General features: G+C 67.7%; 44 protein-coding genes (1 of these 44 cut by a window edge). 20 read left to right on the top strand and 24 right to left on the bottom strand.

Annotated elements, in window-relative coordinates; all coding sequences use genetic code 11:
* Positions 1-719: 719 nt before the first annotated feature.
* Both ACH438_RS37395 and ACH438_RS37390 read right to left on the bottom strand, forming a co-directional pair.
* Positions 720-929 carry a DUF397 domain-containing protein gene (locus tag ACH438_RS37395; RefSeq protein WP_397014261.1) on the bottom strand — a complete coding sequence of 70 codons (210 nt, stop codon included), beginning with the start codon at positions 927-929 and terminating at the stop codon, positions 720-722.
* On the bottom strand, positions 919-1,818 hold the full coding sequence (locus tag ACH438_RS37390; RefSeq protein ID WP_397014259.1) for a helix-turn-helix domain-containing protein: 900 nt from the start codon (positions 1,816-1,818) through the stop codon (positions 919-921). Before ACH438_RS37390 ends, ACH438_RS37395 begins: the two co-directional genes overlap by 11 nt.
* Before the next feature lie 320 nt (positions 1,819-2,138).
* Between ACH438_RS37390 and ACH438_RS37385 the strand changes: the two genes are divergently transcribed.
* Complete coding sequence (locus ACH438_RS37385) at positions 2,139-2,348, top strand: hypothetical protein (RefSeq protein WP_397014257.1); 210 nt, start codon at positions 2,139-2,141, stop codon at positions 2,346-2,348.
* Between the two features lie 500 nt (positions 2,349-2,848).
* Here ACH438_RS37385 and ilvA read toward each other — a convergent pair whose 3' ends face one another.
* Both ilvA and ACH438_RS37375 read right to left on the bottom strand, forming a co-directional pair.
* On the bottom strand, positions 2,849-4,213 hold the full coding sequence (gene ilvA, locus ACH438_RS37380) for a threonine ammonia-lyase IlvA (protein ID WP_397014255.1): 1,365 nt from the start codon (positions 4,211-4,213) through the stop codon (positions 2,849-2,851).
* A gap of 199 nt (positions 4,214-4,412) precedes the next feature.
* A complete protein-coding gene (locus tag ACH438_RS37375; protein ID WP_397014253.1) occupies positions 4,413-4,850 on the bottom strand; it encodes a nitroreductase family deazaflavin-dependent oxidoreductase in 438 nt (145 codons plus the stop codon).
* Positions 4,851-4,937: 87 nt separating this feature from the next.
* Here ACH438_RS37375 and ACH438_RS37370 point away from each other — a divergent pair, with 87 nt between their 5' ends.
* From ACH438_RS37370 to ACH438_RS37345, 6 genes are all read left to right on the top strand, one after another.
* Positions 4,938-5,159, top strand: coding sequence for a hypothetical protein (locus tag ACH438_RS37370; protein WP_397014251.1), 222 nt, complete (start codon positions 4,938-4,940; stop codon positions 5,157-5,159).
* 92 nt (positions 5,160-5,251) lie between these two features.
* Positions 5,252-5,881 (top strand): MspA family porin, encoded by a 630-nt coding sequence (locus tag ACH438_RS37365; RefSeq protein ID WP_397014249.1) that lies wholly within the window; start codon positions 5,252-5,254, stop codon positions 5,879-5,881.
* Between the two features lie 35 nt (positions 5,882-5,916).
* The gene (locus ACH438_RS37360; RefSeq protein ID WP_397014247.1) at positions 5,917-7,902 is read left to right on the top strand and encodes a hypothetical protein; all 1,986 of its coding nucleotides are present in this window, start codon (positions 5,917-5,919) and stop codon (positions 7,900-7,902) included.
* A gap of 9 nt (positions 7,903-7,911) precedes the next feature.
* Positions 7,912-9,414, top strand: a complete 1,503-nt coding sequence (locus tag ACH438_RS37355) for a hypothetical protein (protein WP_397014245.1) — start codon at positions 7,912-7,914, stop codon at positions 9,412-9,414.
* On the top strand, positions 9,407-10,900 hold the full coding sequence (locus ACH438_RS37350) for a glycosyltransferase (RefSeq protein ID WP_397014243.1): 1,494 nt from the start codon (positions 9,407-9,409) through the stop codon (positions 10,898-10,900). The genes ACH438_RS37355 and ACH438_RS37350 overlap by 8 nt, the downstream gene beginning before the upstream one ends.
* Before the next feature lie 107 nt (positions 10,901-11,007).
* Complete coding sequence (locus ACH438_RS37345) at positions 11,008-12,696, top strand: ArnT family glycosyltransferase (protein WP_397014241.1); 1,689 nt, start codon at positions 11,008-11,010, stop codon at positions 12,694-12,696.
* 3 nt (positions 12,697-12,699) lie between these two features.
* On the opposite strand, the gene ACH438_RS37340 is transcribed toward ACH438_RS37345, so the two are convergent.
* The 3 genes from ACH438_RS37340 to ACH438_RS37330 all read right to left on the bottom strand — a co-directional run bounded on the left by ACH438_RS37340 (position 12,700) and on the right by ACH438_RS37330 (position 18,819).
* Complete coding sequence (locus tag ACH438_RS37340; RefSeq protein ID WP_397014239.1) at positions 12,700-13,842, bottom strand: cellulase family glycosylhydrolase; 1,143 nt, start codon at positions 13,840-13,842, stop codon at positions 12,700-12,702.
* Positions 13,843-13,883: 41 nt separating this feature from the next.
* Positions 13,884-17,432, bottom strand: coding sequence for a DNA polymerase III subunit alpha (dnaE, locus tag ACH438_RS37335; RefSeq protein ID WP_397014237.1), 3,549 nt, complete (start codon positions 17,430-17,432; stop codon positions 13,884-13,886).
* 136 nt (positions 17,433-17,568) lie between these two features.
* A complete protein-coding gene (locus ACH438_RS37330) occupies positions 17,569-18,819 on the bottom strand; it encodes a serine hydrolase domain-containing protein (RefSeq protein WP_397014235.1) in 1,251 nt (416 codons plus the stop codon).
* 128 nt (positions 18,820-18,947) lie between these two features.
* Here ACH438_RS37330 and ACH438_RS37325 point away from each other — a divergent pair, with 128 nt between their 5' ends.
* The gene (locus ACH438_RS37325) at positions 18,948-20,342 is read left to right on the top strand and encodes an alpha/beta hydrolase family protein (protein WP_397014233.1); all 1,395 of its coding nucleotides are present in this window, start codon (positions 18,948-18,950) and stop codon (positions 20,340-20,342) included.
* Here ACH438_RS37325 and ACH438_RS37320 read toward each other — a convergent pair.
* Positions 20,339-20,707 carry an antibiotic biosynthesis monooxygenase family protein gene (locus ACH438_RS37320; RefSeq protein ID WP_397014231.1) on the bottom strand — a complete coding sequence of 123 codons (369 nt, stop codon included), beginning with the start codon at positions 20,705-20,707 and terminating at the stop codon, positions 20,339-20,341. The genes ACH438_RS37325 and ACH438_RS37320 overlap by 4 nt on opposite strands.
* Before the next feature lie 91 nt (positions 20,708-20,798).
* On the opposite strand from ACH438_RS37320, the gene ACH438_RS37315 reads away from it, so the two are divergent.
* Positions 20,799-21,302, top strand: a complete 504-nt coding sequence (locus tag ACH438_RS37315; RefSeq protein WP_397014229.1) for a MarR family winged helix-turn-helix transcriptional regulator — start codon at positions 20,799-20,801, stop codon at positions 21,300-21,302.
* 62 nt (positions 21,303-21,364) lie between these two features.
* Positions 21,365-21,982 (top strand): class I SAM-dependent methyltransferase, encoded by a 618-nt coding sequence (locus ACH438_RS37310; protein WP_397014227.1) that lies wholly within the window; start codon positions 21,365-21,367, stop codon positions 21,980-21,982.
* Positions 21,983-21,988: 6 nt separating this feature from the next.
* Here the strand turns inward: ACH438_RS37310 and ACH438_RS37305 are convergent, their stop codons facing one another.
* From ACH438_RS37305 to ACH438_RS37290, 4 genes are all read right to left on the bottom strand, one after another.
* The gene (locus ACH438_RS37305) at positions 21,989-23,560 is read right to left on the bottom strand and encodes an alpha/beta hydrolase (protein WP_397014225.1); all 1,572 of its coding nucleotides are present in this window, start codon (positions 23,558-23,560) and stop codon (positions 21,989-21,991) included.
* Positions 23,561-23,632: 72 nt separating this feature from the next.
* Positions 23,633-25,060: an APC family permease gene (locus ACH438_RS37300; protein ID WP_397014223.1), complete on the bottom strand. Its 1,428-nt coding sequence runs from the start codon at positions 25,058-25,060 to the stop codon at positions 23,633-23,635.
* Between the two features lie 226 nt (positions 25,061-25,286).
* Positions 25,287-25,985 (bottom strand): response regulator, encoded by a 699-nt coding sequence (locus ACH438_RS37295; protein ID WP_397014221.1) that lies wholly within the window; start codon positions 25,983-25,985, stop codon positions 25,287-25,289.
* Complete coding sequence (locus ACH438_RS37290) at positions 25,967-27,685, bottom strand: ATP-binding protein (protein ID WP_397014219.1); 1,719 nt, start codon at positions 27,683-27,685, stop codon at positions 25,967-25,969. The genes ACH438_RS37295 and ACH438_RS37290 overlap by 19 nt, the downstream gene beginning before the upstream one ends.
* 161 nt (positions 27,686-27,846) lie before the next feature.
* Between ACH438_RS37290 and ACH438_RS37285 the strand changes: the two genes are divergently transcribed.
* From ACH438_RS37285 to ACH438_RS37275, 3 genes are read left to right on the top strand one after another with little or no spacing between them, the layout of a single operon-like run.
* Complete coding sequence (locus ACH438_RS37285) at positions 27,847-28,653, top strand: ABC transporter ATP-binding protein (RefSeq protein ID WP_397014217.1); 807 nt, start codon at positions 27,847-27,849, stop codon at positions 28,651-28,653.
* On the top strand, positions 28,643-29,530 hold the full coding sequence (locus tag ACH438_RS37280; RefSeq protein WP_397014215.1) for an ABC transporter permease: 888 nt from the start codon (positions 28,643-28,645) through the stop codon (positions 29,528-29,530). The genes ACH438_RS37285 and ACH438_RS37280 overlap by 11 nt, the downstream gene beginning before the upstream one ends.
* 3 nt (positions 29,531-29,533) lie before the next feature.
* Positions 29,534-30,583 (top strand): ABC transporter substrate-binding protein, encoded by a 1,050-nt coding sequence (locus ACH438_RS37275; protein ID WP_397014212.1) that lies wholly within the window; start codon positions 29,534-29,536, stop codon positions 30,581-30,583.
* Here the strand turns inward: ACH438_RS37275 and rarD are convergent.
* On the bottom strand, positions 30,577-31,497 hold the full coding sequence (rarD, locus tag ACH438_RS37270) for an EamA family transporter RarD (protein WP_397014287.1): 921 nt from the start codon (positions 31,495-31,497) through the stop codon (positions 30,577-30,579). The two genes, ACH438_RS37275 and rarD, sit on opposite strands and share 7 nt — an antisense overlap.
* Before the next feature lie 245 nt (positions 31,498-31,742).
* Between rarD and ACH438_RS37265 the strand changes: the two genes are divergently transcribed.
* Complete coding sequence (locus ACH438_RS37265; RefSeq protein ID WP_397014210.1) at positions 31,743-34,214, top strand: HAD-IC family P-type ATPase; 2,472 nt, start codon at positions 31,743-31,745, stop codon at positions 34,212-34,214.
* Between the two features lie 163 nt (positions 34,215-34,377).
* Entirely contained in the window at positions 34,378-35,205 is an 828-nt protein-coding gene (locus ACH438_RS37260; protein ID WP_397014208.1) for a PhzF family phenazine biosynthesis protein, read from the top strand.
* A gap of 46 nt (positions 35,206-35,251) precedes the next feature.
* Here the strand turns inward: ACH438_RS37260 and ACH438_RS37255 are convergent, their stop codons facing one another.
* Positions 35,252-36,163, bottom strand: a complete 912-nt coding sequence (locus ACH438_RS37255) for an ADP-ribosylglycohydrolase family protein (protein ID WP_397014285.1) — start codon at positions 36,161-36,163, stop codon at positions 35,252-35,254.
* 96 nt (positions 36,164-36,259) lie between these two features.
* Between ACH438_RS37255 and ACH438_RS37250 the strand changes: the two genes are divergently transcribed.
* Both ACH438_RS37250 and ACH438_RS37245 read left to right on the top strand, forming a co-directional pair.
* A complete protein-coding gene (locus ACH438_RS37250) occupies positions 36,260-36,826 on the top strand; it encodes a UbiX family flavin prenyltransferase (protein WP_397014206.1) in 567 nt (188 codons plus the stop codon).
* A gap of 92 nt (positions 36,827-36,918) precedes the next feature.
* Positions 36,919-37,716, top strand: a complete 798-nt coding sequence (locus tag ACH438_RS37245) for an acyl-ACP thioesterase domain-containing protein (protein ID WP_397014204.1) — start codon at positions 36,919-36,921, stop codon at positions 37,714-37,716.
* Here the strand turns inward: ACH438_RS37245 and ACH438_RS37240 are convergent, their stop codons facing one another.
* The 6 genes from ACH438_RS37240 to ACH438_RS37215 all read right to left on the bottom strand — a co-directional run bounded on the left by ACH438_RS37240 (position 37,717) and on the right by ACH438_RS37215 (position 42,784).
* Entirely contained in the window at positions 37,717-38,280 is a 564-nt protein-coding gene (locus tag ACH438_RS37240) for a DUF1990 family protein (RefSeq protein WP_397014202.1), read from the bottom strand.
* Complete coding sequence (locus ACH438_RS37235; protein WP_397014200.1) at positions 38,270-38,896, bottom strand: DedA family protein; 627 nt, start codon at positions 38,894-38,896, stop codon at positions 38,270-38,272. The genes ACH438_RS37240 and ACH438_RS37235 overlap by 11 nt, the downstream gene beginning before the upstream one ends.
* 55 nt (positions 38,897-38,951) lie before the next feature.
* Positions 38,952-39,674 carry an aquaporin gene (locus tag ACH438_RS37230; RefSeq protein WP_397014198.1) on the bottom strand — a complete coding sequence of 241 codons (723 nt, stop codon included), beginning with the start codon at positions 39,672-39,674 and terminating at the stop codon, positions 38,952-38,954.
* A gap of 149 nt (positions 39,675-39,823) precedes the next feature.
* Complete coding sequence (locus ACH438_RS37225; protein WP_397014196.1) at positions 39,824-40,927, bottom strand: hypothetical protein; 1,104 nt, start codon at positions 40,925-40,927, stop codon at positions 39,824-39,826.
* Positions 40,928-41,065: 138 nt separating this feature from the next.
* Complete coding sequence (locus ACH438_RS37220; RefSeq protein ID WP_397014194.1) at positions 41,066-41,338, bottom strand: hypothetical protein; 273 nt, start codon at positions 41,336-41,338, stop codon at positions 41,066-41,068.
* A 234-nt stretch (positions 41,339-41,572) separates the two neighbouring features.
* On the bottom strand, positions 41,573-42,784 hold the full coding sequence (locus ACH438_RS37215; protein WP_397014192.1) for a pyridoxal phosphate-dependent aminotransferase: 1,212 nt from the start codon (positions 42,782-42,784) through the stop codon (positions 41,573-41,575).
* Positions 42,785-42,878: 94 nt separating this feature from the next.
* Between ACH438_RS37215 and ACH438_RS37210 the strand changes: the two genes are divergently transcribed.
* Complete coding sequence (locus tag ACH438_RS37210; protein WP_397014190.1) at positions 42,879-43,487, top strand: winged helix-turn-helix transcriptional regulator; 609 nt, start codon at positions 42,879-42,881, stop codon at positions 43,485-43,487.
* Here the strand turns inward: ACH438_RS37210 and ACH438_RS37205 are convergent.
* From ACH438_RS37205 to lspA, 3 genes are read right to left on the bottom strand one after another with little or no spacing between them, the layout of a single operon-like run.
* Positions 43,442-44,107 carry a hypothetical protein gene (locus tag ACH438_RS37205; protein WP_397014188.1) on the bottom strand — a complete coding sequence of 222 codons (666 nt, stop codon included), beginning with the start codon at positions 44,105-44,107 and terminating at the stop codon, positions 43,442-43,444. The genes ACH438_RS37210 and ACH438_RS37205 overlap by 46 nt on opposite strands.
* 10 nt (positions 44,108-44,117) lie before the next feature.
* Positions 44,118-45,044 (bottom strand): RluA family pseudouridine synthase, encoded by a 927-nt coding sequence (locus ACH438_RS37200; RefSeq protein WP_397014186.1) that lies wholly within the window; start codon positions 45,042-45,044, stop codon positions 44,118-44,120.
* Positions 45,041-45,757: a signal peptidase II gene (lspA, locus tag ACH438_RS37195; protein WP_397014184.1), complete on the bottom strand. Its 717-nt coding sequence runs from the start codon at positions 45,755-45,757 to the stop codon at positions 45,041-45,043. Before lspA ends, ACH438_RS37200 begins: the two co-directional genes overlap by 4 nt.
* A 150-nt stretch (positions 45,758-45,907) precedes the next feature.
* Between lspA and ACH438_RS37190 the strand changes: the two genes are divergently transcribed.
* Both ACH438_RS37190 and ACH438_RS37185 read left to right on the top strand, forming a co-directional pair.
* On the top strand, positions 45,908-46,903 hold the full coding sequence (locus ACH438_RS37190; RefSeq protein WP_397014182.1) for a hypothetical protein: 996 nt from the start codon (positions 45,908-45,910) through the stop codon (positions 46,901-46,903).
* Positions 46,891-47,595: a hypothetical protein gene (locus tag ACH438_RS37185; RefSeq protein ID WP_397014180.1), complete on the top strand. Its 705-nt coding sequence runs from the start codon at positions 46,891-46,893 to the stop codon at positions 47,593-47,595. Before ACH438_RS37190 ends, ACH438_RS37185 begins: the two co-directional genes overlap by 13 nt.
* A gap of 73 nt (positions 47,596-47,668) precedes the next feature.
* Here the strand turns inward: ACH438_RS37185 and ACH438_RS37180 are convergent, their stop codons facing one another.
* Positions 47,669-48,799, bottom strand: partial view of an arabinosyltransferase domain-containing protein gene (locus ACH438_RS37180; RefSeq protein WP_397014178.1) — the 3' end only. It continues 2,097 nt past the right edge of the window; only the last 1,131 of its 3,228 coding nucleotides appear in the window; the start codon falls outside the window, past its right edge; its stop codon occupies positions 47,669-47,671.

Here is a 48,799-nt window from a genome sequence, read left to right as displayed (position 1 = left end):
CCGTTCCCGCAGCTCCGCCGGGTATCTCCGATTGCCTGCCATACCGTCGATCCTCTCCAGATCCAACGGTCTCCCTCAAACCCGGGGTGGTCCAGTCACGATCTTGAACCAGACCCCACACATTGTCCAAATTCGATCGGAACGATCGCCCCGACATCCCACATCGCCGCTCCCATGCTGACCGCTCCGGCCAGCCCAGGGTGGCAGAAGCTCAACGGGCCGAGCCGATCCGAGGCCGGCAGCACGTACGCTACCGTCGCTGATCGCGCTGCCCGAGTCGGCCAACGCGCCGTGGTGGAAGATCAACTGGCCGTGGCCATCCAAGGCTGACGCTCCATCATCTATGCCGATGGCAGGGCCGTTCCGGCCGGCGAACCGGCCAGAAATCTGGGTCTGTCGATTGGGTGGAAGCCTGGGCGCTCGGTATTGCAGAGGGGAAAGGGATTTGGCGCATATCTGAGTGGTTGTGTGCTTGCCGCCGGATGCGATCGGTGACGTGCAGACCGCGCTGACTCGAGTACTTGCTCCGTTCGAGATGTACGAACAGGACGAACACACGTCCTACGAGGACGAGCCCGACCGCCGGTACCGCCCGGCGGCAACGAGAACTACCTGACGGTCAGCTGAACATCTGACATCGCACGCCGTCACGCCGGCAATAACAAAGCGAGCGCCCCGCCCGAGGTGGGACGCTCGCATATTCGGTCTAATGATTGAAATCAGTTGGGGCGCTTGAACTCTCCGTCGTTGACGCCCGCCGTGAAGGCGCTCCACTCGCCGGGCGTGAAGACCAGCGCTGGGCCGGCGGGGTTCTTGGAGTCGCGGACGCCGACCATGCCACCGTCCAGGTAGGCGACCTCCACGCATTCGCCGCCGCCCTGGCTGTAGCTGCTTTTGAACCAGTGCGCGTCGGACAGATCAGTGTCCACTCTCATGCTCCCTAGCTAACTGCCTGAACAACTGTCGGCTGCTCGAACTATCGAGCGCTGCACCCCTCAGGCGATCGTACGATCGCAGGAAGCTTGCCACGTCGTCCGCGTCCTCAATGTACATGTTGCCCACGATGCCCTCCAGGAACACAACAGGGGGCTCTACGGGCTCACCGGGTGCGGATTCTCCGTACTGCAACACGACAAACGGAGGCATCGAAATACCGCCCGGAAAGCCTGCGGCGGAACGAAGTACACGGACCTCAACGTTGTCTTGGGCTGACCGATCTGCCAGATGCCGGAGTTGGGTAGCCATGATGGTCCTGTTGTCCACGACCCGGTGCAACGCTGCCTCGCCGACCACGACATCCAGCATCACTGGCTGTGTCTTGCGAGTGACGATCTTCTGACGCTGCATCTTCAACTGCACACGTCGCTGCCATTCTTCAGGGGAATCATCAGGCCAGATCTGGCTGACCAATGATCGGTCATAGTCTGCGATCTGAAGTAGGCCAGGAACCAGGTCGGGTTGGTACGTAACGATTTTGGTTGCGGCGGCTTCGAGCCCTACGTAGACATCGAAGTCCTTGGGGATCAGGTCGCCGTATTGGTGCCACCAGTTCTTGACGTTGGCCTGCTTCGCCAGCCCAACCAGGGCTGCGGCGAGATCCTCCGGCAAGCCGTACAGATCGCAAACGGCCTGTATGTCCCGCGTCTTGATGCGAGAGTTCTCTCCCTTCTCCAGCCGCGCGAGGCTGGTTGCACCCATTTCCAGAAGTTGAGCGGCCTTCGCCTGGGTGTACCCGGCGCGCGTGCGCCACTCCAGCAGATACCGGCCGAGTTGGCGGCGCGGCAGCGTCGAACCCGCGTCGCTGATTGGCTGTGTCATTGCATCCTCCGTTTCGGGGATGTCGAATTCACCGTTCCGGAGCAATCCTCCCACCTGTGGCGGAGGTCATTCAGGGAATTCGGGGGCGTTTTTTCGGTGACTCCGTTTCGCTGGAGCCCTCGTGACTATGAGGTGTGTCATAGGTGCGCGCCCGGCGTCGGTAGAGCCGCTGGGGTTACCGAGCAGAACGGACGTAGACAATGAGGTTTCGGCCAACCGCGATCGGATACGTCCGATCGGACATCAGCGGCACGCGGCAAGCATGGGACGAGACGGAGATTCGTAGCGCGGCAACGCTCCGAGGTTTCGACTTCGCGAAGATGATCGTCATCGACGGCCGAACCGGAAAGCCGCTACTCGCAGGGCTCAAAGCAACGATCACGCGCATCAAGGCCGAAGCCGTATTCGTTCCGAGCGCGAAGCACTTCGAGGGCGACACCGTACCCGGCGATCTTCGGCAGGTGGTTGACGTCATCACCGTGAGTCCTGAAAACACCTACACACGAACCGATTCCGATGGAAATCGATGACGCGCTGGCGCTGATCAGCGAAGAACGTCCCGCCGGCTGGGTTCAATACCACGACGGGACATGGGCTCCGGTCTGGCAGGACGGGCATATCGGCCCTTCGTTCACAATCTCGCAGCTGATCCAGTTGACCACTGGGAATGTCTCGCCGTGCAGGCTGATGACGTTCTAAAACTGCTGTCACACTGCACCTCTGGGGGATTCCATGTCCGCGTTGGCTCAGTTCGTATTTGTTGCGCTTTCCTGTATCGGAGTTGTTGCCGCCGTGCAGTGGGGCGTCTCCGACAACCGATCGAACATGTCGACCATCCATGACGAGCGTCGTCTCAACGCCGACGCTCACCCGTTCCATCGCGTCCCCGTCCGCAATCTGCATCGCATACACGGGCGACATCGTGCCTAGGCTGGGGCTCGCTTCGCTGACCGCCCGCCACGGACGCGGACCTGAAGCGCGTGGAACCCCGACGCGCCCCAGGCCGATCACGTGCACTGACCGCGACGGGTCAGGTGAGGTAGCGGTAGGCCGTGGAGTTCGGGTCGAGACGCTCGCCCTGGATCGGGGATTCGTCCATTCGCTTCATGAGGGCGTCCAGGTCGTCCGGCGAACTCAGTTCGATGCCGACGAGCGCGGCGCCGGTCTCCCGGTTGTTGCGCTTGACGTATTCGAACAGGGTGATGTCCTCGTCCGGGCCGAGGACTTCGTCCAGGAAGCGGCGCAGCGCGCCGGGCTCCTGCGGGAAGTCCACCAGGAAGTAGTGTTTCAGGCCCTGATGCACCAGCGACCGCTCGATGACCTCGCCGTAGCGGGAGACATCGTTGTTGCCGCCGGAGAGCAGGCACACCACGGTCATGCCGGGCTCGATGTTCACCTCGCGCAGCGCGGTCACCGACAGGGCGCCCGCGGGCTCCGCGACGATGCCCTCGTTCTGGTAGAGCTCGAGCATGGCGGTGCAGATGGCGCCCTCGTCCACCGTGATCATGCGGAAAGAGGCTGTGCCCGTGGCGGATTCGGTCGAGGCCAGCAGCGGCAGCGAGGCGTGCGAGCGCACGTGCCCGCCGAACCGCGAGGTGGCCTGATAGGGCACCGCGCCGATGCGCCGCACGGCCGCGCCGTCCACGAACGGATCGATCTCCGGCAGCGTGACCGGTCCCCCGGCCACCAGCGCCGCGGTCATGGAGGCCGCACCCGCCGGCTCGACCCCGAGGATGGCGGTGCGCGGCGAACGGGCCCGCAGGTAGGTGCCCACTCCGGCGAGGCAGCCGCCACCGCCGACCGGCACGATCACCAGATCGGGTTCGCGCCCGAGCTGTTCGAGGAATTCGGCGGCAATGGTCCCCTGCCCGGCCGCGGTGCGCGGATCGTCGAAGGGCGGGACCATGGTGGCGCCGGTCTGCGCCACATCGTCGGCGGCGGCCTCGGCGGCCGCGTCGTAGGTGTCGCCGATGGCGATGAGCTCCACGAATTCGCCGCCGTGCACGCGGATTCGGTCGCGCTTCTGCTTGGGGGTGGTGCGCGGGACGTAGATGCGGCCCTTGATGCCCATCGCCTTGCAGGCGAAAGCCACGCCCTGGGCGTGGTTTCCGGCGCTGGCGGTGACCACGCCGGCGGCGCGTTCGGCCGCGGTCAGCTGGACGATGAGGTTGTAGGCGCCGCGCAGCTTGTAGGAGCGGACAGCGGTGAGATCCTCGCGCTTGAGGTAGATCTCGGCCCCGGTCAGCGCCGACAGCCGCGGAATCCGTTGCAGCGGCGTCGGCTCGATAATATCGGAAATTCGCTTGGCGGCAGCATCGATCTCGTCCGCCGTCAATTCGGGCAGCGGACCGGACACTTTCTCTGCAACTACAAGCGGATCAGACACCCGGATCATGCTAGCCGGGAGCTCGCGGGCGCTGCGCGGCAGCGCCCGTAACCGGGCGAATCATCCGTTTGGCACCGCGCGGCCGTTGTGGCGGGTCTCACCGTCGCGCCGGGCGCGCGCGGCGAAAATGCCCCGGCCACAAGGTGACCGGGGCATTTCCCGTGCCGCCCGCCGTGACTCCCGGTCGCGCGGCGGGCGACGCCTTACTTCAGGAGCGAGGCGTGAGGACGAAGACCGGGATCTGGCGGGTGGTCTTGGTCTGGTAGTTGGCGTAGTCCGGCCAGACCGCGACCGCGCGCTCCCACCAGACCGCCTTCTCGTCACCGAAGACCTCGCGGGCGTCGTAATCCTCGACGTCCTCACCGTCCCGCAGTTCGACGTGCGGGTTGGCGACGAGGTTGTGGTACCAGACCGGGTGCTGGGGAGCGCCGCCGCGCGAGGCGACGACGGCGTATTCGCCGTCGTGCTCGACGCGCATCAGCGCGGTCTTGCGCAGCTTTCCGGTCTTCGCGCCGACACTGGTCAGCACGATGACGGGCACGCCTTCGTGGGTGCCGCCCTCGGCGCCGTTGGACGCCTCGATCTTCTCGGCCTGACTGCGGGCCCAGTCGGAGGGACTGGGTGCGTACTCTCCGGTTAGTGGCATGAACGGGTCAACAGGCCCATTTCTTGTTATGTTCCCGACAGAAAAGTTCGCTTGCCCGAACTTTCTTCGCCCGGGTACCCTGTGATCATGGCAGTGGTTCACCCTACGCAGGCGCAGCGCACCCGGTCGCGGGTCGCGACCGTGGATATCGCCGGTACCGCGTGGCCGGTGTACAAGCTCGAGGCGCTGGCAGGCGCCCTGGTCACCGCACTGCTGGTGGCATTGATCGTCGGTTCGGTCCAGGCCGCGGTGCTCGCCGCGGCGACGGTCGCGGCACTGCGCTGGATCGTCGCGCTCGCCCGCCACTGACTCGCTCGCCGGGGTTTCCACTCAGTTAAGACCGACCGGTCGGCCCGTGTCTTGCCGGTGATTCATTCGGTTCTTCTATTACTTTGAAGCCCATGCGGCACTCCTACCTCGGCATTCTTCTGTTGTCCGTCGGTGGCGTGCTGTGCCGCGCGCTCCCCGCGCACGCCGACGTCGTCGATCTCGCGCCGCATGAGCGAACCTTCCAATCGGCGTTCGGTTCCTTCACCGTCGGCAACCGGAACGAATCCATCAACCGGATCGCGCCGCTGAACATGGTGGGCACCTCGCGCGAGGCCCTGGTCAGCAATGTCGCCTACGGCACGGTCGACGGCATCGCCGGCGGCAGCCTGAAGACCGGCTATCACGTGGGCTGCTCGGTGAACCTCAACAACGGCACCGCCGGCCTCGCGGGACAGGCCTTCGTCTCACCACCGTGGGGTGTGGGCGTACCACCGAATCCACAGACCTTCGGTGGCGGCAATGCCTGGAGCGCCACCCCGAGCGTGAACCTCACGCTCGCCCCGGGTGAGATCAAGGAAGTTCCGGTCGGTGAGAAGGACCTGTTGCCCGGTGGTCAGGTCGCAATCGTGGTGCGCGACTTCCACATCACGGTCAACAGCTGCGCCGGACCGGTCTCCATTCGCCAATACACCTACGTCTACGCCAAATCCGCGGCCGTCGACGACAGCGGCGCTGTCTTCGGCGATCCCACTTGGCTATAGGCCCGCATCCGGCCTCCGACCGCGTCAGGAGAACCATGATCTTGCGTGTGTTCCGCTCAGCGACCCGGGGGCCTGCCGCTCGAGGCCTGTGCACCGCCGCGTTCGCCGCGGCGATCACGGCCTTGGCGCTGCCGGTGACGCCGGCGCCCGGACTGCCCGCGGCGAACGCGGCGCCCGCGGACAATCCGATCCCGCTGCAGAGCCTCGGATTGGGTAAGGCGCTGCTCTTCCCGGGCCGGGAACACGAGGTGACCCTGACGCTGCCGCTGCTGCCGGGTCTCGCGCCCGCCGCGATCACCGGGACCGTGCAGCTGCCGCCCACGCTGACGCACGGCACGCTGGAGGCCCGGTCCGCGCAGCGATTGCTGGATCGGGTGAACCTGCCGCTGGATCCGCGTGCGCCCGTGCGGATCTCGCTGGCGGGGGCCGAGGTGGTCGGCAATGCGGTGAGTGTGTCGCTGACTTCGTCGCTGCTGCCCGAGTCCGGTATCTGCCCCGACGACTGGCAGGGGCAGCCGCTCACCCTCACCGACGCGTCGGTCGTCTACTTCGGCGAGGAGACGCAGCCGACCACGGTCGCGGAGTTCCTGCCGCCGGTGCTGAACCGGCTCACCATGTACCTGCCCGCGAACCCGTCCGATACCGAGAGTGCCGCGGTGCTGGCCTTGAGCGCGGCGGCGACCGCGCGCTACGCCAATCAGCCGGTAGCGGTGGATATCCGCCGAATCGAGTCCGGCGCAACGCCGCCCGATCATCCGCCGGCCTTCCTGGAGCGGCAGATCGTGATCCAGGAGGGCTCCGATACCGGGTTGCGTGTCACGGGTGGACCGGCGCCGTCGCTGACCGTCTCCGGGGACAAGAATTCGCTGCCCACCCAGATCCGTTTGCTGACCAGCGATCTCTCGCGTGCGGCCATGGCCGGGTCGGCCACCGCGATCGGCCTGCCGGTGGCCCCGCAGCTCGCGCCGGAATCGACCACCCTGCAGGAACTCGGGCAGGGGCGGTTGAGCGCGACCGCCATCGGCTACGTGAAGGTCGACTTCGCCATCGATATGACCCGGCTGGGCCGGCCGTCCAAGAATGTGCGAGTCCACTTGCACGGCAATCACACTCCGCTGCCCGACACCTTGAACGGGCAGCTCGCGGTGACGATCGGTGATCGGCAGATCGCGGCCCGGCCGGTGGTGTCGTCGGGACGCTTCGATCAGTGGGTCACCATCCCCAATGAACTGCTGACCCGCTTCACCACCGTCTCCGTGACGCTGCAGCAGGCGGGCCTGACGCATGGTTGCGGGCTGGAACAGCCGGTCACGCTGACCATCGATCCGGATGGTGAAGTGCAGGGCCAGCTCTCGAAGCCACCGGTTCCGGGCGGGCTGGGCGCGGTGCCGCAGGCGCTGATGCCGCAGTTGCAGGTGGGCCTGCAGACGCCGGGCTTCGCCGATACCGTCCGGGCCGCACAGATTCTGGTCGCCGTGCAGCGGCTGACCGCGGTGCCGTTGCGGCCGCAGCTGGTGTCCTTCGATACGGCGGTGCGCAGTGATCAGCCCGCGGTGCTGGTGGCCGCGAACGGCGGGCTGCCGAGCTCGATCACGCTGCCGCTGGATCGCAGTGGCGACACCCTCATCGTGTACGGCGACGATGCCGATCTGGAGACGAAGATCGATCTGAAGCCGCCGCTCTCGTTCGGTTCGCTGCAGGCCACCTGGACAGGTAAGCGGATGGTGGTGGTCGGCACCTCCACGCAGGCGCCGGAACACCTGGACCGCCTGCTGAATTGGCTGCTCGCCGATCCGGATCGGTCCTTCCGGCTGGCGGGTCCGGTGCTGTTGCAGGCGGGTGACCGGGATCCGGAGTTCTTCGACCCGGCCGCCGATCTCGCGCAGCAGGTGACCGCGTCCGGGACCGAGGACTCCCCCATTCCGCTGGCGCGGCGGCTGGCGCTCGGCGGCGGGGTGGCGCTGGCGGCCGGTCTCGTGGTGGCGGCCGGAATCCTGTTGCAGCGACGACGTAATCGCTGACCCGGGCCGATGACCACCAGCACCCGATCCCGCGCCCCGGGGCGGACCGTGCCGTGGCTGACGCTGACGCGCTTCGTCATCGTCATCGCCAGTCTGGTAGTCGCGTTCTGGCATCTGCGCGGGGAACTGATCGAGGACGTGCAGCAGGGCTCGGATATCGGCTATGTGTTCGCGATTCCGGTGCTGGGCATTCTGGCCGCGGTCGGCATGGCGCTGCGCCGCGGCGCGGAACTGCCGATCTACGACCGGCAGACCGACATCATCGTGGGCCTGCTCGGACTGCTGTCGACGGCCGCGCTGCTGGGCCTGCTGGTGCAGCGCTACCGCTACGAATACGAGGTGCTGCACCTGGATATCGTTGCGGCGCCGCTGTTCCTGCTGAGCATGTCCATCCTGTTGTTCGGGCTGCGGCCGGTGCTGCGGTTCTGGCCGGTGTGGGTGCTGGTGCTGCTCATGTGCTTGCCGGTGCTGTATCGCTACGCGGTCATCACCCTGGGCGGCAGCCGGCCCGCGCACGCGGTGGCCATGCTGGTGCCGGCGGCGGTGGCCGCGGCCATCGCGACCGGCCGCACCCGGCGGCGGGCGCTGGCCGGCGGCATCCTCGCGCTGATCGCGGGCGGGGTGGCGGTGCTCGTCATGCGGACCTGGTTCCGGGACGCGCCGCTGCTCGCCTACGAGCTGATACCGCCGATCGTCGGGACCTATACGGCGACCACCGTCATGTACTTCAATCAGCGCGGCTGGCGGTCGGTGAAACCGCTCGACCGGGCGGTCCTGCCGCATACCGCGAAACGCTCGTGGAGTGCCGCCGCGGCGGTGGTCTTCTCGACCGGGTTGCTGATGCTCATCTCGGTGCCGGACGAGTACCTCATCTCCTCGCCCGATATGCCACAGCTGGCGGTGGCGCAGTCGCCGGCGGTGGTGCCGGGCTGGCAGCAGCTCGCCGCCCGGGAATACCCGTGGGCCAAGCGCTTCTTCGGATCGCGGACCACCTGGGTGCGGGAGCAGTGGCAGGCGCAGCGCGGTAATCCGGCGTGGGACAAGGAATCCCGGCGCCGCCGCATCATGGTGGACATCGTCCGGTCGGAGAGCGCGCACACCATCGAGCGGTATCCGGAGTTCATGCTGTACCGGCTGAACCAGCCGCGGGTCAGCCCGCCCATCCGCATCGATCTCGGGCACGGCATCACCGCCCGGCTCAATACCGTCCTCGACGATCGGCGACTGCTCAGCTGGACGTGGCTGAGCTGGTACTGGCAGGGGCCCGGCGGCGCGCAGCGGATCAGCCTGATCTCGGCCGACAATCACCTGCCGGACGCCGAATTCCCGCAACCCGAACCCTCGGTGCTCGCTACCTTCGAGAACCTGATGAACCAGATTCTGCGCGGCAACGCGGTGGTGCTCGACCCGGAATCCGATGCGGGCGACCCGGAATCCGAGCACAAGGACCGCGACATGCTCACCGGCATAGCGCGCGAGATCGTACGGACGGGAGCGGGCCAGGATGAGTGAACTCCCCGGCCTGGCCACCCCCGACGAACGCGCCGCCGCCCTGCACGCCGCCGTGCACGGGCTGCGCGAGACCGATCCCATGGCCTCCGCCTCGGTGGCCTTCCTGCCGTGGCAGCGCAATTCGGCGCTGGCCATCGTGGCGGTGGCGATCGTGTGCGCGGTGTTCTTTCCCATGCCCACGCTGATCGCGGTGATGGCGGTGTGCACGCTGGGCTACGCCGCCGTCATGGTGGACCGGGTCATGATCTTCGCGCGCGGCATGGCGCGGGACGCCATCCTCACCGTGGACGACGAAACCGCCCGCGCCGTACCGGAATCCGCGCTGCCGCCCTACACCATCCTGGTCCCCGCCTACGGCGAGCCCGAGGTGGTCGGGGATCTGATCGCGGCGCTCAACGGCATCGACTATCCGCGGGACAAGATGCAGGCGCTGCTGCTGCTCGAAGAGGACGACGATCCGACCATCGAGGCGGCGCGCAGGGCGGGCATCGGCACCGCGGGCAGCGAGCACATCACCATCGTGCTGGTGCCGGCCGCCGACCCGCGCACCAAACCCAAGGCCTGCAACTACGGATTGCATGCCGCCACCGGCGATATCGTCACCATCTACGACGCCGAGGACATTCCGGATCCGCTGCAACTGCGCCGCGTGGTGGCGGCCTTCCGGACGCTGCCGCGGTCGGTGGTGTGCATCCAGGCCAAGCTGGCCTTCCACAATCCGCGGCAGAATCTGCTGACCGCCTGGTTCACCATGGATTACGGGCTGTGGTTCAGTTTCCTGCTGCCGGGGCTCATGCGCAGCAGCGCGCCGATTCCCCTGGGCGGCACCTCGAATCACTTCCGGCGCAATGTGCTCACGGCCATCGGGGCGTGGGATCCCTACAACGTCACCGAGGACGCCGACCTCGGGGTGCGGATCGCGGCGCGCGGATACTCCACGGCCGTCATCGATTCCATCACCCTCGAAGAGGCGAATCCGGATGCCATCAACTGGATCCGGCAGCGCTCCCGCTGGTACAAGGGGTATCTGCAGAGCTGGCTGGTGCATGCGCGGCGGCCGCTGGCGCTGTGGCGCAAGATCGGCCCGGCGAGTTTCCTGCGGTTCACGCTGATCCTGGCCGGGACGCCGATCATCGCCTGCCTGAATCTGGTGTTCTGGTTCGTCACGCTGTCGTGGGTGCTGGGGCAGCCGGACGTGATCGAGCGCATGTTCCCAGCGGTGGTGTACTTCCCGGCGCTCATCGCGCTGGTGCTGGGGAACGCGGCGACGGTGTACATGAATCTGGTGGCCTGCCGGGAGAACGGGCGGCCCGATCTGCTGGTGACCTGCCTGACCTCACCGCTGTACTGGCTGCTCATGGCCATTGCCGCCACCAAGGGCTGCTGGCAGTTGATCCGGAACCCCTCCTACTGGGAGAAGACCTTTCACGGGCTGGGCACCGCCACGGAGACGAACGACGAACCACCGCCGGAGGCAGCCCAGTGACCACTGCCGCACACCAGGGGACCACTGCCGCACACCAAGTGCCAGGGTCCGAGTACTCGAGGCCCGCCGATGCCGGCGGCCCGGCGATCCCGGCGAGGGGCGCAGCGGTGTCCTCGGCCGGGGGCGGCCGGGCTCGCACCGTCCGGTTCCCGCGCTGGATCTTCGCCGGGTCCGCGCTGCTGTACCTGGTCACCGGGACCTTCCTGACCGCGGGGCGCGGGTATCTGATGGGCGATGCGCTGAGCCGGGTGTCGGCCACGGAATCGGCGTTGTTCAGCCGGGATCCGCATCTGTCCGCCATCGGTTTCGTGTTCACGCCGCTGACCTCGCTGGCGCAGTTGCCGTTCGTGGCGTTCGCGCCGTGGCTGCCGGGGGTCACCCGGTGGGGGTTGTCCGGGGTGGTGATGACCGCGCTGTTCATGGCGGGCGCAGTGGTCATGATCTGGGGTATCGGCACGGATCGCGGTGCGCCGCTGTGGTTGTGCGGGATCGTCACCGCGGTGTTCGCGCTGAATCCGATGGTGGTGTTCTACGGCGGGAACGGCATGAGCGAGGCGCTGTTCCTGTTCTGCCTGTGCTGGGCGGTGCGGCGGCTCATGCGCTGGGTGCGGACCGACGGGGTGCACGATCTGGTGGCGTGCGGGATCGCGCTCGGGCTCGGGTATCTGACGCGCTACGACGCGCTGGCCCCGGCGGCCGCGGCGGGGTTGTTCGTGTTCGTGCTCAGCTACTACCGGCGGCGTACCGACGAACATCGATTCACCGGGGCGGCAATGGATCTGGTGCTGGTCGGCGCGCCGGTGGGGCTGGCGTTCGTCGTGTGGGCGGCGACCAGCTGGCTCATCACCGGGCAGGCCTTCCAGCAGTTCACCTCGCAGTACGGCAATTCCGCGATCCTGGCGCAGTCGGGCGCGGAGGCGCCGGGCCACGCGATCGGGGCGCTGCAGTATTCGATCGGGGCCATGCTGATCCTGGCCCCGGCGGTGCCGCTGCTGCTGCCCATCACCGGTGCGCTGGCCATCCGGCGCCGCGATCTGCAGGTGATGGTGCCGCTGCTGTTGTGCGGGGCGGTGCTGGCCTTCCAGATGCTCAGTTACGCAAGCGGTTCCACCTTCGCGTTCCTGCGGTTCTACATTGCGGTGATCCCGCTGGTCGCCATGCTGGTGCTGCTGATCCCGCCCGCCCGCGAGATGCCGCCGAGTCTGCGGCTGGGCCGGTACGCGGACGGCGGAGGCGAAGTGAAGACCGCGAATCGGGCGATGGTGCCGATGTTCGGGGCGGCGCTGGCGGCGCTACTGCTGGTCGCGTCGCTGCCGGTGACCGCGCTCGGCATGAACAGTCAGTTGATGGCGGTGCAGGAGTACGCGCTCGGGGCCGTGCTGTTCCCGAATCCGAACGATGTGTCGGCCAAGTACTCCGACGAGGCGCGGATCGCCGCCACCTTCTCCACCGAGCGGCGGCTGGCCGACTACCTGGACGCGCACCATCTGGCGCGTGGGTCCATCGTCATGGACACCGTGTACGGGTTCGCGGTGCTGGTGGCCTCGCAGCATCCGGATCGGTTCGTCATTCCCTCGGACCGCGATTTCGTGCGCACGCTCAATCAGCCGCTGGAGCGCGGGGTGAAATACTTGCTGGCGGTGCCGAATACCGGCCGCGGCACCTCCGATGCGATCAATCGCCGCTACCCCACCATGTACGAGAACGGCGCGCAGATCGCCACCCTGGAGCTGGAGATCCCCAATGACGGTGCGGGCCAGCCGGACTGGCGGCTGTACCGGGTGATCGGCAGCTGAGCGTCAGCCGACGGTGATCTCCCTGGCCACCGTGTCCCAGAGCGGATCATCCGGGCCGACGTCGTAGGTGCATTGATCCAGCCGGGGATCGGGGACGAAGGCCCAGATCACCGCGCCGGCGGTACCTGCCGCACGCTGGCCGGTGATGCGCTTGTCCATGATGTCGCGGCGCTGGTCGAGGCTGTCGCAGGAGCCGGCGTATTCGCCGATCTCGCCGATCAGCAGGGGTTTGCCCATGGCGCGGGCCTGGGTCAGCCGGCGGGCCAGCCCATTGTTGGCATCGCCGGGCAGCGGATTGCCGTCCTCGGTGTAGTCGTGGAATTCGACCACGTCGATATTCGGGGACTGGCTGACGAAGGTGAAAGCGTCTCCGGCGGTGCCGCATTGGCTGCCGCCGACATAGCCCGCGTAGATCAGCCGCTTCGGATCCAGTGCGCGCACGATCTCCCCCGCCTGATCCATGAAGGTGCGCAGCACCTGTGCGGCATCGCTGGGGCAGGTGCGGTTCTTGAGATCGCAGCTGCGGCCGCAGATGCTGGTCTCGGGTTCGCCGACCAGTTCCCAGCCGGCCAGCACGGGCGAACTGCGCCAGCGATCGATGGCGGTGTGCACCCAGTCCTGGAAACTCATGACCGAGCGGCCCGCCACCGGATTCGACTTCTTCCAGCCGTCCACGTACCACTGCCGCTGCTTGAAGATCTCGTCGCTGCACTCGCCGGTCTGCGCGGACAGCACCGGCAGGATGACGCGGCCGTACTTCTCCGCGGCCGCGAATACCGCGTCCACGGCGGTGAAGTCGAGCTCGTTCGTGTTCTTGTCCACCGCGAAGGCCTGGAAGAGCGAGAAGCGGGTGAGCGCATGGTCCGGCAGCCGGCGGAAGAAGGCATCGAGATCCACCTCGGCGCCGCAGCCGTAATTGATGGAGTACCGGGTCGCCAGCTGCGGTCCGTTGAAACCCGCGGGCCACCACGGCTTGCCGCGCAACTGCAGCCCGCCGGGCGCGGCCGAGACCACCGCCTCGGCGGCGGGCGCGCTCACCACCGCGGACGGTGTGACGGTCTTGATGACATGGTGCGGCCCGCTGTCGCAGGCGCCGACCGCCGCCAATAGGCCGATACTCAGCAACACCCCGAGTTTGCGCGCCATGCTCGGCACCCTACCTGCGTAGAGTGCCGAGTCCGGGGAGGCTAGCTGGCGAGACAGCCCGGGCCGAGCAGGGCCTTCAGGTCGCCCATGAGGGCCGAGGAGGGCGAGACGCGTAGGTTGTCGGCGACCTTGAGCATGGTGGTCCGGTCCCGCGAACCGACGTGGCGGATGTGCACATTCGCGGTGCCGGGGTGGCTGCTCAGCACCCGCTTGAGCGCGCCGATCTTGTCCGGTGTGCACAGGCGGGTCGGAATGATCACCGAGAGCGGCTTTTCCACGCCGATGGACGAAAGATCCGGCACCACCAGATCGTTGGCGATGAGCGAGATGCGGTCGTCGCGGGCGGAGACGCGCGCCTTCACCAGCACGATGGCGTCCTCGGTGACATCCATGCCGTACACCGAATAGGACTGCGGGAAGAACAGCACCTCGATGCCACCGGTGAGGTCCTCCAATTGCGCGGAGGCCCAGGGCATGCCGTTCTTGTTCACGCGGCGGGTGACATTGGCGAAGATGCCGCCGATGGTGACCTGCGTGCCGTCCTTGATATCGCCTTCCAGAATGGCCGGGATATGGGTGTCGGACTGCGCCGCGAGCACATGCTCGACGCCGTTGAGCGGGTGGCCGGACACGTACAGGCCCAGCATCTCCCGTTCCAGCGCCAGCTTGTGCTTGGTCTCCCACTCCTCCTCGGGGATCTTCACATTGAAGACACTGGCCACCGAGTCATCCGCGTCGAGCCCGCCGAAGAGGTCGAACTGGCCCATGGCCTCGGCCTTCTTGGTGGACATGACCGCGTCGATGGCGTCGGAGTGCACCAGCAGCAGGCCCTTGCGGGGATGGTCGAGCGAGTCGAAAGCGCCTGCCTTGATGAGGGATTCGGTGACCTTCTTGGTGCAGGCGATGGCGTCGATCTTGTTCAGATAGTCGGAGAAGTCGGTGAACTTCGACTTCTCCTTGCGGGCCGCGATGATCGAGGCCACCACGTTCGCGCCGACATTGCGCACCGCGCCCATGCCGAAGCGAATGTCATGGCCCACGGAGGCGAATTCGAGCTGGGACTCGTTCACATCCGGCGGCAGCACCTGGATGCCCAGGCGGCGGCAGTCGGCCAGATAGACGGCGGCCTTGTCCTTGTCGTCACCGACCGAGGTGAGCAGACCGGCCATGTACTCGGCCGGATAGTTGGCCTTGAGGTAGGCGGTCCAGAAGGACACCAGGCCGTACCCGGCGGCATGCGATTTGTTGAACGCGTACCCGGCGAACGGAAGAATGGTGTCCCACAACGCCTTGACGGCGGGCTTGGAGAAACCGTTCTCCACCATGCCCTGCTCGAAGCCCTCGTATTCGGCTTCCAGGATCGAGGCCTTCTTCTTACCCATCGCGCGGCGCAGAATATCGGCTCGGCCCAGGGAGTACCCGGCGACCTTCTGGGCGATCTGCATGATCTGCTCCTGATACACGATCAGGCCGTAGGTATCACGCAGGATTTCCTTCAGGGGCTCCTCGAGCTCCGGATGGATGGGTTTGACCTCTTGGCGCGCGTTCTTGCGGTCGGCGTAGTCGTTGTGGGCGTTCATGCCCATGGGGCCGGGGCGATACAGCGCGAGCACGGCCACGATGTCCTCGAAGCCGGTGGGGATCATGCGGCGCAGCAGGTCTCGCATGGCGCCACCGTCGAGCTGGAACACGCCGAGAGTGTCACCGCGCGCGAGCAATTCGTAGGTGGCGGCGTCTTCCAGGGGCAGCGTGTCGAGGTCGAGTTCGATGCCGCGGTTGTTCTTGATATTGATCAGCGCGTCACCGATGACGGTGAGGTTGCGCAGGCCCAGGAAGTCCATCTTCAGCAGGCCGATGGCCTCACACGACGGGTAGTCCCAGCCGGTGATGACCGCGCCGTCCTGCGCGCGCTTCCACACCGGGATCGCGTCGGTCAGCGGCTCGCTGGACATGATGACCGCGCAGGCGTGCACGCCGGCATTGCGGATCAGGCCCTCGAGACCGCGCGCGGTCTCGTAGATCTTGTTGACGTCCGGATTGGTATTGATGAGCTCGCGGACCTCGGCGGCCTCTTTGTACCGCTCGTGCTCGGGATCCATGATGCCGGACAGCGGAATGTCCTTGGCCATGATCGGCGGCGGCAGCGCCTTGGAGATCTGGTCGGCGATGGCGAAACCGGGCTGGCCGAACTGGACGCGGGCCGAGTCCTTCAGCGCCGCTTTGGTTTTAATCGTACCGAAGGTGATCACCTGCGCGACGCGGTCGCTGCCCCACTTGTCGGTGGCGTAGCGGACCATTTCACCGCGGCGGCGATCGTCGAAGTCGATATCGATATCGGGCATGGAGACGCGCTCGGGATTGAGGAAGCGCTCGAACAGCAGACCGTGCGGAATCGGGTCGATGTTCGTGATGCCCATCGAGTAGGCGACCAGCGAACCGGCCGCCGAACCACGGCCCGGGCCGACATTGATGCCGACCGAGCGGGCGTAGGTGATGAGGTCGGCGACGATGAGGAAGTAGGCGGGGAAGCCCATTTCGTTGATGACGCCGATCTCGTAATCGGCGCGCGTGATGTAGTCGCCCGGAACGCCCTGCGGGAAGCGCCGATCCAGGCCGCGCATGACCTCCTTGCGCAGCCAGCTGGCCTGTGTCTCGCCCTCGGGAACCGGGAAGATCGGCATCCGGTCGCGGTGCGACCAGACATCGTCGTAGGACTGGACGCGCTCACCGATCAGCACCGTGTTGTCGCAGGCGCCGGGGACTTCCGCGTCCCAGAGGGCGCGCATCTCCTCGGCCGACTTCAGGTAGTAGCCGGAGCCGTCGAACTTGAAGCGGGTCGGGTCCGAGAGCGTCTTGCCGGTCTGAATACACAGCAGCGCTTCGTGATTGGCCGAGTCCGATTCGTGGACATAGTGGCAGTCATTGGTGGCCAGCGGCGGAATGCCCAGCTTCCTGCCGACATCCAGCAGGCCCTCGCGGACGCGGCGCTCGATGGACAGGCCGTGGTCCATGATCTCGAGGAAGAAGTTCTCCGGCCCGAAGATCTCCTGCCATTTCGCGGCAGCCTCCAGGGCCTCGCGCTCATGACCCAGGCGCAGGCGGGTCTGCACCTCACCGGACGGGCAGCCGGTGGTGGCGATGATGCCCTCGGCGTATTCGGCGATGATCTCCGCGTCCATGCGCGACCACTTGCCGAGCTGACCTTCCAGAGAGGCCAGCGAGGACAGCTTGAACAGGTTCCGCAGACCGGTCGCGTTCTCCGCGACCATGGTCATGTGGGTGTACGAACCCGAACCGGAGACGTCGTCGCCCTTCTGCGACGGGTCGCCCCAGAGCACGCGTTTGGTGTTGAACCGGGACTCCGGCGCGATGTAGGCCTCGATGCCGATGATCGGCTTGATGCCCTCTTTCTTGGCCGAGTTGTAGAACTCGGAGGCGCCGAACATATTGCCGTGGTCGGACATGCCGACCGCCGTCATGCCGAGTCGCGTGGCCTCTTTGAACAAGGGCGTGATCTTCGCCGCGCCGTCGAGCATCGAGTACTCGGTGTGGTTGTGGAGATGGACGAATGATCCCGGCGAGGCTGACACGCAGACATACTATGCGGCCCCACGGACAGGTTTCGAAGGCACGCGGGCGCAGTCGCGGCAAACGGCGTGGCGGCCTCCGCGTGTCGTGCTCGAGGTCACGCCGGCAGCACTCGAGGCCACGCGGAGGCCCGGCGGTCTAGGCCGCGACGGACTCGGCGAGGGTGGCGGTGCGGCGCGCTGCACGAGCACCCCGCACCGCCAGCGGCAGCACCCACGCCGACGCCATCTGATCGGAAGTCAGCGCACCCAGCGAGAGCCGGTTGTGCACGAACCCCACGGATAGTCCGGACCGCGGATCGGCCCACCCGAAGGAGCCGCCCAGTCCGATATGACCGAAGCCCGAATACGCGCCGGGCACCGGAAGCGAGTGATAACCCATGTGCCACATCATCGGGATGTAGAACAGCGCGTGGTCGAGCCGGTAACTCTCCACCTGCCGCATCGCCTTGACGGTCTCCGCCGACAGGAATCGCCGGCCGTTGTGCATGCCGCCGCTCGCGAGCGCGCCGTAGAGCGTGGCGAGTCCGGTGGCGGTGCAGACGCCGTTGCCCGCGGGCAGTTCGGTGTCCAGGATCGGCGGCTCATCCCCGTCGAGGAACGCCTCCAGCCCCGGCAGGAACAGCGCGCGCGACGCCGCCCCGAGCGAACCGGGCAGCCCGTAGGCGCGGCCGAGGAACAGCGAGATGTACGTGGAGCCCACGAAGTCCAGCCGATTGCCCTGGAAGCCCGCCGCGGTGATCGGCGAGCCCGCCGCCGGCCGGCCCAGATGAATGCCGTCGGTGCCCAGCGGTTCGGCGATCTCGGTGCGGAACAGCTCGGCCATGCCGCGCCCGGTGACCGCGCGCGCCAGCCCGGCCAGCAGCCAGCCGAAGGTCAGCGCGTGATAGGTCGGAACGCCCAGCAGATGATCGGGTTTCGCCGCCGCCAGCCGCTCTTCCATGAGCCGGTGGTCGAGCACCTCGTCGAGACCGTTCGCGATCTCGGGCAGCCCGTACAGCCCGGCGCGATGGGACAGCACCTGCCGCACCGTGATTCGTTCCTTGCCATTGGCCGCGAACTCGGGCCAGTAGTAGGCGACGGGTGCGTCGTAGTCGAGGAGTCCCCGGTCGGCGAGCCGGTGGATGACGGTCGCCGCAATGCCTTTGGTGGCGGAGAAGATGACGGCCCCGGTATCGGGCCCCCAGGCTCCGGCCCGCCCGGCCTCGCCGGTCCAGATCTCCACCAGCGGTTCCCCGTGCCGGTGCACCGTGAGCGCGCCCCCGGCGCCGGAACGCCCGCCCATCAGCCGTGCGAAAGTGCGTACCAGCGGCCCGAATTCGGGAGCCGCGATACCGCCCACACCGGTGGGTAGTGCCGCGATCTCCGGGGCTGAAGCGACGTTGCTCACGTTATACACGGTACGAGTTGCGGGCCGCCCGCGGCAATGACGTAACTTGGAGAGTTATTCCCGTTGGCCCAGTAGTTATTTCGAGTGTCTGAACGGTGACGGGGGCGTGACCCCCATACGCTGTGCCTATGCGTACGCTGCGGTCTCTGGTACTGGCATCGTTCGCCGTGGTCGTGCTGGCGGCCGCGGCCTGCTCCTCCTCCGCGCAGCAGCCCGCGCCGGCCGTGCGGGTGAGCGGGGATTGGCACGGCAATGTCGAGGTCCCGAACGATCCGATCGCGGTGGGGGTCACCTTCACCGAGGACGGGACCGCGACCATCGACATTCCGCTGCAGGGCATCGCGGACGCGCCGCTGTCCGAAGTGAAGGCGGATCAGGACAATGTCACCTTCGCCCTGCCGAAGGTCGCGGGCAACCCGACCTACCAGGGCAAATACGATAAGGGCTCGGACAGCATCCTGGGGCGGCTCACCCAGAGCGGGAAGACCTTCCCGCTCAACCTGACCCACGGCCGGGTCGAGCTGCCGCCGCGCCCGCAGCAGCCGCGACCGCCGTTCCCGTACAAGTCCGAGGATGTCACCTACCGCAGCGGCGATATCACCATCGCGGGCACGCTGACCGAACCGAACACGCCCGGCACGCATCCCGCGGTCCTGCTGATTCCCGGCAGCGGCGCGGTCGACCGCGACGAGGAGATCCTGGGCCACAAGCCGTTCCTGCTGCTGGCCGACACCCTCACCCGCGCCGGATACGTGGTGCTGCGCAGCGATAAGCGCGGGGTCGGCGGCACCGGCGGGGATCTGCAGGATTCCGACTACAACGACCTCGCGAACGATATCGGCGCGGGCGTCGCGTTCCTGCGCGGCCGGCCCGAAATCGACGGCAAGCGAATCGGTCTGCTCGGGCACAGCGAGGGCGGCTACCTCGCGCCCCTGTACGCCGCGCGACCCGACAGCGGGGTGGCCTTCGCCATTCTCATGGCCGGGCCCGCGGTGCCCGGCTCCGATGTGATCCAGGAGCAGACGCAGCTCATTCTCACCGCGCAGGGCGTGCAGCCCGATGTGATCGGCAAACAGATCGGCTACCAGTCCGCGCTGGCGAGCGTCCTCCGCGTCGGGGATCTGGAGGCCGCCAGAACGCTTGCGCACCAATACAACGACAGCCTCCCGGCCGACGAGCGGCAGTCGAACGAGGCGGTGGACGCGTCGGTGTCGATCTACATGCAGGCGCTGTCGAATTATGATCCAGCGCCGGCGCTTTCGGCCCTGCGGATGCCGGTGCTGGCCTTCTTCGGGAGCAAGGATCTGCAGGTGCCGCCCGCGCAGAGCGAGGGGCCCATGCGGGCGCTGCTGGCCAAGGACCCCGATGCCACCGTGCATGTCTTCGACGGGCTGAACCATTTGATGCAGCCCGCCGACAAGGGCACGCCCGACGAGTACGCGAAGATCCAGATCACCATCGATCCGCAGGTCCTCACGTACATCACCGCCTGGCTGACCCAGCGTTTCCCGCCGAACGGTTAGCGCACCGGGTCGCCGGGGGCGACGTCCACGACGACCTGGTAGGGCATCGGGCGGGCGGTGAAGGTCAGTCCCGGGTCCTCGTTCATCGCGCGGACCGACTCCAGCCACTCGGGACTGCGCCGGGCTTCGTCGAGCGCGAGGCCGGATTCCCATTCGGCCACATTGATATAGGTGAGTTCGGCCTGTTCGCTGACCGCCCGGTGCATGCGGGCGCGCAGGAAGCCCGGTGCGCCGGACATGCAGCGGGCATTGGCCTTCCAGTGTTCGAGGAAGAGTGCCTCTTGACTCATGGGCACGGAGAACGCGTTGATGAGGGTGACCGGCGTTTCGAGGCCGCTCATCGTGTGCTGAATCGGTTTCGCCATGCTTCGACGGTAGCTGCACGCACTAGTGATTGTCACTATCGGAGACAATGTTCTTATATGACAATCTTCGATGATTGCTAACCTCATCCCCATGCAGCTCGACGACCGCAATGTGTTCCTGATGTCCCAGATCGGACAGCACGTGGCCGACCGGCTCGCGCTCGCCCTCACCCCGCTGGGCCTGCATCTCGCCCACTTCGGCGTGCTGTCCCACCTGCGCGCCACCCCCGGCATCAGCCAGCAGGAACTGGCCAACCGGCTCAATGTGCACCGCAATGCCATGGTCGGGCTCATCGACGACCTCGAGGCCCGCGGACTCGTACAGCGCAGCCGGCATCCGGCGGATCGGCGCGCCTACGCGGTGCAGCTCACCGATACCGCGCGCGCCATCCTGCGGCAGGCCGAGGAACAGGCCGACCGGCTCGAGGCCGACACCATGGCGCCGCTCTCCGACGCGGAACGCGCACAGCTCGCGGACCTGCTGCTGCGGATCGCACGGCATGCCGAACTGCCCTCGGGAGTCCATCCCGGACTGTATTCACGCCACACCGGACTGCGCGGATCACCGGGAACGCACACCACTTCCGGCGAGTAGGCCCGCCGAATCCGGCCACCCGGGTACTGGCGCACAACCGATCCGATTGCGAGAGTGGACCCGTGGGAATCTACGAAGACCGGGTACTGCCGCGGCTCGTCGACCTGACCTGCGGGTCGAATCGCATGAACGACACCAGGGAGCGAACCTGCCATCAACTGCACGGGCGCGTGCTCGAGATCGGCTTCGGCTCGGGCCGCAATGTGCCGTTCTACCCCGCGGCCGTGAAATCCGTCAGCGCCGTGGAGCCTGCCGACCTCGGCTGGCGCCTGGCCGGTGAACGCATCGCCGCCAGCACCGTCCCCATCGAACGCGCGGGCCTGGACGGGCAGTCACTTCCGTTCGCGGACAACAGCTTCGATTCGGCGCTGTCCACCTGGACGCTGTGCACCATCCCCGACGCGGGCGCGGCGCTGGCCGAGGTGCGGCGAGTACTGGTGCCCGGCGGCACCTTCCACTTCGTCGAGCACGGCCTGGCCCCCGACGCCGGCATCCGGACCTGGCAGCACCGGCTGAACCCGATCCAGCACGCGCTGGCCGGCGGCTGCAACCTGGACCGCGAGATCCGAGCTCTGGTCGAGGCCGCCGGCTTCGAGTTCCGCGAGGTGGACAGCTTCTATCACCCGGCCACCCCGAAGATCTTCGGCGCGCTGACCTTGGGCGTCGCGGTCGCACCCTGAGCTGAGTCAGTTTCGCTCGAACGGATTGCCGTCCGCGGGGCAGGTCGCCTCGGCGGGTGGAAGCGTTCCGGCGATGAGGTATTCGCGCTTGGCCGCCTCGGCGCAGGTGCTGTGCACGTACATGCTGCTGTGGCCGGCGCCTTCGATGACCAGCAGGTGTGCGTCCGCAAGCTCACGCGCACCCGCCGCGGCGCCTGCCAGGGGCGTCGCGGGATCGTTCCGGCCGTTGATGACGAGAATCGGTGCGGCAGTGCGCCGATCCCACGGACCGGAGTACGGCCGCACCGCGGTCTGCGGCCAGTAGGCGCAGGTCATCGCGCCGAGGACACCGAGTCGGCCGAAGTACGGGACGCGCTGGTCTTCACTGACCGCCAGTGCGCTGTAGACAGATTCGTCACGCGGCACCCGGCTGTCCCCGCACTGGATGGCGTCGAAGGCCTCGGTGTAGTTGTCGTCGTAGGTGTTCGCATTGCCGGCGCTGCCGGTGCCGATCTCGGCGGCGCGGCCGACGAGCGACATCGCCTCGGCGAGTGCGTCTTCCGGACGGTACGGGGTGTCACGCAGGTCGTAGAGGTGCTGCAGGGTGTCGGCGAGTTGTGGCCAGGCGGCCGGATTCGAGAGCGCGCCCGCGGCGGTGATCACGGCGCTGTAGTCGTAGCGGGTGCCGTCCCAGGCGATCGGCTCGCGGCGTACGCGATCGATGATCCGATGCCATTTGTCCACCGGGTTGCCTTCGGAGAACGCACATTTGGGTCCTGCGGCCGTGCAGGAACTCAGCATGGCGTCGAAGGTGCCGGAGATGCCGGTGGCGACGTCCTGCCGGGTGTCGATCGGCTGGTCCACCGTATCGATGCCCGCATTGCCCCGGAAGTCCAGCGAACCGTCCAGCGCCATGGCCCGGACCCGGCCCGGAAACATGTTGGCGTACAGGGCGCCGAGGTAGGTGCCGTAGGAAATGCCGTGATAGGTGAGCTTTTCGTCGCCTACCGCGCGGCGCAGCAGATCCAGATCGCGGGCGGTGTCCACCGTCGAGACATGCGGGAGCAGGTCGCCGGCATTCGCCTGGCATTGCTCGGCCAGGCTCTTGGAGGCGGTGAAGAACGGGCGCTCGCCGTCGGCGGCGCCGGGCAGTGGCGGATAGGCGGTGAGGAACAGCTGCTGTGCCGTGGCATCCGGAAAGCAGCGCACCGGTGCGCTGTCCGCGACGCCGCGGGTGTCCCAGGACACCAGGTCGAAGCGGGCGCGCAGGGCCTCGGAGAACAGCCACGGCCAGCGGGCTCGTTCCCGGAGGCGCTGCACGCCCGAGCGGCCGGGGCCGCCGAAGTTGACGAACAAGGTGCCGATGCGCCGGGCCGGATCGGCGGCGGGAAGTTTGATCAGGGACAAGCCGATGGTGCGGGACCCGGGCTGCGCGTAGTCGAGCGGTACTTGTGCTGTCGCGCAAGAGAATCCGTCACGGCAATCGGCCCACTGCAGGACCGGTGCAGGCGCCGCGTCGGCGAGCGCGTCCAGGTAGGAATCCGTTGGGGTCTCGGCGTGCGAGGGGACTGCCGGAAGGGCCAGTAGCAAGCAGATCACTATGGCCCGAAGGGCGTTTCGTCTTGGAGCTGGTGATGCTTGGGGCAATGGCACCACTGAATTCCTAGCAAATCAGCGTATTTCATGTCGAGCCGTGGATAGTGGGGGCTCGGTGGGCACCATGATCAGCCAGTGCGTCGCCCGGCGGGGCCGCAGGTAGAGCAGCCAGTACAGCGCGCCCACCACGGTGATCGAGGCGGTGATGATCAGATCCCGGCCGACTTGCTGGGTGAGCACGTACGCGAGGGCCGCGAGCAGCAGCACCGGCAGCAAGGGCCACAAGGGCATTCGCCAGGCCGCCGCCTTGCCGTGCGGCGCACGCCGGGCGAACAGCGCACCCACCGCCACGGATCCGTACAGCGTGACCACCGCGACGCCGGTCACGCCGCTGAGCGTGGCCACGGGCACGTAGCACAGGACCGCGCCCGGAATGCCGACCGCCAGCGTGGCCAACCAGGGCGCACCGAACCGCTTACTGGTGCCGGCCAGCAGCCGGTTCACCGGACCGGGCCAGGTGTTGTCCCGCGCCGAGGCGAACAGGACGCGAGAGTTCTGGATCACCATGACGATCGCGGCGTTCACGATGGCCAGCGCGATACAGAGGCTCACGAAGGTGCCGACACCCTTGTCGCTCCACTGCTGCACCATGGCGGCGATATCCCCGCCGGTGAGCGCGTCGAGACTGGGCGCGCCGAGCGTGATGGCGACGACCGGGATCAGGATCACCGCCACCCCGATCCCCAATGTGGCCAGTACCGTGCGCGATACGTTGCGCCGCGGGTTCTCCATGTCCTCGGCCAGATAGACCGCCGTCGAAAAGCCTTGGGTGACAAAAAGTGCCGCGGCCAGGCCCGCGATGAGGGTGCCCGCCGACACCGCGGCCGCCGTACCGGAACCGCCGACGATCGGATGGAGCAGCACCGACGCGGAGCGCTGGGTGTGGCCGAACCCCAGTGCGGCAACGACACCCGCCGCCACCACCTCCAAGGTCAGGAAGAATCCGGTGATCCAGGCATTGGCGCGCAGATCCAGCAGGCCCATCACGGTGGACAGCAGCATCACCGCGGCGCCGAGCAGTTTCGGGTCGACGGTCACGATCGGCGCGAGGTATTGGGCGGTACCGATGGCCATGATCGGCGGCACGATCATCACCACGACGAGCGCCTGCAGGAAGGCGAGCCAGCCGCCGAACCGGCCGACCAGCGTCCCGACCATGGCGTATTCGCCGCCCGCGCTGGGGATCAGCGTGCCCAGCTCGGAATAGCAGAAGGCCACCGCGACGCAGAGCAGGGTGGCGATCACCAGAGCGAGGGCCGTGCCGGTGCCCAGGGTCGCGAAGGATCCGGGCACGATCACGAACAGCGAGGAGGCGGGGGTCAGGCAGCTCAGCGTCAGCAGGGTGCCGCCGACCGGGCCGATCGTGCGTTTCAGGGCCGTCGGGCCGGGCGGGGTGGCGGCAGGTGGAGCGGTGCCCGAGGCGGGATCCCGAAGGTCTGTCATGGAGTGATCCGATCAGCGGCGGGTTTGTGAGGTAGGTAACAAATACACTTCGATAACCGTCGCTGCAATGGCCGATTGCCTTCGGATTCAGTTGTGTAAACAGCCCTTCACAACGCCCCTGGCGCGAAATCCCCAGCAGGCCCGAGGCGGTCGCCACTGCGGATCACGCAGTGGCGCCGCTCAGAAAATTCAGACGTTTTCACGGCCGTAACAGCCGCATCGCCGGTCACATACCGCGCGCCGGCGCGGGCGCCGAGTACTCCTGTTCGGGGCGGCCGGTGCTGCCGTAGCGCAGCTGCATGCGCAGACTGCCGGTGCCGACGAGGGCCGCCAGATAGCGCTGGGCGGTGGCGCGCGAGATACCGATGGCGGCGGCCACCTGAGCCGCCGACATGGGTTCGAGGGCGCCCTGAACCGCTTGCAGCACAAGGTCTTTGGTCGGCGAGAGCGCGGCCGAGCCGACCGTGGCCACGGCGCCGCCGACGGGACTTCCAGTGGGCCGCAATGCCCCCAGGGCGGCGTCCACCATGCTGGAGGACACCTCCTCCTCGGAAAGGATGCGGCGGTAGCGCGCGTAGGCCGCGAGCCGCGCCGCCAGTGTCGAATGATCGAAGGGTTTCACCAGATACACCAGCGCACCCGAGGACAGTGCGGCGCGCACCGTATCGGATTCGATGGCGGCGGTGAGCATCATGGCGTCGAAGCGGAGCTCACGCACCAGTTCGACACCGCAGCCGTCGGGCAGATAGACATCGACCAGTGCCAGGTCGAATTCGTGCTCGTCGATGGCGGCGCGTGCGGCCGCCACGGTCGTCACCGTCGCTCCGACGGTGAATCCAGGTAATGCCGAGACAATCCCGGCATGCAGGTTGGCGACCCGGAAGTCGTCATCGACGACCAGGACGTTCAGATCTCCTCGGCCCACGCCGGTTCTCCCTCACTCAGTACGCCCGGCAACCGGGCGATGAATTCCGCGCCCTGCAACGTCCTTCCATCGTCGTTCAGACCGGCGCTGGGCGCGCGCCGGCCGGGGTCCGTGAGGCGCACGTCTCCCCCGCGCGCCCGTGCCACATGCTGTGACAACGCCAATCCGATGCCGCGCCCGCCCGCGATGCCCTCCCCCGACCGCGTCGACACCCCTTCGACGAACACCGAATCCACCAGGTCGGCGGGTACGCCGTCGCCGCTGTCGGCCACCGTGATGTGCAGGGTTTCACCTTCCTGCACCAGTTCCGCCTCCACGATCTTCTCCGGCGACTGCCCGATCTTGGCGGCCTCGATGGCGTTGTCCAGGAGATTGCCGAGCACCGTGGTGATGTCGACGGGGGCGGAAACGGCGGCCTCCACCCAGGTATTGGGTCCCAGGCGGAGTTGCACGCCCTGTTCCCGGGCATGGGCCGCCTTGGCCGAGAGGAAGGCCTGCAAGTAGGGGTCGCGCAACGTCTCCATACCGGGCAGCAGCGCGCCGAGCGGGCCGGAGCCGAGCAGCTCGTCGAGATAGGTCGCCGCGTCTCGGGGGCGGCCGGTGTGCAGCAAGCCGCTGAGCAGGTGCAGGCGATTCGCGAATTCGTGGCGCTGGGCGCGCAGCACGGTACTCATGGAGCGGACCGCATCCAGTTGCCGGGTAAGGGATTCCACGTCGGTGCGGTCGCGGACGCTGAGGACCGCGCCGAGCGGGCGGCCGTAGCGCGCGACCTTGCGGGCGGTGAGCACCACGATGCGCTCGCCCACCGCCGCCTGTACGGGCCGGCCGTCGGCGGCGCGGAAGGCCTCCAGAACCCTTGGGGTGAGCCCGATCTCGTCGATCTCGGCGCCCGGCGCCGGATCGATGCCGAGCAGGCGGCGGCCCTCGTCGTTGACGACGGTGACGCGCCAATCGGCGTCGGTCGCGACCACGCCTTCACCGATGCCGTGCAATACCGCGTCCTGTTCGCGGACGAGTTCGGCCAGTTCCGCGGGTTCCAGTCCGAGGGTCAGGCCGTGCCAGCGCCGGGACAGCAATACCGAGCCCGCGACGCCGGCCGCCAGTGCGCCGACGATGAGCAGTCCGGCCCGGATCAGATCGCGCAGCAGTTGCGCGTGCACGGCCTCGGTGGAGATGCCGACGCTCACCTCACCGACCACGCGGCTGCCGGAATCGGGTTGCAGCACAGGCACTTTCGCACGGACGGAATCGCCGAGCGTGCCGTGTTCCCGGATGGTGAACTCGGAGCCGGCCAGAGCACGGGAAGGGTCGGTACTCACCTTCTCGCCGAGGCGGTCCGTATCCGGATGCGCGAGACGGACACCCACTTCGTCGGTGATGACCACGAACAGCGCGTCCGTGCGCTGCCGCGCGGCGTTCGCCATGGTTTCCAGTGCGCCGGCCGCGAGTTCCTGCCGCAATTCGGGCCCGGGCTTCAATTGCATATCCGCATAACGGTTCACGTCCGTGCGCACCTGCGGATCGGAGGCGACAGTGCGGGCGATGGACAGTGCGCGTTGCGCGTATTCGTCCGAGAGCCGCTGCCAGCTCACGTAGGCGAAGACCCCGAAAACCAGCCCAACGGTCAGCCCGACCACTGCCACCTGCAGTAGCAGGATCTGAGTCCGTAGCCGGACGGATCGGGGACCGAGCAAGAACACGACCGTAAGTCTAGATAACCCCCCGCAAACCAGACGATCAGAATGCGCAAAACGTCCTTATCGCTACTTGTGCGACTAACTCACACAACCCCCCTCGATGTGACGGGCGCCACGTAGCTTCTGTTCAACGCCGGATGAACGGCGCGGAAACAGGAGTACAAATGAACATCCCACTCATCGAGCTCCGGGGCGCGACGAAGCGATTCCCGGGAACGGGCGGTGGCATCCACACCGCGGTGCGCGACCTGAACTTCACGGTCGCGGCCGGGGAATTCGTCGCGGTGGTCGGTCCCACCGGCTGCGGCAAATCCACGACCCTGTCACTGGTTTCGGGTCTGGAACCCGCCTCCGCCGGACGCACCCTGGTACGCGGCGACGATGTGCACGGCATCCCGGACGGGGTGGGCTACATGTTCCAGCAGGATGCCGTCCTGCCGTGGAAATCGGTGCTCGACAATGTGGCGCTCGGGCCGGAATTCCGGGGCATCCCGCGGCGCCAGGCCCGCGACCGCGCGGCGCAGTGGGTGGCCAAGGTCGGCTTGGCGGGATTCGAGAACTACTACCCGCATCAGCTGTCGGGCGGTATGCGCAAGCGCGTGGCACTCGCGCAGACGCTGGTCAACGATCCGGAGATCATTCTCATGGACGAGCCGTTCAGCGCGCTCGACGTGCAGACCCGCCAGCTCATGCAGGACGAACTGCTGCGGGTCTGGGCGGGCACGAACGCCGCGGTGATCTTCGTGACGCACGATCTGGAAGAGGCCATCGCCCTGGCAGATCGGGTCGTCGTCATGACCGCGAGCCCCGCCACCGTCTGCGGCGACTTCCGGGTCACCCTGGAACGGCCGCGCAATGTGGAGGAGGTCCGGCTCACCGAGGAATTCCGCGAACTGTACCGGGAGATCTGGGAAACGCTGCGCGATGAGGTCGAGGCCGCGCGCGCGAAGGGCGCCGCCCGTGTCGCTTGAGCTCGCGCGGGAGAACGACTCCGCCACAACTGAAATCGTCACCGAAACCGAGCAGCAGATCCTCGACCGGGTGCGCACGCAATCCCGGCGGACCAAGGCCCGCACCTGGGGGCTGCGCGCCCTGATCGTGGTCCTGTGGCTGGGCTCGTGGGAACTCACCGCCACCTATTGGATCGACCCGTTCTTCTATTCCAAGCCGTCGCTGATCTGGGATCGGCTGGTCGAATGGTTCACGCAGGGAACGCAATTCGGCTCCCTCTGGCTGCAGCTGTTCACCACCGTCGAGGAGGCGGTGCTGGGCTTCGCCATCGGCACCGTGGCCGGAGTGGTGCTGGGCGTGCTGCTGGGCCGCTCCCGCTACTGGGCGGATGTGCTGGCGCCGTTCATCAAGGCGCTCAACGCGGTACCGCGCATCGTGCTGGCCTCGCTGTTCATCATCTGGTTCGGCCTGGGACTGCAGTCCAAGGTGGCGACCGTGGTGGTGCTGGTGTTCTTCGCGGTGTTCTTCAATGCCTTCACCGGGGCGCGGGAGGTGGACGGCAATGTCATCAACAATGCCCGCATCCTCGGCGCGAGCCGCATGAAGGTGCTGACCTCCATCGTGCTGCCCAGCGCCACCACCTGGATCCTGTCCTCGCTGCACACCGCCTTCGGGTTCGCGCTCATCGGCGCGGTGGTCGGCGAATACGCCGGGGCGAGCAAGGGTCTGGGGCTGCTGATCAGCAATGCGCAGGGCACCTTCGACGCGGCCGGCATCTACGCGGGCATGATCGTCATCACCGTGGTGGCGCTGGTGGCCGAATGGCTGATCGGGCTCGCCGAGAACCGATTGCTGAAGTGGCGTCCGTCGCAGGCCGCCGCGGGCCACGGGGTGTGAGGCGTGACGTATCGCAAACACATCGCCGTTGTGCTGCTGGCCGTTTCGGCGCTGCTGCTGGTGACCGGGTGCCGGGACTCCCGGCGGATTCCGATGGCGAACGGGCGGCCCCAGGTCACCATCATGGTGGGCGGGCTGGAGAAGGTCATCTATCTACCCGCGATGCTGACCCAGCGGCTGGGGTTCTTCGAGGACAGCGATATCGATGTAACGCTGCTGGGCGAACAGTCCGGCGCGACCGCCGAGACCGCGCTGCTCACCGGCGATGTGCAGGCGGTGGTGGGGTTCTACGACCACACCATCGATCTGCAGGCCAAGGACCAATGCCTGAAGACAGTGGTGCAACTCGCGGATGTGCCGGGTGAGGTGGAGCTGGTGTCCAAGGCGGACGCCGCATCGATCACCTCGCCCCGGGACTTCCGGGGGCGCAATCTCGGTGTGACGTCACTGGGTTCGTCCACCGACTTCCTGACCCAGGCCCTCGCTGGTCAGGCGGGGCTGAAGACGTCGGACTACACGCGGGTGAAGGTCGGTGCCGGCCAGACCTTCATCGCGGGCATGAACCACGACGGGATCGACGCGGGCATGACCACCGATCCGACCGTCGCCAAGATGGTCGGCTCCGGGGATGCGAAGGTCCTGGTGGACATGCGCAATGAGCAGGGCACCCGGGACGCGCTCGGCGGGCTCTACCCGGCGGCCTCGCTCTACATGCGCTGCGATACGGTCGCGAGCCATCCGGGTATCGTGCAGAAACTGGCGAATTCCTTTGTGCGGACACTGCAGTGGATGAAGTCGCACACACCGGAGGAGATCGCCGCGCGGATGCCGGCGCAGTACGCGGGCGGCGACCCGAAGCTGTACGTCAAGTCGATCCGGGACTCCGTCGGCATGTTCAACGGTGACGGCCTGATGAAACGTGAGGGGGCCGAGAACGTGCTCCGCATTCTCGGCGCGTATTCGCGCAATGTGCAGCCCGTTCGCGACCGTATCGACCTGAACGCGACCTATACCGACGAGTTCGCGCAGCGGGCGCAGGTCCCGCGTCAGTGACGATTCTGCCCGGAGCGGCGCGCACGGCGTAGCGCGTCGCCGGTGAACACGGCCAATGCCAGCCAGATGAGGGCGAACCCCGCCCATCGCGAGGCCGGCATCGGTTCGTGTCCCACCGCCACGCCCCACGTCAATTGCAGTGCGGGCGTGAGGTATTGGAGCAGGCCCATGGTGGACAACGGGACCCGGGGCGCCGCCAGCGCGAAGCAGAGCAGCGGCACCAGGGTCACCGGTCCGGTCACCATGAGCAGGGCGGTATGTCCCGCGCTGGAACCGAAGGTCGCATGCCCGGTCAGGCCCATGACGAGCACGGCGATCAGCGCGAACGGCGCGGCGGTCAGTCCCTCGGCGGCCAGGCCGGGCAGCGCGTCCAACCGGATCACCTTCTTGACCAGTCCGTACGTGGCGAACGAGCACGCCAGGATCAGCGCGATCCACGGCGGCCGACCGTAATCGACGGTGAGTACCACCACCGCCAGGGCGCCGAGAGCCAGTGCCACCCACTGGGTCCGGCGCAGCCGCTCCCGAAAGATGATGACGCCGAACGCGACCGTCACCAGGGGGTTGATGAAGTACCCGAGGGCGCACTCGACCACTTGCTTCGAGATCACGCCGTACACATAGGTGCCCCAGTTCAGCGAGAGCGCCGCCGAGGCGACGGCCGCCAAACCCCAAGTGCGCCGGTCGATACTGCGCAGTTCCCGGAACCGGCCCGCGAGCAGCAGCAGGATGAGCGCGACGACCAGCGTCCAGAGGATCCGCTCGGCGAGCACCTCCCCCGCGCTCGCGAAGGACAGCAGTCCGAAGAAGGCCGGGAACAATCCCCACAGGAAATACGCGCCCGTCCCGAACGCGATCCCCGCCTCCCGCCCACTCGCCCGGCGCCGGGTACCGGTGCTCACCTCGGCCGGGATCGTTCGTCCATCACCCACCGGACAACGTTAGCCCGCGAAAGTATCCCGCCGCATACATCTCCGTATCCCAGCGGGCAGCTACTGCCCGGGGAACGGGTGGCTATCTACCGGAAAGCACTGTCACAGCAAATCGGCAGAACCAGACAATGCGGACGCGCGATTCGACAGGGCCCGGGCCGCGCCCGCGGCAGGCCGCTCACCTGCATAGACCGGCAATCCAACGGCTACCCTCTAGGCTGTCTGGCATGTCGATCACCGCGCAGGCAGAGACACACCCACCCGCGCCCGCGACCGGACTGACCTCGGCAGAGGTCGAACAACGGCGACGGGACGGCTTGGCCAACGACGTTCCCGAACGGGCGAGCCGCTCGGTCCGCGATATCGTGCGGGCGAACGTGTTCACGCGGATCAACGGGATCCTGGGCGTGCTGTTCATTCTGGTGCTGGCCACCGGATCGATCATCGACGGGATGTTCGGACTGCTGATCATCGCCAACAGCGCGGTCGGCATCATCCAGGAGATCCGCGCCAAGAACACCCTCGACAAGCTCGCCATCGTCGGCCAGGCCAAGCCGGTGGTGCGGCGCGAGGGCAAGGCGCAGTCGGTCGCACCGCAGGAAGTGGTGCTGGACGACATCATCGAGCTCGGACCCGGCGACCAGATCGTGGTGGACGGCGAGGTGGTGGAATCCGAACTGCTGGAGGTCGACGAATCGCTGCTCACCGGCGAGGCCGACCCCATCGACAAACTCCTCGGCGCGCAGATCATGTCGGGCAGCTTCGTGGTGTCCGGCTCCGGCGCCTACCGGGCCACCAAGGTCGGCAAGGACGCCTACGCGGCCAAACTCGCCGACGAGGCCAGCAAGTTCACCCTGGTGAAGTCGGAACTGCGCAGCGGCATCGACACCATCCTGAAAGTCATTACCTACCTGCTGATTCCGGCGGGTCTGCTGTCCATCTACAACCAGCTGGTGTCCTCCAAGGAATCGTGGCGGCCCGCCGTCAGCGGCATGGTGGCCGCACTGGTGCCGATGGTGCCCGAGGGCCTGGTGCTGATGACCTCCGTCGCCTTCGCGGTGGGCGTGGTCCGGCTGGGCGCGCGCAAATGCCTGGTGCAGGAGCTGCCCGCCATCGAGGGGCTGGCGCGGGTGGATGTGGTGTGCGCGGACAAGACCGGCACCCTCACCGAGAACGGCATGCGGCTCGCCGAGATCCGGGAGGTCGACGGCGACCGGGTCGCGGCCGCCGCCGAAGACGGAAAGGCAAGCGGCAGCGACGAATTGCGTCAGGTATTGGCCGCGCTGGCCGCCGACGATCCGCGGCCCAACGCCAGTGTGCTCGCCATCAAGGAGGCCCTGCCGGACGCGCCGGGCTGGCAGGCCACCGGGCTCGCGCCGTTCTCCTCCGCCAAGAAGTGGAGCGGCATGTCCTACGGCGAGCACGGGAACTGGCTGATGGGCGCGCCCGATGTGCTGCTGGATCCGGACTCCGAGATCGCCGCCACCGCACAGGAGATCGGCGCCAAGGGCCTGCGCGTGCTGCTGCTGGCGAGTAGCGACCGGCCGGTCGACGCGCCCGACGCGCCCGGCCAGGTCACCCCGGCGGCGCTGGTGGTGCTGGAGCAGAAGGTGCGCCCGGACGCCAAGGAGACACTGGATTACTTTGCCTCCCAGAACGTCTCGGCCAAGGTGATCTCCGGCGACAATGCCGTGTCGGTGGGCGCGGTGGCCTCCTCGCTCGGCCTGGCCGGCGGGGACAATCCGGTCGACGCCCGCACGTTGCCCACCGATCAGCAGGAGCTGGCCGATGTGCTGGAGGAGCGCACCGTGTTCGGCCGCGTGCGCCCGGATCAGAAGCGGGCCATGGTCAGCGCCCTGCAGTCCCGGGGCCACACCGTCGCCATGACCGGGGACGGCGTCAACGACGTCCTCGCCCTGAAGGATGCCGATATCGGCGTCGCCATGGGTTCGGGCAGCCCGGCCACCCGGTCGGTGGCGCAGATCGTGCTGCTGGACAACAGGTTCGCGACACTGCCCTACGTGGTGGCCGAGGGCCGGCGGGTCATCGGCAATATCGAGCGCGTCTCCAACCTGTTCCTCACCAAGACCGTGTACTCGGTGGTGCTTGCGTTCCTGGTGGGTATCGCGGGCATCGGGTCGCAGATCTTCCACTACGAGTCGATCGGCTATCCGTTCCTGCCCCGCCACGTGACGATCGCGGCCTGGTTCACCATCGGCATCCCGGCGTTCATCCTGTCGCTGGCGCCGAACAACGAACGCGCGCGCAGCGGATTCGTCGGCCGCGTCATGCGTTTGGCGATTCCCTCCGGCCTGGTGATCGGCGTGATGACGTTCATCTCCTACCTGATCGCCTACAAGGGACCACATGCCGGCGAGACCGCGAAGGTGCAGGCCGGCACCACGGCGCTGATCACGCTGCTGATCATCGCGGTGTGGGTGCTGGCCATCGTGGCGCGGCCGTGGAACTGGTGGAAGATGATCCTGATCGCGGGTTCGATTGCCGGCTACCTGATTCTGTTCGCCGTGCCCTTCACCCGGCACTTCTTCAAACTGGATCCGAGCAACGCGTCGCTGACAACCTCCGCGGTGGTCTGCGGCGCGATCGGCGTGGTGCTGGTCGAGGTGGCGTGGTGGGTCAGCGCCAAACTCACGGGCGAGTCACCGCATCTCCTGCCGCCCGCGGCCGAAAAGATCTGACACCAGCGGTATTCGGATACCCGGAACGGCAGCACATCCCACGGATGTGCTGCCGTTTCCCTTCTGGCACCGCCATTTTCCATTCCAACTGGTCGCATGGTTTGGCTCGCCGGGAACGGATTTGTCCTGGGCAGTCGGTGAAATCGCAGGTACCTTGAGCCACATGGAGGTCCTGTTGCATCAGATCGACGCGTTCGCCGATGCACCGTTCTCGGGTAATCCGGCAGCAGTCATGCCCCTGCTGACCTGGCTGCCGGACGAGCTGCTGCAACAACTCGCCGAGGAGAACAATCTCGCCGAGACGGCCTTCTACACCTCGGTCCTACCGCCGGAAGCGGGTGCGCCGCCGGACAACTCGCCCGCCTTCCACCTGCGCTGGTTCACGCCCGTCGTCGAGGTCGACCTGTGCGGGCACGCTACCCTCGCCACCGCCGCACAGATTCTCGACGATATGCATCCCGGCGCGGACCGCGTGCACTTCTACACCCGCAGCGGCTGGCTACGCGTGGACCGCGACCGCGACGAACTGGTGCTGGACCTGCCGTCGGTGTCCTCGGTGGAAATCGATGTGCACGACGAGGTTCCGCGCGCCCTGGCCACCGCGCTCGGCGTGCGGCCCGTGCGCGCCTTCGACGGCACCGATCTGGTGCTGGTCGTGACCGCCGAACACGAAGTGCGCGAGGCACACCCGAACTTCTCGGCCTTCCCGGCCATGCATCGCGCCGCCATCCTCACCGCCGAGGGCACCGACGTCGACTTCGTCTCCCGCTTCTTCGCACCCGCGCAGGGCATTCCCGAGGACCCCGTAACCGGTTCCGCCCACGCGCAACTCACGCCGCTGTGGGCGAAGGAGCTCGGCCGCACCACCTTCGTCGCCCGCCAGCTGTCTCAGCGCGGTGGCACGCTCCGCTGCACGCTCGCCGGCGACCGCGTGCGGATGTCGGGGCGCTGCCGCCGCTACCTGGACGGCGTGGTCCGGTTGCCGGACTGACCAGCGCCATCCGCACCTGTATACGCCGGGCCGCGGTCCGGCCGGGCTAACGGTCGACGATGCGGTTGGCCAAAGCCACCAGATCGTCGGCGCGGCAGCCGGGGTAGCCGTGCAGGAGTTCGCGCCACTCCGGCGGTACGGCCGCGGCGCCCCAGCGGGCGCCCAGCAGGCCGCCCGCGATGGCCGCGGTGGTGTCGGTGTCACCGCCGGCGCGCACCGCGAGTTCCAGTGCGGCGGGCAGGGTGTCGGTGTGGGTGATGGCCCACCACGCGGTCTGCAGGGCGTGCACCACCCAGCCGTTCTTCGGGAAATCCGCGGGCGAACCGGTTTCGGCCTTGTCCAGCAGGGGTTCCCAGAATCCGGCGTCCACCATCGAAAGCGCTTCGCGCACACCGTCGTAGGTGCCGTGCAGCACGGCGTGCCGGATGCCGAGCGTCCACAGTTTGCACGCCTGCATGGCCTGCATGTCGTAGTGGGTGAGCGAGCTGACCACCTTCGCGGCCTTACCGCAGTTCTCCGGATCGTCCAGATAGGCCAGCGCCACCGGCGCGGTACGCATGAGCGACCCGTTGCCGGCGGTCAGGCCGGTCAGGTCGTGGGCGCGCATCTGCATCTCGCGCCCGGTCGGGCTGCGCCACCGCAGCACCTCGCGGGTCTGATTGCCGATATCCTTCGGGCCGGAATCGAACCAGGCCACGAACTCCGCGGCCACCGCGTTCAGCCCGGACTCCTCGTGCAGATTGCCCGCCGTGGCGGCCGCGCGCGCCACCGCCATGGCCATGGACGTGTCGTCGGTCCACTCGCCGGGTTCCCAGTCGAAGCCACCGCCGCCGATCATGCCGATGGCCGCGTCCGGGCCCGGGTAGGTGAACTCGTAGCCGGCGCCCAGCGCGTCGCCCGCCGCCGTCCCGAGCAGTACACCCGCGGCGCGATCCCGCTGTTCCGCCGTCAACTCCATCGGCTCCAGGCCCTTCTCATCGAGGATCACTCTCGCTTATCGATTCTCCGCGATTCTCCCATTGATGATCGACGCACCCCGGTGAATGCTCGATCGGTGAGTAGTGTTCAGCGTTTGGTGGTGGGGATCAGCGGTGCGACCGGCATCGCCTACGGGGTGCGGGTACTGGAACTGGCACGCAAGGCCGGTGTCGAGACGCATCTGGTGGTCACCCCGGCCGGACAGCAGACGCGGGCCTACGAAACCGAACTGAGCGCACGCGATCTCGCGGCCATGGCCGATGTCGCCTACCGGCCCGCCGATATCGGCGCCGCCATCGCCTCCGGATCCTTCCGCACGGCCGGAATGATCGTGTCCCCCTGCTCGATTCGCACCCTGTCGGCGATCGCGTACGCCAACAACGACAATCTGCTGACCCGGGCCGCGGACGTCACGCTGAAGGAACGCCGGCGGCTGGTGCTGATGGTTCGTGAAACCCCGCTCACCATGGCGCATCTGCGCGCCATGACCGCGGTCACCGAGATGGGCGGGATCATCATGCCGCCGGTGCCCGCCTTCTATCTGAATCCGGGATCGGTCGAGGAGATCGTCGATCACTCCGCCGGGCGGGCCCTCGACCTGCTCGGCGTGGACGTCCCGGACCTGCCGCGCTGGGGTGAATAACCGGAGGTCCGGACCCCGTGCACTACGCTCGGGAACGGTTTGCGCGCATCCCCGTTCTCGTCCGTAGCATGGAAGATCCGGAGGTTTGCCCGATGATGAATCAGCTGGTGGATCCACCCGGATCGGTCACGAACAAACCCGATCCCCTCACCCGGGCACTGGCGCCGGTCCCCGGCAGCGGGCACATCTTCGATGTCACCCGCCGGCTCGGCACCGTCGATATGGACGAGAACCAGAACCTGCGCATCGACGGCATCGCACGGCAGATCCAGGACGCGGGCGTGGACCACCTCGTGCACTGCGAGGCGCTGGAATCGCATCCGCACTGGATCGCGCGGCGCACCGTCATCGATGTGGTGCGGCCCATCGCCTGGCCCGCGCAATTGCGACTACGCCGCTGGTGCTCGGGCATTTCGCCGCGCTGGTGCAATATGCGCGTCCGCATCGACTCGGACGGCGGCGGGCTGGTGGAGACCGAGGGCTTCTGGATCCACATGAACAAGGAGACGATGAGCCCGTCCCGCGTCGAGGACAAGTTCTTCGACCTGCTGTCGACCACCACCGAGGAGCGGCGGCTGCGCTGGCAGCAGTGGCTCACCGCGCCGCTGCCGGAGACGGCGGCGACCCGATTCCCCTTGCGGCGCACCGATGTCGACCATTTCCAGCACGTCACCAATACGTCCTACTGGCATGCAGTGCACGAATTCGCCGCCGAGGCAGGCGATCTCACTCGCGGCCCGCATCGGTTCGTGCTGGAGTACAACAAGCCGATCCGCTACGGCGAATCGCTCGACCTGCACACCAGCCGTAGCGCGGACGCTCTCACGCTGTGGTTCGCGGTGGACGGCGACGTGCGGGCAATCGCACAACTGCGCGGGGCGGCCGGCTAGTCAGCGCGGGCCGTCCGCCCGGTCCACCATTGCCATCAGGTAGCGGCGGCGATAGCGGCGCTGCGCGACCAGCAGCAGCCGGAACATCCAGCGCCACGGCCCTTTCGGCGCCGGGCGAGTCAGTGAGCGCAGGGTCAGGAAGACGGCGCCCTCGGCATCGCGGTGCACGATGAACGCCTCCTCACCCGACACCGGGTGCCCGGGCAGGGTGCCGTAGGCGAATCCGCAGCGGTCGGCGGCCTCGACGACGGCGACCACCCGCGCGGGCTCGTGCACGGCGAACGGGCCCCAGCTCGCGGTGATGCGGTAGTCGGCGCCGGGGCGGACACGCAACTCGGCGCTGCCCGGCGGTGGCACCTGCGCACCGCCGCACAGTGCGACCCGGAATCCGCTGCGGCGCTTCACACCCCAGCGCAGTACTTCCTCGGCCGTGCGCTGCCAGAACTCGTCGCCGTGGCCGATGCGTACCGTCTGCTCGAAGCGGAGGAATCCGGGCAGGACCGGCCAGCTCGGGTCGCCGGGGTAGGTCACGCCGGGCGGGGCGTAGGTGAGATCAGTCGTCATCGAGTGCGCTTTCCGCGGCACGGCGGTGCTGCCGCACCTTCCAGTAGACGAGACCGAGAATCGCGATGATCGGGACGACGATGATCGCATCGGTATCTATGCGTTCGGCTATGGCGGTGAAGGATTGACCCACCAGGTATCCGGCCAGCACCAGCGCCGACCCCCAGATGATCGCACCCGCCGCACTGGCGATCAGGAAGCGGCCGTACGACATCGGCGACATGCCCACCAGTTGCGGCAGCATGGTGCGGAAGAAAGTGCTGAAACGGCCGAAGAGCACCGCCCAGCTACCGCGCCGCCGCAGGAAGTCACCCGCCTGGTCGAACTGTTTGCGGTAGCGCTCGAAGATCTTCCAGCGCAGGATGCGGGAGCCGTACCAGCGGCCCGTCCAATAGCCGACGCTCGCACCGACGATGGCGGACGCCACCACCAGGATCAGGGTGGTGACAATGCCGAGGTGACCGCGGCTCGCGGCCACGCCCGCCAGGATGGCGGCGGTATCGCCGGGGACCAGCAGGCCCAGGACCATGGCCTCCTCGCCGATGACGAGCAGGCCCACCACGACGTACGTCCAGATCGCGGGGAAGCTCAGTATTCGCTGAACCAGCGAGTCCATTTACCGACGCTAACCGCCGCGGCGGCACGACCTCGGCAGACACACCCGAAGGCGATCAGGGGCGATCCGGGCGGAGCAAGGTCATGACGGCCGCGCCGAGCGACGCCCCCAGCAACTGAGCGGCGATGAAGCCGAGCCCGGAGATCGGGGCGATGCCGGCGAACGAATCGGAGAACATGCGGCCGATCGTGGCGGCCGGGTTCGCGAAGGAACCCGAACTGGTGAACCAGCAGGCCGAGCCGATATACGCGGCGACCGTCGCCGCGATCAGCGATCGATTGCGCCCGGCCAGCCCGGCGACCACCGCGATCAGCCCTGCCGTGGCGACCATCTCGCCGATCAGATGCCCGCCGGTGACGCGGTCCTGCGTCGAGATCTGCCAGGGCGCCCGATCGAACATGCTGTTGGCCAGCATGGCCCCCGCGACGCCACCCAGCACCTGACCACCGATGTATCCGGTCAGCTCGGCGGCGCTCGGCCCGCCCCCGTTCCGGCGTCCCTCGAACCAATCGGCCAGCGACACAACCGGATTCACATGCGCGCCCGAGATCGGCCCGAACACCAGAATGATCACCGCCAGCCCGAACACCGTGGCGGTCGTGTTCTCGAAGAACTGCAACCCCACATCGGCGGGCGAAAGCTGTTGCGCCGCAATGCCCGACCCCACCACCACGGTGACCAGTAGCGCCGTCCCGAGAAACTCGGCCAGCACCCGCCGCCCCAGCGGCAGCCCACCCCCGCGTTCCACCGGCGTCTGCACCCCAGCGAACCCGAACATCGCAAGATCCTGATCAGACACCCGCCAACAGTGCCAGATCCCCACCCCCGATCGACCCTCGATCCGAAGATATACGAGATATACAAGCCCAGCTCAGCGCCCGAAAACAAGACCCGGCGGTACTTCCGGCACCCTACCCCGGAACGCCTCTAGTTGGCGGCCGGAAACTCCGACCCATAGGCGGACTGCGCCGCGAACTCGGCTACCACCGACGGCGCGAGATGGGCAGCATCCGACCTCGCTGCCGCAACAAGCCCTTGGACAGCGGCGGGTTGCTCGGCGGCGGCCGACTCCCCGACGGCAGCCGGTTGCTCGGCGGCGGGCAGATCTTCCACCACGATCAGCTCGTCCGCTATGGCCGGATCCTCCACTGCGGCCGAGTCCTCGACCATCGCGAGCTCGTCCACTTCGATCGGCTCCTCGGCCACCACCGACCGCTGGGTGCCGGCAGCCGGATCGTCGGCCGTCAGGGATTCCTCGATGGCGGGCGCGGGTTTGAACTCGGCGAAGGCGTCGGGCGGGGCGGCCGGTTCGCCGGTTGCGGCGTATTCCTGGGTCGCGGTGGGGTTTTCGGGTGCGGGTGCCTCGTCTTCGGTGTGCCAGGCGTCGTGCAGGGCGCCGAGGGCGCCGTCGAAATGGTCGGTGGCGTCCTCGTGGTCGGCCGGCTGACCCGTGGGCCGGGTGGCGTCCACGCCGGTGGTGAGGGCGACGAGTTCGGCTCGGAGGTCGGCTATCTCGCCGGCCAGGTCCTCGCGGAGTTGTTCGCGTTCGCGGAGGCTGGCGCGGAGGCTCTCGATGGTGTCGTCCATGGCGGCGAGGGAACGGTCCGCGCCGACCAGTCGCCACTGGATGACGGCGGGGCGGCCGACGGCCTGGCTGGCGGCGCTGACCCAGTCCAGGACGTAGTCGAGCCAGGCGTTCTGCTTGGGCAGCTTGTGGTTCTCGTCGAAACCGCGGCGCAGGGCCGCCTTCGAGGACAGGATGCGCTCGCCGCCGCGCCGCCGGGGCGCGGTCATGTGCACGTGATTGAGCTTCCCGGCGCTGCTCACCACCGCGGTCAGCCGGTACTGGCCCGCGAGATGCATCCGCAGTTCGGCGGTGCCGCGGCCATCGGCGTCCATGGCGCCCAGCCACGGCCCGTCGGCGACCTCCAAGATCGACTCCAGTATCCCGAGCTGACTGACACCGCAGCGCAGCCGCGTGGTCCGCGTTCGCAGGTCATCGGGCGTGGCGGTCATCTGGTCCCAGTGCATCACACCTCATTCCACAGACCGGCATACCAACAGCAACCCGATGAACATTAGCCGTTCCACACTCGCGCGCGGGTCAGGCGGGCGCCCCGAGGTGACCGGCGTCTCCCCGACGGGCGCCCGCCGCACTGTCCGGACGCATCAGAGGCGGAGCAGGGCAATGCTGTTGGCGATGATCCAGGTGACCCACCCGATCCAGCCGACGCCCCCGACAAAGGCCAGGCGGGAGGTCGCGGTGGCGTTGTAAGGCGCGGCGGAGGCGGAGCAGAAGAGCAGCGCGGCACTGACATAGCCGACGACGGTCAGCCAGGACGAGGTCAGGGCTCCCGTGGCCGTGAAGCCCAGCAGTGCGGTGGCGAGGAAGAGCTGGGTGAAGCCGAACAGGACATTGCTCAGCGCCCACAGACCTGCCATGGACTCGCGGCGTTCGGCGGCGGCGCGAGTCCTGGCCTGCGGGCTCGCTGCGCCCCGGGCTCGATCTCGCCGCCGCGCTCGACATCTACGCCGTGCTCTGCAATATCGACGCCTACCTCGTGCTCACCGACGAGCGCGGCTGGTCCCTCGACCGCGTCGAAACCTGGTGGCCGGGGTGCTTTCCCGCGAGCTGCTCGGGCGCGATTCCGCCGCTACCGGGTAGGCAACAGTCCGCTACTGACGGTAGGTCGCCAGGAAGCGGCCGATGCGTTCGATGATGGCTTCCAGGTCGTCGGCGTGCGGGAGGGTGACGATCCGGAAGTGGTCGGGGCGAGGCCAGTTGAAGCCCGTGCCCTGAACTATGTGGAGCTTCTCCTGCAGGAGCAGGTCCAGCACGAACTGCTCGTCGTTGTGGATCGGGTAGACGGACAGGTCGATTCGCGGGAAGGCGTAGAGCGCGCCCTTGGGCTTCACGCAACTGATGCCGGGGATGGCATTGAGGGCTTCCCAGGCCCGGTCGCGCTGATCGCCGAGGCGACCGCTCGGCAGGGTCAGATCGTGGATGCTCTGGTGGCCGCCGAGCGCGGCCTGGATCGCCTGCTGGGCAGGGACGTTCGCGCAGAGACGCAGGCCGGCCAGCATGGTGAGACCCTCGAGGTAGTTCTCGGCATGCTGCGTGGGACCGGTGACCACGAGCCAGCCGGAGCGGAAACCGGCGCAGCGGTACGCCTTCGACAGGCCCGAGAAGGTGAGGACCAGGAGGTCGGGGGCGAGGGAGGCGGTGGAGGTGTGGACGATGCCGTCGTAGGTGATCTTGTCGTAGATCTCGTCGGAGAAGACGACCAGGTGATGACGGCGGGCTACCTCGAGGATCCGGCGCAGGACCTCCGGCGGGTAGACGGCGCCGGTCGGGTTGTTCGGATTGATGAGGACGATGGCGCGGGTGCGGTCGGTGATCTTGGATTCGATATCGGCGATATCGGGATACCAGTCGGATTCCTCATCGCAGATGTAGTGCACCGGACGACCGCCGTTGAGCGCGGTGGCCGCGGTCCACAGCGGGAAATCCGGTGCGGGAACGAGGACTTCGTCACCGTTCTCCAGCAGGGCGGTCATGGCCATCATGATCAGTTCGGAGACGCCGTTGCCGAGGAAGACGTCCTCGACGTCGACCTCGGTGAGGCCGAGCGTCTGGTAGTACTGCACCACCGCGCGCCGCGCCGACAGCAGGCCCTTCGACGAGGAGTAGCCGCTGGAAGCCGGCAGGTTGCGGACGATGTCCTGCAGGATCTCCGCGGGCGCCTCGAACCCGAAGGGCAGCGGGTTACCGGTATTGAGCTTCACCACGTGGTGGCCCTCGGCCTCCAGGCGCGCGGCGTGATCGGCTACCGGGCCACGGATCTCGTACGAGACTCCCGCCAACTTGCTCGACTGCTTGACCTGCATGGACATCCCCTTCTCGGAACGGTTGCCGACCACTCTACTTGGAACTTCCAAGTTTGCACTTGGATATTCCAAGTTGTTGGTTACAGTGGAGAGCGTGCCACGCCGAAGCTACGACCACTACTGCGCCGTCAGCCGCGCCCTCGATCTCGTCGGCGACCGCTGGAGTTTGCTGGTCGTCCGCGAATTGTGTTCGGGTCCACGCCGATACAGCGACCTGTTCGCCGACCTCCCGGGCATCAGCACCGATATGCTCGCCGCCCGCCTCAAGGATCTGGAACGTGACGGGATTCTCATCCGCCGCAAGACCGGGCCCCGCGCCGGGACCGCCCTCTACGAACTCACCCCCGACGGGCGCGCACTGCGGCCCGTTCTCGACGCGCTCTCCCTCTGGGGCACAGCACAACTCGGTGAACGCCGCGCCACCGACGCGGTGCGCGCGCACTGGTTCGCACTCCCCCTCGGCCGGGCCATCGCTCATCTGATCCCGGCCGGGACCGTCACCGTGCACATCGGCGACACCGTCCTGCACTACGTCATCGACGCCGACGGCATCACCCACCACGACGGGCCCGCCGCGAACGCCGACACCGAACTGCACTTCGACCTCGCCACCGCGACCGAGATCGCCACGGGCGCACGTGAACTCACCGTGGACGATCAGTTGTCGGGTACGGACGCCCCGTCGGTACCGGGACCGACATGATCCGTCTGCTCCGGCAGCAGCGGCGCCACGGCGAACGTCGAGGCGTCGGCCGGTAGCGCCTCGACCGCGCGAATCCCGCTGTGCGCGGCCAGGTTTCGCAGCCGATCCAGCGGGGCGCGCACCACCAGGCCCACCACGCACGCACAGTCGGCGCGCAGCCGGGAAGTGACGACCTTCTTGACGGCGCTGCTGCGATCGTCATAGGCCGTCAGCGAATCCACCTGGTAGGCAGCCGCTTTCTCCGAGGCCACCGCGGCCGCGTCACCGGCGGGCACATCGACCGTCACGATCGGGGTGGCGACGCCGGGAATGTAGGTGTGGAAGACGACCTCCGACACGCGCACGCCGGAGGCGAACCCCGGAATCTGCTCGGCCGTGATGCCCGCGGTGAACGAGACCAGCGCCCAGTGCTCGTCCTTGTCGCTCCCCTGCAGTGTCGTCTGCGCGTGTGCGAGGTAATCCGTCACCGCCACACCGTCTTCCGGACCGAGGCGATCGGTGGCGATGACCCCGTTGTCGGGCTTCACCGCCCACCCGGCAACCAGGACCAGCACCACGATCAGGACGGCACCGACCGCGAAAACGACATTGCGCACCGCCGGAAGCCGAAACACGTCCATGCTCGGCAGCCTATGCCCCGCGCAGAACGTCCAGCGCGTGTTCCAGATCCGCGGGGTATTCGCTGGTGATCTCGATCCAGCGGCCGTCGGCCGGATGGTTGAAACCCAGCTGGCGGGCGTGCAGCCACTGCCGTTCCAGGCCGAGCCGCTCCGCCAGCCGCGGGTCCGCACCGTAGGTGAGGTCACCGCAGCAGGGATGCCGGACGGCCGAGAAGTGCACCCGGATCTGGTGTGTGCGACCGGTTTCCAGATGGATGTCGAGCAGGCTCGCCGCCTGGAAGGCCTCGATGGTGTCGTAGTGCGTGACCGACGGGCGGCCGTCCGCGATCACCGCGAACTTCCAGTCGTTGCCGCGCGCCCGGCCGATCGGCGCGTCGATGGTGCCACTGCTCGGATCCGGATGTCCCTGCACCAGAGCGTGATACCGCTTGTCCACGGTCCGGTACTTGAACGCCCGCTTGAGCTGCGTGTACGCGTGCTCGGACTGCGCCACCACCATGACACCGGAGGTGCCGACATCCAGCCGGTGCACGATGCCCTGGCGTTCGTGCGCGCCCGAGGTGGAGATGCGGTAGCCCATGGCCGCCAGCCCGCCCACCACGGTCGGCCCGGTCCAGCCGACGCCGGTGTGCGCCGCGACGCCGACCGGCTTGTCCACCGCGACGATGTCATCGTCGGCGTAGAGGATCTTCATGCCGTCCACCGGCGTGGCCTCGACGGTGAGTTCCCGCTTGGGCTCGGGGAATTCGACCTCCAGCCAGGCGCCCGCGGTCAGGCGATCGGACTTGCCGGCGGCGACGCCGTCCAGCTGGACCGAGCCCTCCTCCGCCATGGCCGCCACCGCGGTGCGCGAAAGGCCCAGCAGCCGTGACAATCCGGCGTCGACCCGCATGCCGTCCAGCCCGTCCGGCACGGGCATGCTCCGAGTTTCCCTCATGCGGTGCGCTCCTCGGTGCTGTCGTCGGCGGAAGCGCGGTGCATGCGCGAACCGTCCGGCTCGAAACCGAAGACCGTCAAGGCCACCAGCAGAATCGCGCCGCACACGATCGACGAATCCGCGACATTGAACACCGGCCACCAGCCGATCGCCACGAAATCCACCACATGTCCCTGCAGCGGACCCGGCGCCCGGAAGAGCCGATCGATGAGATTGCCCAGCGCGCCACCCAGCACCATGCCCAGACCGAACGCCCACGGCAGCGACCGCAGCGTGCGGCCGATCCGGATCACGCCGACCACCACCGCCACCGCGATCAGGGTCAGCAACCAGGTCATGCCGGTGGCCATGGAGAACGCCGCGCCGGGATTGCGGGTCAGCAGCAGCCGCGCCCAATCGCCGATCAGGTAGATCGGTTTGCCGGGCGTCATGTACGTGACCACCAGGGTCTTGGTCAGCAGATCGAGTCCGAGGATCACGGCCGCCACCAGCAGCAGATTCCGCAGGCGCTTCGGGCGGCGCGCGGCATCCGGCTCGCCGGACTCGCGGGACCGCGTATCAGCCGATTCCGAATCCGTCCCGCCGGTCACACCGGCATCCGCGGCCTGCTCGGCCTCGGCGGCGGGGGTGCCGATGGGTGCGCTGTCGCCGGGCGACTTCTCTGATTCCTCTGCGCCGGGATCGCGCTGCCGGTCGGTACTCACTCCTGACATCATTCCCTATTGCCATGGCACGGCTGTCGCTCGCCCGAGCCGACGGCCGAGACCGCAACGGCGGGCACGGTATCGGCCGCCGATTTTCGTTCCGCGTGACGCGAACGTGATCCCAGCTGATTATCAGGATCGAGCCGTAACCTGTTCGACGTGACGGTGTTGTCTTCATCCCCCAGCTCGGCGAACGCCACCGCACGCTGTACCGGCTCCCCTCGACGCCCACGAGTACGCACCGCCCGATCAGGGGTGCTGCTCCTGGTGCTGGCGGTGACGCTGTCCGCCTTCGGAGTCGGCTGCAGCGACCACTCGGAAACGACCACCGAAGTCGACGGCGCCGAGCCCGCGGGCATCGGCAAAGAGGTGACCATGCCCATCCCGGCGGTCACCACCACCGTCGTGGAAGCCGGCGCCGAACCCAAGTCGGCGCTGCGGCCCGCACTCGAATCGGGCACCACCCAGCAGGTCACGCTGCGCACCGAACACCACTTCGAGCAGCAGATAGATCAGCAGGCGGTGCACGATGTCTCACCGCCGTCGATCACCATTCCGCTCAGCGCGGAAGCCGGCACCGACGGCGTCGAACTGACCCTCGGCAATGTCACCTCCCCCGACCCGAACCTGGCCAAGGCCCTGCTGCCCGCCGACGGCTCGCGCGCCGGATTCGACATCACCGAACTCGGCGCCATCACCGCCCTGCGCATGGCGCCCAAACCCGCCACCTCCGACGCCGCGCGCGCCGCGCTGGAACAGGCCTTCTATCAAGCGGTGTACCAGTCCATCGCGTTCCCCGACGCCGCCATCGGCGAGGGCGCGGTGTGGACGGTGCGCCAGCAGGTCTCGGGCACCGTGCCACTGGAGCAGGTCACCACCGCGACCCTCACCCACCGCGAAGGCAACCAGTGCACCATCCAGCTGGATGTGGTGCAGACCCCGAAAGTCAATGTCTGGCAACTGCCCAACCAGGCCGGGCAACTCGAGATCGTCGACTACCTGATGCACGGCACCGGCACCATCACCGTGGATCTCGGTCTGCCACTGCCGGTCTCCGGCACCGTCACCATCGGCGGCAACCAGACCTATCGCGACCCGCACACCGCGGTCACGGTGCGCCAGACCCAGCGCACGGAGGTGGCGTGGGGGGATTGACCCGGCCCGCGCTGCTGGCCGCCGCACTCGCGCTCACCCTGACCGCCTGCGGCGCCAAGGGTTCCGCGCCGCTGCCGACCTTCCAGCCCACCGTGGCCCCGCCCAGCGGGCAGGCCGCGGCGGCACTCGACGAGATCACCCTGCGCGGTGACCTGATCGACGTGACCGCGCTGCCCAGCGGATTCACCGCACTCCCCGATCCGCCGCCCGGCAGCACGTCCGGCGCGGGCTCAACCACCAATCCGCCGCAGTGCGCGAAAGTCCTTGCCGCCATTGCCGATCAGGTACCCGGCGCGACCGGGCAGGCGGCCGCGCAGTTCGGCGGGAACGATTTCGCCAGCGTCGACGTCGACGCCGCCTCGTATCCGAACGGGATGGCGGCACAGGCGTTCTCGACGGTGCAGTCGCTGGTGCGGGAGTGCGCGAAGTACTCGGGCAAGGACGCCGACGGCACCAATGTGGAATTCCGTGCGGGCGGACTGGATCAGCCGCAGGCGGGCAATGCCTCCACGGCGTTCCAGCTGAACACGACCAGTCAGGGGCTGACGCTGCACACCGTCGTGAACGTGGTGCTGGTCGGGTCTACGGTCGTGCAGATCTCCTGGTCCGACTCCAAACAGCCGGACCTGAAACAACTCACGGCCGTCACCACCGCGCAGGTGCGCAAACTGCAGGGCGCGGCAGGGCCGTAACCGCTCGAATCATCGGAAAAGGGCCGGTGTCCCACCCCCTCGAGGGTGCGACACCGGCCCTTTCTCGTATCAGCTAGCGCCAGCCGTCCACATTGATCGGACCCGGAGTCCACAGGCCCGAACGGGTTTCGGGGGTCACCATCGGCTGCGCCGACACCGCCGACTCGTCGATCGGATCCAGGCGCTGCAGCTCGCCCCAGTCATTGCGCCAGTCGTCCTGCAGGTAGGTGGCCATGGTGTGCGGGCGCAGCAGCATATTGCTCCAGCCCAGCGCGCCGCCACCGTCATGGCTCTGCCACAGCGTGGTCATGCCCGCGCCGCCGCGATCCGGCAGGATGCGGTAGTCGGGGACCTCGGCGATGCCGTCCTTGTGATCGAACGGGCGCTGGCACGGGAACTGCAGGCCCACTTCCCAATCCAGCAGCACCGGACGCTGCGAACCCACGAAATCCTGCAGCGTACGAGTCTGCGGAATACGCGGCGGCGTCAGGGCCACCCACTGCTTCGGATCCCGGTCGTGCGCGCTCGCCACCACCCGGACGGCCGTGGCCTGCGCCGGGATCTCGGTCAGCGGCACCCGCAGATTGCGCCAGGCCGGGGCCGGGCCGATATCGATCGGGGTGATACGGCCCAGCGGCTGCGGGGCGCCGTCGGGACCCGGTACGCCGTACTCGATCTCGACCGACTGACCGGGCGTCACCACGCCGTCGTGGTTCACCGAACGGATCCGGCCCGCGGCCGCCAGCGCGATGATGCCGGCCCGATCCTTCGGCAGGCCGTACCAGCCCGTGGTGAGGGTGGAGACCGCCTCCGTGCTGCCGGAGCTGCCCAGCACCGGCGTGCTGGCCGAATCCAGGCCGAACGGCAGTGGGGCCGTGCTGGTTCCGTCCACACCGGTCTTGCTGCGGTTGCTGATCGCGCTCGCGACACCGCCGCCGGTGTCCAGCTCGTCATCGGTGCGCAGATCACCAACACCGGTCGGCGTGAAGCCGACGGCGCTCGCACCGAACGCGGTGAAGGCATCGCCCGCAAGCGGTTTCAGCAGGCCCGCGTTCGGATCCGGCTCCACCAGGACATCCCGCGCCAGGCCGCACTGCATGCCCAGCACCGCATCCACGTTCGAGCGGGCCAGCGAGTACGCCGGGTACTGGACGACCGCGCCCTTCGCCAGCGAGGCGATCTCGAACAGCACCATGAACGCCGC

This window comes from Nocardia sp. NPDC020380, assembly GCF_044386975.1.
Classification (GTDB): domain Bacteria; phylum Actinomycetota; class Actinomycetes; order Mycobacteriales; family Mycobacteriaceae; genus Nocardia.
Note: the sequence above shows the minus strand (reverse complement) of the source record. Positions and strands in the feature narration are given on the sequence as shown.

What these genes read in the sequence shown, in the direction of transcription:
- ACH438_RS37325 (WP_397014233.1), top strand. Translation starts at nt 18,948, where the DNA reads ATGCGTACGCTGCGGTCTCTGGTACTGGCATCGTTCGCCGTGGTCGTG.
- ilvA (WP_397014255.1), bottom strand. Translation starts at nt 4,213, where the DNA reads ATGATCCGGGTGTCTGATCCGCTTGTAGTTGCAGAGAAAGTGTCCGGT.
- ACH438_RS37385 (WP_397014257.1), top strand. Translation starts at nt 2,139, where the DNA reads ATGATCGTCATCGACGGCCGAACCGGAAAGCCGCTACTCGCAGGGCTC.
- ACH438_RS37255 (WP_397014285.1), bottom strand. Translation starts at nt 36,163, where the DNA reads ATGGAGTTGACGGCGGAACAGCGGGATCGCGCCGCGGGTGTACTGCTC.
- ACH438_RS37265 (WP_397014210.1), top strand. Translation starts at nt 31,743, where the DNA reads ATGTCGATCACCGCGCAGGCAGAGACACACCCACCCGCGCCCGCGACC.
- ACH438_RS37235 (WP_397014200.1), bottom strand. Translation starts at nt 38,896, where the DNA reads ATGGACTCGCTGGTTCAGCGAATACTGAGCTTCCCCGCGATCTGGACG.
- ACH438_RS37285 (WP_397014217.1), top strand. Translation starts at nt 27,847, where the DNA reads ATGAACATCCCACTCATCGAGCTCCGGGGCGCGACGAAGCGATTCCCG.
- ACH438_RS37245 (WP_397014204.1), top strand. Translation starts at nt 36,919, where the DNA reads ATGATGAATCAGCTGGTGGATCCACCCGGATCGGTCACGAACAAACCC.
- ACH438_RS37215 (WP_397014192.1), bottom strand. Translation starts at nt 42,784, where the DNA reads ATGCAGGTCAAGCAGTCGAGCAAGTTGGCGGGAGTCTCGTACGAGATC.
- ACH438_RS37200 (WP_397014186.1), bottom strand. Translation starts at nt 45,044, where the DNA reads ATGAGGGAAACTCGGAGCATGCCCGTGCCGGACGGGCTGGACGGCATG.
- ACH438_RS37260 (WP_397014208.1), top strand. Translation starts at nt 34,378, where the DNA reads ATGGAGGTCCTGTTGCATCAGATCGACGCGTTCGCCGATGCACCGTTC.
- ACH438_RS37300 (WP_397014223.1), bottom strand. Translation starts at nt 25,060, where the DNA reads ATGACAGACCTTCGGGATCCCGCCTCGGGCACCGCTCCACCTGCCGCC.
- ACH438_RS37240 (WP_397014202.1), bottom strand. Translation starts at nt 38,280, where the DNA reads ATGACGACTGATCTCACCTACGCCCCGCCCGGCGTGACCTACCCCGGC.
- ACH438_RS37365 (WP_397014249.1), top strand. Translation starts at nt 5,252, where the DNA reads ATGCGGCACTCCTACCTCGGCATTCTTCTGTTGTCCGTCGGTGGCGTG.
- ACH438_RS37230 (WP_397014198.1), bottom strand. Translation starts at nt 39,674, where the DNA reads ATGTTCGGGTTCGCTGGGGTGCAGACGCCGGTGGAACGCGGGGGTGGG.
- ACH438_RS37205 (WP_397014188.1), bottom strand. Translation starts at nt 44,107, where the DNA reads ATGGACGTGTTTCGGCTTCCGGCGGTGCGCAATGTCGTTTTCGCGGTC.
- ACH438_RS37390 (WP_397014259.1), bottom strand. Translation starts at nt 1,818, where the DNA reads ATGACACAGCCAATCAGCGACGCGGGTTCGACGCTGCCGCGCCGCCAA.
- ACH438_RS37360 (WP_397014247.1), top strand. Translation starts at nt 5,917, where the DNA reads ATGATCTTGCGTGTGTTCCGCTCAGCGACCCGGGGGCCTGCCGCTCGA.
- ACH438_RS37375 (WP_397014253.1), bottom strand. Translation starts at nt 4,850, where the DNA reads ATGCCACTAACCGGAGAGTACGCACCCAGTCCCTCCGACTGGGCCCGC.
- ACH438_RS37220 (WP_397014194.1), bottom strand. Translation starts at nt 41,338, where the DNA reads ATGGCAGGTCTGTGGGCGCTGAGCAATGTCCTGTTCGGCTTCACCCAG.
- lspA (WP_397014184.1), bottom strand. Translation starts at nt 45,757, where the DNA reads ATGTCAGGAGTGAGTACCGACCGGCAGCGCGATCCCGGCGCAGAGGAA.
- ACH438_RS37320 (WP_397014231.1), bottom strand. Translation starts at nt 20,707, where the DNA reads ATGGCGAAACCGATTCAGCACACGATGAGCGGCCTCGAAACGCCGGTC.
- ACH438_RS37315 (WP_397014229.1), top strand. Translation starts at nt 20,799, where the DNA reads ATGCAGCTCGACGACCGCAATGTGTTCCTGATGTCCCAGATCGGACAG.
- ACH438_RS37225 (WP_397014196.1), bottom strand. Translation starts at nt 40,927, where the DNA reads ATGCACTGGGACCAGATGACCGCCACGCCCGATGACCTGCGAACGCGG.
- ACH438_RS37340 (WP_397014239.1), bottom strand. Translation starts at nt 13,842, where the DNA reads ATGGCGCGCAAACTCGGGGTGTTGCTGAGTATCGGCCTATTGGCGGCG.
- ACH438_RS37355 (WP_397014245.1), top strand. Translation starts at nt 7,912, where the DNA reads ATGACCACCAGCACCCGATCCCGCGCCCCGGGGCGGACCGTGCCGTGG.
- ACH438_RS37370 (WP_397014251.1), top strand. Translation starts at nt 4,938, where the DNA reads ATGGCAGTGGTTCACCCTACGCAGGCGCAGCGCACCCGGTCGCGGGTC.
- ACH438_RS37350 (WP_397014243.1), top strand. Translation starts at nt 9,407, where the DNA reads ATGAGTGAACTCCCCGGCCTGGCCACCCCCGACGAACGCGCCGCCGCC.